Annotated in this window: 59 protein-coding genes and 5 pseudogenes (1 of these 64 running past the window's edge); 26 read left to right on the top strand and 38 right to left on the bottom strand. The window is 69.0% G+C overall.

What is annotated here, in order from left to right:
• Positions 1-99 carry the end of a 3-deoxy-manno-octulosonate cytidylyltransferase gene (locus ACFWRV_RS18230; RefSeq protein ID WP_384335546.1) on the top strand. Its footprint begins 666 nt before the window's first position, so the window shows 99 of its 765 coding nt (coding positions 667-765); its start codon lies beyond the left edge, outside the window; it ends in the stop codon at positions 97-99.
• Between the two features lie 75 nt (positions 100-174).
• On the top strand, positions 175-1,050 hold the full coding sequence (locus tag ACFWRV_RS18225) for an IS5 family transposase (protein WP_384335543.1): 876 nt from the start codon (positions 175-177) through the stop codon (positions 1,048-1,050).
• A gap of 30 nt (positions 1,051-1,080) precedes the next feature.
• Here the strand turns inward: ACFWRV_RS18225 and ACFWRV_RS18220 are convergent, their stop codons facing one another.
• On the bottom strand, positions 1,081-1,524 hold the full coding sequence (locus ACFWRV_RS18220) for a nuclear transport factor 2 family protein (protein WP_384335541.1): 444 nt from the start codon (positions 1,522-1,524) through the stop codon (positions 1,081-1,083).
• 379 nt (positions 1,525-1,903) lie between these two features.
• Between ACFWRV_RS18220 and ACFWRV_RS18215 the strand changes: the two genes are divergently transcribed.
• Together ACFWRV_RS18215 and ACFWRV_RS18210 are read left to right on the top strand one after the other, a co-directional pair.
• Positions 1,904-2,476, top strand: coding sequence for a hypothetical protein (locus ACFWRV_RS18215; protein WP_384335538.1), 573 nt, complete (start codon positions 1,904-1,906; stop codon positions 2,474-2,476).
• A 53-nt stretch (positions 2,477-2,529) separates the two neighbouring features.
• A pseudogene (locus tag ACFWRV_RS18210) lies at positions 2,530-3,406 on the top strand (IS5 family transposase).
• A gap of 14 nt (positions 3,407-3,420) precedes the next feature.
• Here ACFWRV_RS18210 and ACFWRV_RS18205 read toward each other — a convergent pair.
• Positions 3,421-3,936: a DinB family protein gene (locus ACFWRV_RS18205; RefSeq protein ID WP_384335535.1), complete on the bottom strand. Its 516-nt coding sequence runs from the start codon at positions 3,934-3,936 to the stop codon at positions 3,421-3,423.
• 1,374 nt (positions 3,937-5,310) lie between these two features.
• Between ACFWRV_RS18205 and ACFWRV_RS18200 the strand changes: the two genes are divergently transcribed.
• The 3 genes from ACFWRV_RS18200 to ACFWRV_RS18190 are packed head-to-tail and all read left to right on the top strand — an operon-like array spanning position 5,311 to position 8,030.
• A complete protein-coding gene (locus ACFWRV_RS18200) occupies positions 5,311-5,697 on the top strand; it encodes a hypothetical protein (protein ID WP_384335532.1) in 387 nt (128 codons plus the stop codon).
• A 3-nt stretch (positions 5,698-5,700) separates the two neighbouring features.
• Positions 5,701-6,849 carry an MAB_1171c family putative transporter gene (locus ACFWRV_RS18195; RefSeq protein ID WP_384335529.1) on the top strand — a complete coding sequence of 383 codons (1,149 nt, stop codon included), beginning with the start codon at positions 5,701-5,703 and terminating at the stop codon, positions 6,847-6,849.
• Positions 6,843-8,030, top strand: a complete 1,188-nt coding sequence (locus ACFWRV_RS18190; RefSeq protein WP_384335526.1) for an amidohydrolase family protein — start codon at positions 6,843-6,845, stop codon at positions 8,028-8,030. The genes ACFWRV_RS18195 and ACFWRV_RS18190 overlap by 7 nt, the downstream gene beginning before the upstream one ends.
• Positions 8,031-8,087: 57 nt before the next feature.
• On the opposite strand, the gene ACFWRV_RS18185 is transcribed toward ACFWRV_RS18190, so the two are convergent.
• Positions 8,088-8,978: a helix-turn-helix domain-containing protein gene (locus ACFWRV_RS18185; RefSeq protein WP_384335523.1), complete on the bottom strand. Its 891-nt coding sequence runs from the start codon at positions 8,976-8,978 to the stop codon at positions 8,088-8,090.
• A 393-nt stretch (positions 8,979-9,371) separates the two neighbouring features.
• On the opposite strand from ACFWRV_RS18185, the gene ACFWRV_RS18180 reads away from it, so the two are divergent.
• The 9 genes from ACFWRV_RS18180 to ACFWRV_RS18140 all read left to right on the top strand — a co-directional run bounded on the left by ACFWRV_RS18180 (position 9,372) and on the right by ACFWRV_RS18140 (position 16,442).
• On the top strand, positions 9,372-9,698 hold the full coding sequence (locus ACFWRV_RS18180) for a transcriptional regulator (protein ID WP_384335520.1): 327 nt from the start codon (positions 9,372-9,374) through the stop codon (positions 9,696-9,698).
• 1 nt (position 9,699) lies between these two features.
• Entirely contained in the window at positions 9,700-10,719 is a 1,020-nt protein-coding gene (locus ACFWRV_RS18175; protein ID WP_384335517.1) for a hypothetical protein, read from the top strand.
• Entirely contained in the window at positions 10,719-11,423 is a 705-nt protein-coding gene (locus ACFWRV_RS18170) for an ATP-binding protein (protein ID WP_384335515.1), read from the top strand. Before ACFWRV_RS18175 ends, ACFWRV_RS18170 begins: the two co-directional genes overlap by 1 nt.
• Positions 11,424-11,540: 117 nt before the next feature.
• A complete protein-coding gene (locus ACFWRV_RS18165) occupies positions 11,541-12,107 on the top strand; it encodes a WhiB family transcriptional regulator (protein ID WP_384335512.1) in 567 nt (188 codons plus the stop codon).
• Positions 12,104-13,171, top strand: a complete 1,068-nt coding sequence (locus ACFWRV_RS18160; protein WP_384335509.1) for a DUF2637 domain-containing protein — start codon at positions 12,104-12,106, stop codon at positions 13,169-13,171. Before ACFWRV_RS18165 ends, ACFWRV_RS18160 begins: the two co-directional genes overlap by 4 nt.
• 101 nt (positions 13,172-13,272) lie before the next feature.
• On the top strand, positions 13,273-13,497 hold the full coding sequence (locus ACFWRV_RS18155) for a hypothetical protein (RefSeq protein WP_384335506.1): 225 nt from the start codon (positions 13,273-13,275) through the stop codon (positions 13,495-13,497).
• Positions 13,494-14,159: a MobC family plasmid mobilization relaxosome protein gene (locus ACFWRV_RS18150; protein WP_384335503.1), complete on the top strand. Its 666-nt coding sequence runs from the start codon at positions 13,494-13,496 to the stop codon at positions 14,157-14,159. Before ACFWRV_RS18155 ends, ACFWRV_RS18150 begins: the two co-directional genes overlap by 4 nt.
• Positions 14,159-15,931 (top strand): relaxase/mobilization nuclease domain-containing protein, encoded by a 1,773-nt coding sequence (locus ACFWRV_RS18145; RefSeq protein WP_384335500.1) that lies wholly within the window; start codon positions 14,159-14,161, stop codon positions 15,929-15,931. The genes ACFWRV_RS18150 and ACFWRV_RS18145 overlap by 1 nt, the downstream gene beginning before the upstream one ends.
• 106 nt (positions 15,932-16,037) lie before the next feature.
• Entirely contained in the window at positions 16,038-16,442 is a 405-nt protein-coding gene (locus ACFWRV_RS18140) for a hypothetical protein (RefSeq protein ID WP_384335497.1), read from the top strand.
• Positions 16,443-16,513: 71 nt separating this feature from the next.
• Here ACFWRV_RS18140 and ACFWRV_RS18135 read toward each other — a convergent pair whose 3' ends face one another.
• The 6 genes from ACFWRV_RS18135 to ACFWRV_RS18110 all read right to left on the bottom strand — a co-directional run bounded on the left by ACFWRV_RS18135 (position 16,514) and on the right by ACFWRV_RS18110 (position 18,710).
• A complete protein-coding gene (locus ACFWRV_RS18135; protein WP_384335494.1) occupies positions 16,514-16,729 on the bottom strand; it encodes a hypothetical protein in 216 nt (71 codons plus the stop codon).
• Between the two features lie 48 nt (positions 16,730-16,777).
• Complete coding sequence (locus ACFWRV_RS18130; RefSeq protein WP_384335491.1) at positions 16,778-17,014, bottom strand: MarR family transcriptional regulator; 237 nt, start codon at positions 17,012-17,014, stop codon at positions 16,778-16,780.
• A 102-nt stretch (positions 17,015-17,116) separates the two neighbouring features.
• Positions 17,117-17,446 (bottom strand): esterase, encoded by a 330-nt coding sequence (locus ACFWRV_RS18125; protein WP_384335675.1) that lies wholly within the window; start codon positions 17,444-17,446, stop codon positions 17,117-17,119.
• 88 nt (positions 17,447-17,534) lie between these two features.
• Positions 17,535-17,747 (bottom strand): hypothetical protein, encoded by a 213-nt coding sequence (locus tag ACFWRV_RS18120; RefSeq protein ID WP_384335488.1) that lies wholly within the window; start codon positions 17,745-17,747, stop codon positions 17,535-17,537.
• A 137-nt stretch (positions 17,748-17,884) separates the two neighbouring features.
• Positions 17,885-18,226 carry a MarR family transcriptional regulator gene (locus ACFWRV_RS18115; RefSeq protein ID WP_384335485.1) on the bottom strand — a complete coding sequence of 114 codons (342 nt, stop codon included), beginning with the start codon at positions 18,224-18,226 and terminating at the stop codon, positions 17,885-17,887.
• A gap of 136 nt (positions 18,227-18,362) precedes the next feature.
• Positions 18,363-18,710, bottom strand: a complete 348-nt coding sequence (locus ACFWRV_RS18110) for a DUF317 domain-containing protein (protein ID WP_384335482.1) — start codon at positions 18,708-18,710, stop codon at positions 18,363-18,365.
• A 102-nt stretch (positions 18,711-18,812) separates the two neighbouring features.
• On the opposite strand from ACFWRV_RS18110, the gene ACFWRV_RS18105 reads away from it, so the two are divergent.
• Positions 18,813-19,193, top strand: a complete 381-nt coding sequence (locus ACFWRV_RS18105; protein WP_384335479.1) for a hypothetical protein — start codon at positions 18,813-18,815, stop codon at positions 19,191-19,193.
• 4 nt (positions 19,194-19,197) lie between these two features.
• Here the strand turns inward: ACFWRV_RS18105 and ACFWRV_RS18100 are convergent, their stop codons facing one another.
• From ACFWRV_RS18100 to ACFWRV_RS18035, 14 genes and pseudogenes are all read right to left on the bottom strand, one after another.
• Positions 19,198-19,686: a hypothetical protein gene (locus ACFWRV_RS18100; protein ID WP_384335476.1), complete on the bottom strand. Its 489-nt coding sequence runs from the start codon at positions 19,684-19,686 to the stop codon at positions 19,198-19,200.
• Between the two features lie 56 nt (positions 19,687-19,742).
• Positions 19,743-20,693, bottom strand: a complete 951-nt coding sequence (locus ACFWRV_RS18095; protein WP_384335473.1) for a DUF317 domain-containing protein — start codon at positions 20,691-20,693, stop codon at positions 19,743-19,745.
• A gap of 114 nt (positions 20,694-20,807) precedes the next feature.
• Complete coding sequence (locus ACFWRV_RS18090) at positions 20,808-21,659, bottom strand: winged helix-turn-helix transcriptional regulator (RefSeq protein WP_384335470.1); 852 nt, start codon at positions 21,657-21,659, stop codon at positions 20,808-20,810.
• Between the two features lie 24 nt (positions 21,660-21,683).
• On the bottom strand, positions 21,684-22,436 hold the full coding sequence (locus tag ACFWRV_RS18085; RefSeq protein WP_384335467.1) for a large ATP-binding protein: 753 nt from the start codon (positions 22,434-22,436) through the stop codon (positions 21,684-21,686).
• Between the two features lie 71 nt (positions 22,437-22,507).
• The gene (locus ACFWRV_RS18080) at positions 22,508-23,173 is read right to left on the bottom strand and encodes a hypothetical protein (protein WP_384335460.1); all 666 of its coding nucleotides are present in this window, start codon (positions 23,171-23,173) and stop codon (positions 22,508-22,510) included.
• Positions 23,170-23,646, bottom strand: a complete 477-nt coding sequence (locus ACFWRV_RS18075) for a hypothetical protein (RefSeq protein ID WP_384335457.1) — start codon at positions 23,644-23,646, stop codon at positions 23,170-23,172. The genes ACFWRV_RS18080 and ACFWRV_RS18075 overlap by 4 nt, the downstream gene beginning before the upstream one ends.
• The gene (locus ACFWRV_RS18070; protein ID WP_384335454.1) at positions 23,643-24,422 is read right to left on the bottom strand and encodes a glycosyl hydrolase; all 780 of its coding nucleotides are present in this window, start codon (positions 24,420-24,422) and stop codon (positions 23,643-23,645) included. The genes ACFWRV_RS18075 and ACFWRV_RS18070 overlap by 4 nt, the downstream gene beginning before the upstream one ends.
• Positions 24,419-25,018 carry a DUF4913 domain-containing protein gene (locus tag ACFWRV_RS18065; protein WP_384335451.1) on the bottom strand — a complete coding sequence of 200 codons (600 nt, stop codon included), beginning with the start codon at positions 25,016-25,018 and terminating at the stop codon, positions 24,419-24,421. The genes ACFWRV_RS18070 and ACFWRV_RS18065 overlap by 4 nt, the downstream gene beginning before the upstream one ends.
• 93 nt (positions 25,019-25,111) lie before the next feature.
• Positions 25,112-26,017 (bottom strand): annotated as a pseudogene (locus tag ACFWRV_RS18060) (DNA cytosine methyltransferase); the annotation flags it as partial.
• A 121-nt stretch (positions 26,018-26,138) separates the two neighbouring features.
• Positions 26,139-26,240: pseudogene (locus tag ACFWRV_RS18055) on the bottom strand (DNA methyltransferase); the annotation flags it as partial.
• Positions 26,241-26,392: 152 nt separating this feature from the next.
• On the bottom strand, positions 26,393-27,565 hold the full coding sequence (locus ACFWRV_RS18050; RefSeq protein ID WP_384335448.1) for a DnaB-like helicase N-terminal domain-containing protein: 1,173 nt from the start codon (positions 27,563-27,565) through the stop codon (positions 26,393-26,395).
• A complete protein-coding gene (locus ACFWRV_RS18045) occupies positions 27,562-27,792 on the bottom strand; it encodes a hypothetical protein (protein WP_384335445.1) in 231 nt (76 codons plus the stop codon). The genes ACFWRV_RS18050 and ACFWRV_RS18045 overlap by 4 nt, the downstream gene beginning before the upstream one ends.
• Positions 27,789-29,578, bottom strand: a pseudogene (locus tag ACFWRV_RS18040) (type IV secretory system conjugative DNA transfer family protein). Before ACFWRV_RS18040 ends, ACFWRV_RS18045 begins: the two are co-directional and overlap by 4 nt.
• Before the next feature lie 445 nt (positions 29,579-30,023).
• On the bottom strand, positions 30,024-30,749 hold the full coding sequence (locus ACFWRV_RS18035) for a hypothetical protein (RefSeq protein ID WP_384335443.1): 726 nt from the start codon (positions 30,747-30,749) through the stop codon (positions 30,024-30,026).
• 865 nt (positions 30,750-31,614) lie between these two features.
• Here ACFWRV_RS18035 and ACFWRV_RS18030 point away from each other — a divergent pair.
• Positions 31,615-33,669 (top strand): hypothetical protein, encoded by a 2,055-nt coding sequence (locus ACFWRV_RS18030; RefSeq protein ID WP_384335440.1) that lies wholly within the window; start codon positions 31,615-31,617, stop codon positions 33,667-33,669.
• A gap of 117 nt (positions 33,670-33,786) precedes the next feature.
• On the opposite strand, the gene ACFWRV_RS18025 is transcribed toward ACFWRV_RS18030, so the two are convergent.
• Positions 33,787-34,071, bottom strand: coding sequence for a hypothetical protein (locus tag ACFWRV_RS18025; protein WP_384335437.1), 285 nt, complete (start codon positions 34,069-34,071; stop codon positions 33,787-33,789).
• Positions 34,072-34,623: 552 nt separating this feature from the next.
• On the opposite strand from ACFWRV_RS18025, the gene ACFWRV_RS18020 reads away from it, so the two are divergent.
• The 3 genes from ACFWRV_RS18020 to ACFWRV_RS18010 all read left to right on the top strand — a co-directional run bounded on the left by ACFWRV_RS18020 (position 34,624) and on the right by ACFWRV_RS18010 (position 36,248).
• Positions 34,624-34,860, top strand: a complete 237-nt coding sequence (locus ACFWRV_RS18020; protein WP_384335434.1) for a transposase — start codon at positions 34,624-34,626, stop codon at positions 34,858-34,860.
• Positions 34,861-35,106: 246 nt separating this feature from the next.
• Positions 35,107-35,667 carry a hypothetical protein gene (locus ACFWRV_RS18015; RefSeq protein WP_384335431.1) on the top strand — a complete coding sequence of 187 codons (561 nt, stop codon included), beginning with the start codon at positions 35,107-35,109 and terminating at the stop codon, positions 35,665-35,667.
• Positions 35,668-36,047: 380 nt separating this feature from the next.
• Positions 36,048-36,248, top strand: a complete 201-nt coding sequence (locus ACFWRV_RS18010; RefSeq protein ID WP_384335428.1) for a tropomyosin — start codon at positions 36,048-36,050, stop codon at positions 36,246-36,248.
• A 38-nt stretch (positions 36,249-36,286) separates the two neighbouring features.
• Here ACFWRV_RS18010 and ACFWRV_RS18005 read toward each other — a convergent pair.
• The 4 genes and pseudogenes from ACFWRV_RS18005 to ACFWRV_RS17990 all read right to left on the bottom strand — a co-directional run.
• Positions 36,287-36,769 (bottom strand): annotated as a pseudogene (locus ACFWRV_RS18005) (Tn3 family transposase); the annotation flags it as partial.
• 13 nt (positions 36,770-36,782) lie between these two features.
• Positions 36,783-37,547, bottom strand: a complete 765-nt coding sequence (locus ACFWRV_RS18000) for a hypothetical protein (protein WP_384335425.1) — start codon at positions 37,545-37,547, stop codon at positions 36,783-36,785.
• Positions 37,548-37,644: 97 nt separating this feature from the next.
• Positions 37,645-38,208 (bottom strand): hypothetical protein, encoded by a 564-nt coding sequence (locus ACFWRV_RS17995; RefSeq protein WP_384335422.1) that lies wholly within the window; start codon positions 38,206-38,208, stop codon positions 37,645-37,647.
• A gap of 129 nt (positions 38,209-38,337) precedes the next feature.
• Entirely contained in the window at positions 38,338-39,033 is a 696-nt protein-coding gene (locus ACFWRV_RS17990; RefSeq protein ID WP_384335419.1) for a hypothetical protein, read from the bottom strand.
• A 203-nt stretch (positions 39,034-39,236) separates the two neighbouring features.
• On the opposite strand from ACFWRV_RS17990, the gene ACFWRV_RS17985 reads away from it, so the two are divergent.
• From ACFWRV_RS17985 to ACFWRV_RS17970, 4 genes are all read left to right on the top strand, one after another.
• Entirely contained in the window at positions 39,237-39,419 is a 183-nt protein-coding gene (locus tag ACFWRV_RS17985; RefSeq protein ID WP_384335416.1) for a hypothetical protein, read from the top strand.
• A 102-nt stretch (positions 39,420-39,521) separates the two neighbouring features.
• A complete protein-coding gene (locus tag ACFWRV_RS17980) occupies positions 39,522-39,929 on the top strand; it encodes a hypothetical protein (protein ID WP_384335413.1) in 408 nt (135 codons plus the stop codon).
• A gap of 65 nt (positions 39,930-39,994) precedes the next feature.
• Positions 39,995-40,315, top strand: a complete 321-nt coding sequence (locus ACFWRV_RS17975; RefSeq protein WP_384335410.1) for a tyrosine-type recombinase/integrase — start codon at positions 39,995-39,997, stop codon at positions 40,313-40,315.
• A 4-nt stretch (positions 40,316-40,319) separates the two neighbouring features.
• The gene (locus ACFWRV_RS17970; protein ID WP_384335407.1) at positions 40,320-40,646 is read left to right on the top strand and encodes a helix-turn-helix domain-containing protein; all 327 of its coding nucleotides are present in this window, start codon (positions 40,320-40,322) and stop codon (positions 40,644-40,646) included.
• A gap of 1,437 nt (positions 40,647-42,083) precedes the next feature.
• On the opposite strand, the gene ACFWRV_RS17965 is transcribed toward ACFWRV_RS17970, so the two are convergent.
• The 10 genes from ACFWRV_RS17965 to ACFWRV_RS17920 all read right to left on the bottom strand — a co-directional run bounded on the left by ACFWRV_RS17965 (position 42,084) and on the right by ACFWRV_RS17920 (position 53,456).
• A complete protein-coding gene (locus ACFWRV_RS17965; protein ID WP_384335404.1) occupies positions 42,084-44,654 on the bottom strand; it encodes a hypothetical protein in 2,571 nt (856 codons plus the stop codon).
• Positions 44,651-45,277: an ABC transporter ATP-binding protein gene (locus ACFWRV_RS17960; protein WP_384335400.1), complete on the bottom strand. Its 627-nt coding sequence runs from the start codon at positions 45,275-45,277 to the stop codon at positions 44,651-44,653. The genes ACFWRV_RS17965 and ACFWRV_RS17960 overlap by 4 nt, the downstream gene beginning before the upstream one ends.
• A 67-nt stretch (positions 45,278-45,344) precedes the next feature.
• A complete protein-coding gene (locus ACFWRV_RS17955) occupies positions 45,345-45,659 on the bottom strand; it encodes a peptidase inhibitor family I36 protein (RefSeq protein WP_384335396.1) in 315 nt (104 codons plus the stop codon).
• A 382-nt stretch (positions 45,660-46,041) separates the two neighbouring features.
• The gene (locus ACFWRV_RS17950; RefSeq protein ID WP_384335393.1) at positions 46,042-47,604 is read right to left on the bottom strand and encodes an ATP-binding protein; all 1,563 of its coding nucleotides are present in this window, start codon (positions 47,602-47,604) and stop codon (positions 46,042-46,044) included.
• Positions 47,605-47,630: 26 nt separating this feature from the next.
• Positions 47,631-48,083, bottom strand: coding sequence for a DUF6238 family protein (locus ACFWRV_RS17945; RefSeq protein ID WP_384335390.1), 453 nt, complete (start codon positions 48,081-48,083; stop codon positions 47,631-47,633).
• Positions 48,084-48,108: 25 nt separating this feature from the next.
• Entirely contained in the window at positions 48,109-49,575 is a 1,467-nt protein-coding gene (locus ACFWRV_RS17940) for an SCO6880 family protein (RefSeq protein ID WP_384335386.1), read from the bottom strand.
• A gap of 220 nt (positions 49,576-49,795) precedes the next feature.
• Positions 49,796-51,205 carry an ATP-binding protein gene (locus ACFWRV_RS17935; protein WP_384335383.1) on the bottom strand — a complete coding sequence of 470 codons (1,410 nt, stop codon included), beginning with the start codon at positions 51,203-51,205 and terminating at the stop codon, positions 49,796-49,798.
• Positions 51,206-51,233: 28 nt separating this feature from the next.
• On the bottom strand, positions 51,234-51,914 hold the full coding sequence (locus ACFWRV_RS17930; RefSeq protein ID WP_384335379.1) for a hypothetical protein: 681 nt from the start codon (positions 51,912-51,914) through the stop codon (positions 51,234-51,236).
• Positions 51,914-52,222 (bottom strand): DUF6112 family protein, encoded by a 309-nt coding sequence (locus ACFWRV_RS17925; protein WP_011029048.1) that lies wholly within the window; start codon positions 52,220-52,222, stop codon positions 51,914-51,916. Before ACFWRV_RS17925 ends, ACFWRV_RS17930 begins: the two co-directional genes overlap by 1 nt.
• Positions 52,223-52,310: 88 nt before the next feature.
• Positions 52,311-53,456: a C40 family peptidase gene (locus ACFWRV_RS17920; RefSeq protein WP_384335376.1), complete on the bottom strand. Its 1,146-nt coding sequence runs from the start codon at positions 53,454-53,456 to the stop codon at positions 52,311-52,313.
• A gap of 579 nt (positions 53,457-54,035) precedes the next feature.
• On the opposite strand from ACFWRV_RS17920, the gene ACFWRV_RS17915 reads away from it, so the two are divergent.
• Positions 54,036-54,782, top strand: a complete 747-nt coding sequence (locus ACFWRV_RS17915; protein WP_384335373.1) for a DNA-methyltransferase — start codon at positions 54,036-54,038, stop codon at positions 54,780-54,782.
• Positions 54,783-54,862 lie beyond the last annotated feature (80 nt).

Raw genomic sequence — 54,862 nt, 5'->3', positions numbered from 1 at the left:
CACGCCGTGCGGATGGTGCCCGTCCTGGACGACGGGGTGGCAGTAGACACCCCCGAAGATCTGGCGCGAGCCGAACGACTTCTCGACCAGAGCAACTGAGGCTCGACGCGAACTCAACCGTGCCTACTAGGCTGTGTATCGAAAGTGGATCTTGAGTTGTGATGATCACGGTTCATGGGACGGGGAGATCTCACGGACGAGCAGTGGGCAACACTGAAGCCGTTGTTGCCGAGGGGTATTAGGTCGGGGCGGCCGCCGGTCTGGCCTCGGCGGCAGTTGATCGACGGCATACGGTTCCGGGTCCGGACCGGAGTTCCATGGCGGGATGTCCCTGTTGAGTACGGGCCGTGGAGCCGGATCTACGACCTGTTCCGCCGATGGCAGCGGAACGGCACCTGGCAGCGGATCCTCACCCGGCTCCAGTCCCTGGCCGACGCGAAGGGGGAGATCGTGTGGGACCTGAGCGTCGACTCCACCGTCTGCCGTGCCCACCAGCATGCAGCCGGGGCTCGCAAGCAGAGCGACCTGCAGAAGGAACCACCGGGCGGCATTTTCGCCGAGCCCCGTGATCACGGGCTGGGAAGATCACGTGGCGGATTCACCACCAAGCTGCACCTGGCCGTTGAACAGGGCCAGAAGCCCATGTCGATCGTGGTGACGGCCGGGCAGCGCGGGGATTCGCCGCAGTTCGAGCCGGTGCTGGATAAGGTCCGAGTGCCCCGCATCGGGCCGGGCCGACCACGCGTCCGTCCCGATCGGGTGCGGGCCGACAAGGCGTACGCCTCTCGCAGAAACCGCGCCTACCTGCGGCGGCGCGGGATCCGCTGCACCCTCCCTGACAAGGCCGACCAGGCGCGCAACCGTCGGAAGCTTGGCTCTCGTGGCGGCCGGCCGCCCTATTTCGCCCCGGCCGACTACCATGAGTGTCACGCGGTCGAGTGCGGGATCAACCGCCTCAAGAGGCACCGTGCTGTCGCCACGCGCTTCGACAAACTGGCGGTCCGCGACGAGGCAACCGTCCTCGTCGCGACCATCAACGAGTGGCTGTGAGCAGCGTCTTCGCGAATGGCCGGTGGTCTTTCACTGATCCTTCGCTTCGAATGCCTGGGCGACGGCCAGGCTGTCCTCGTAGACATGGTGCCGGGTGACAAGGCCGTCTGCGACGGTGATATGCAGAGCGAACCGCGCCTTGTAGGCACGTCCGGTGGGCCGGGCGGTCTGACGGATCTCGCCCAGCACGACCGCGTCGCTTCCGTCGACAAGGATGCGCTCAACCTCAGTTGCCACATGCTCCGGCACGTGGTGCTCGGCAAGCTCGCGATAGTGGGCGGCCGCGTCGGCCCGGGTAGACCGGTGGCGGATCCACGGCGTGGCAGTGCGGCCGTGCTCGGCCTCCGGCCAGTCGAGCTTCCAGTCACCCTGCTCGGCATACATCTCGGCGATGCGCTCGGGGTTGCCCTCGCCAATTCTGCGCAACAACTCCTCAACCACGGTGCGCGTGTTGGCCGGTGTGGCTATGGACATGACTGACCTCTCCGTCCTGGTCCGCGTCCTCCGACGCGGACGGATCACCAACCCTGCCAGCATGGGCCTGCCGAGACGATTACCTCGGACGTAAGGCAAGCAGATCACCAAGATCCACTTTCGATCGGCCTAGATGTATGAGGACAGGACGTTGGTGACGGTCAGGGGCAGGCGGACTGCCGGTGGTTGGTTCCAGCTGCCCCGCCGAGCACCGTCGTCGTCATCCCGTCCGGTGGGATGAGTCGACTTGGAGGCGTGCACTGTGTTCCCGGCCGCCTTGCAGGGGCCGGTCTAGATCGGCGTAATCGTTCGAGGCATGAGGCGTTATGCAGGGCCAAGGCTGCGGCATCTGCTGGAGCCATTGACGGAGGAATGATCGATGACCAAGGACCCCACCGCGCTGCCCACCTCCCCTCCAGACGGACCGATCCGGCCGAAGAAGATGGAGGTGAAAAGAGCCTTCAAGCGGCGCGGATCCGCCAGAGTCTCGCAGCCGGCATTGACAGCGCTGTCGACCGCGACAAGCGGCTTGCTCTCTGAGGTCGTGGACGCAGCTGCCAAAAAAGCCGGAGACGGAGCCAAGATTCGTTCCGCGCACATCAGGACCGCCGTCCGCGAGGACAGTGGCCTGAACACACTTGCGGGCGAGTGGCTGCCCGCCCAGGCGGCTCCACCAGAAGAGTCGGCCGAGGCAGCGCCCCATATCCGGTGGAGAAGCTTCATCAAGCAGCTGCTGCACTCGCACGACGTTTCCGCATCCACCGGTGCCCGAGGCATCCTGCACAACCTGGTTGACGAGTTCGTCAACCAGGTTGTGCAGGATGCGCACGCTTTGGCGCGGAAGCAGCACAGCCTCACGATCGACGAGAACGAGGTCCGGGCTGCAATCGAAATCATCACGCCCTCGAAGCTCCTGGCCCGGGTAAGGGCCAAGGCCGAGAAAGCCCACTAGGGCCTGTCCGGCGGATCTTGTGACTGCCACGGCTCCGGCTCGTTGGCATGAGCATGGAGCGGGGAGATCTGACGGGTGACGAGTGGGTCCGGCTGAAGCCGCATCTGCCGAGGTCCGGCCAACGCGGCGGGCGTTGGGTCAGCCACCGCAGGATCATCAACGGGATCTTGTGCGTACCGGGGTGCCGTGGCGGGATGTGCCTGCGCGTTTCGGTCCATGGAAGACCGTGTACGAGAGACATCGGCGCTGGTCAGCGGATGGCACATGGGACAGGATCTTCGCGGCAGTCCTGGCCGACGCTGACGCGGAAGGCCGGATCGACTGGTCGATGGTGAGCGTCGATTCGACCTCGTGTCGAGCCCACCAGCGCGCCGCCGGAGCCCGCAAGCGACCGCCGCGGCTGCTGGGAAAAGACGCACGCCGCGGCAGCACCGTCCCGACGAGGGACTCGGACGCTCCAGGGGCGGCTTGACCTGCAAGATCCACCTCGCCGGTGAGGGGGGGGGACGTCGCCCGCTGGCCCTGCTGATCACCCCGGGCCAGTGGGGCGGCGCCCCGCAGTTCATCCCGGTCATGGAACGCGTCCGTGTCGCCCGCTTGGACGGTGGGCGGCCCCGGACTCGGCCCGAGCATCTTGGCGGCGACAAAGCGTATTCCTCCCGCCGCAACCGCCGCTACCTGCGACGACGCCAGATCAAGCACACCATCCCCGAACCGAAGAACCAGCGGGCCAACCGCCAAGCCCGCGGGAGCAAGGGCGGCCGGCCCGCCGGCTTCGACAAGACGATCTACAAGCGCAGGAACGAAGTTGAACGAACGATCAATGTGTTGAAGAATTTCCGGGCCGTGGCCACGAGGTTCGACAAGCGCGTCTACGTCTTCCACGGCACCGTCACCCTCGCGTCAATCAGACTCTGGCTCCGCCAATGAAGGCCCGGCAGAAGCTAGACGCCGGTCTGTCCGTCGACGAGTTCACGCACGACATCGAGGTGACCGTTTTGGCGGGAGATCTCTTCGATGAGGTGGATGAGCACCCAGCGCAGGTCCACGTGGCGGCCGTCGCTGATCGGACGCTCGGCCGTTGAGTTCAGGTCGCGGTCGGCCACCAGGCGGCGATAGCGGGCGCTCTGTTCCTCGTTCTCGGCGAGGAGCTGGGGCAACGGGACGTCGACCGCTGTCCGCATCTCGGGGTCGGGGTCGTTGTCGGTCGCCGCTGTGAGAGGCCCTGCGGGCTCCTCCCCGAGAAACATCACCTGGACCCAGTGATGCTCGACCCATCGCAGGTGGCTGATCAGCCCGCACATCGTCATCAACGGTGAATTCGGGAGCGGCGCCTTGCGGGCATCCTTCTCGGACACGCCCTCACACTTGGCTCGCGCCGTGTCACGGGCGTAATCCAGGAAGGTAGCAAGCTGCGTACGTTCGTCCCACGTGGGCGGTGTATCGGTTCGTTGTGTCATCGCGGGTGACGTTCGAGCCACACCTCACGCTGCCATGTCGGGCTGGCCAATGCCACGACCGCAGGCACGACATGGAGGCGGTAGTGAGGCAGAGCAATGCCGTGATCAATCACGAGCCAAGGGTACGCATCCGATGATCGGCCGGACAGCTCCTAGTCCTCCAGGTGGACAGGGAGCGGATGTCCGCCGAGCGGATCGACGCGCAACGGGCTCCCCGGGGGTGGGCGGCCAGGTCGAGGTTGCGGCATCTCTCGGCCCGCCTGACGGCGCACTCCCTACTGGGCGGCGCAGTCCGGGCGGATGACCGGCTGGGCTGATCTGCGTCGACAGGTGCGAAAGGTCATGGAGGTAGAAGAAGCGTGAGCCTCCGTGAACCGTCCGCAGCCGAGACCGTGGGGCGGCCGCCGCGCACCTTCGCGCTCACGAGTCTCCGCTCGGTGAAGTTTGCGACCGATAACAGGCTAAGGGAGGCGTGTTGACCGCGACGCGGTGAGGGCGGCGAGGCGGAACGAATGCCGCTTCCATCCGGACCCTCCGTCGCGGTCAAGAGACTGGCTGGATCACGTCAGTCCGAGCGCTCGGTGCCAGTCGACCCTTTAGGTCTGATAGAGGGGCTATCCGTGCGTGATTGCGTGACGTGTTCGCGTCATTTGTAACCGACCGCATGTCGGGGTTTGGTGTGACGTATCTTGGATTGACAACAGGGTGGCCCGTCCGGCCCTCCGGGATGCGGCCTTCGCAGCGATTGGCGAAACCGCATGTCAGGGCGTTGATCATCGTGCCATCGCGGGCTTTTTGTGCTGTTTTTTCCCGAGCGTGTGTGCTCTCGCTGAACCGACCGCTGATGAGTTTTCGGTCAATCCCTGCATTACCTTTCGCGTACTGTCCAAGAAGTTCCCGAAGCCTCGGCTGGACGAGCGTCCAACGCTTTGCTTATTCGCTACAGCGACACATGGACGTCGATGTGGCCTCGGCCCCTCTTGGGCTGCGGCGGTGTCGCGCTGGAGTCAGCCGAAGGTCAGCTCCGCGCGCCGGGAACCGAGAGTCAGCGGCGCGGTCGCGCCGAGCTCGGGGGGAGCTAACCGGAAGAAGGGATTTGTCATGTGGTCTGGGAAGATCCTTCGCGCTGAGCCCACGGGGCCGATCCGGGGCGGAGAGCCCCGAAGAGGACTGGGCCGCCGTCGGGCGGTGGAAAAGGACCTGCATCGCTTCCTACGTCGGGAGCTGCAAGACCTCGGTATTCATCCGCCGCTGGACGTGGAGGAGCTGTGCTCGGCGCTCAGTCGTCGGCGTGGGCGGCCCCTCTACCTGCGGGAAGCGCCGCTGCCGAAGCCTGGACCGACGGGGATGTGGGTCGAGTACGACGACTATGACGTGATCTTGTACCAGCAGGAGACGACCCGCCTGCACCAAGATCACATCAAGCTCCACGAGATAGGGCACATCCTCGTGGCGGAGGCCGAGGACGCCGAGCAGGCGCCGGCCGAAGGGACGGAGCGGACCTCCGCCTTCGAACGTGACGAGGAGTCGATCGTCCTCGTGGAGGGTTGGGCCGCCATGCTCCCGGTCTTCGACCCCGAGACGATCAAGCGCGTCGCGCGCCGGTGCACGTACGACGATGGCGAGGAGTGCTCCGTCGAGTTGGCGGCGACGATCATCCTGGAGTGGGCGTCGGTGTTGGATGGCTCCACTCCGCTCTCGGAGGACCCGTCGCTGCGGCGTGTGCAGTCGGCCCTCGGCGACCGGCGAGGATGGCTGTAACCCGTGGAACTGCTACTCCTGGGGCTCGTGGGTGCCCTTGCCTGGAAGCTTTACAAGCTGCGGCGAACCCCCCATGACGCGCCACTGCGGTCTGTGGCCCTCTGCCTGCTCTGCGCCACGCTGTCGTACCCCGTCGCTATGCCGGGAGGCGCGACCGGCGTCGACACGGTGGCGGGGCACGGGGCGGCGAAGCTGATCCAGAACGTGCTGCTGCTCTTCGCGATGTACTTCCTGATGTGCTTCTACCTCTACTCCGCCGCTGACGAGGAGGCGAGCCGTCGCAGGGCACGCAAGGAAGCGGTCGTCGTCGGGGCCGTCGTGGTGGTCATCATCCTGGCTGCCGTATCGGTGCCGCACGAGGTCTTCGCCGGCAGTTTCAGCACCGCGGACATGACGATTCCGCAAATCGCTGTCTTCTACGGCGGAGCCGGGTGCTACCTGACGTACGTCCTGGGGCTCGCCGCCCGTTGGACCCGCAGCTATGCCCGCATGTCCCGGCGTCCCCATGCAACGGGCCTGTGGATGGCGGCCGTTGGTCTGGGCGCGATGGCCGTGGCCTGCGCGATCCGGGCTGTCATCGTCGCCGTCCGCTGGGCCGATATCGACGTACCCCAGCGCCTGATGGCTGCCGTCGCGTTCCTGTTGGTCGCATCCATACTTCTCTTCACGGTCGGCATCACCTACTCGGGGGTCCGCGCCCGAATGTCTTCTTTGAAGCTCTGGCTGCAGCACCGGCGTGATCACCGTCGCCTCGCTGCCCTCTGGGAGCTGTTGACTGAGGCGTTCCCCGACAACGTGCTGCCGCCGGCATCCTCGTCCGCCCACGACCGACGGCGCGCTCGGGGGGTGCACCGCCGCTACCACCGCCGCATCGTGGAGATCCGTGATGGCCTGGTCGCGATCAGCCCTTACCTCCTGGCGGACGACACCGGCATGGCAGCGACCGACGTCGACTCGGAACAGCTGGCAGTCCAGCTCCGCCGTGCTTCCGCCCGGATCAAGGAGGGAACCCCCGCGCCCCGCCGGGCGGTCCCCCTCGCCATGGCCCTGGGGGGCGACCGAGCGGCAGATGTGAAACAACTAATTGCGGTGTCCGACGCACTGGTACCAGACCGCGCGACCCTTCTCATGACCAAGGAGACACCATGCTGATTAGCGGAGGACGTGTGCTCGTCGGCACGGGCGCGTATCTGAACGACGGCGCTGTCCTGATAGAGGGTGACTCGATCGCGGCTGTGGGGCCGCGTAAGGAGATCGAGGAGCAGGCCGACGCCGACGTGCCGCGGTCGGTTTTCGACGGCACCCTTCTGCCCGGGTTGATCGACGCCCACGTACACCTCGCTTTCGACGGGGGCCCCGACCCGGTGTCCGCTCTCCAGAACTCGACGGATGAGGCCCTGCTTGCGGACATGCGCCGCCGTGCGGAGGAACTGCTGCTCAGTGGGGTCACCACGGCCCGTGACCTCGGAGACCGGAACGGGCTGGCACTTCGCCTGGATTCGGAGATCGCCGACCAGCGCACGCCGGGACCGAGGATTGTCTCCGCAGGCACACCCCTGACTACCCCCGGCGGGCACTGCCACTTCCTCGGCGGTGAGGTCTCTGGCGAAGCCGAGATCCGGGCGCTCGTCCGCCTCAACCTCGAACGAGGCGCTGGGGTCATCAAGTGCATGGTCACTGGTGGCGGCCTCACCCGTGGCGGGCCCGCAAGTCACGAATCCCAGTTCTCCGCAGCGGAACTGCGACTTCTCGTGGATGAGGCTCACGCGGCAGGCGTCCCCGTCGCGGCCCACGCACACGGAGCCGACGGCATCGCCGCAGCCGTCGAGGCCGGAGTGGACACCATCGAGCACTGCACGTGGATGACCGGCGACGGCCTCGACTTCCGCCGAGACGTGGTGCAGCAGATCATCGACCGCGACATCACCGTCTGCCCAGCGGTAAGCCCTCACTGGCGGATGCTCCCCGCGATCTTCGGCGAGGAGCGCGCCACCGGAATGTTCGACCTGGTACGCCAGATGGCAGAGGCGGGTGTGACGCTGATCGCCGGCACGGATGCCGGAGTGCAGCGCGCCAACTTCAGCGGCCTGGTACCTGCCCTCTCGTTCTACGCGCACCTCGGCCTGGCGAACGCCGAGATCATCCATATGGCGACGACCGCAGCAGCCGCGGCCCTGAGGCTCGGCTCCACGACGGGCCGTATTGCTCCGGGCTACCGCGCGGATCTCATCGTTGTGGACGGAGACCCGCTCTCGGATCTCGGCGCCCTCAAGAACATCAAGGCCGTATTCGCCTCCGGTCGGCGACACGAACCGAACGCGCCAGCCGAGTAGTCGGGGTTGACCGAGTCCTGCCATCCCGGAGCCTCCAGAGCCCCGGAGGGCAGGGCCCTACTCGGGGTCTTCGGAGCCGACCTGTTTCTCGAACTCGGTCGCAAGGTCCGTCAGGAGCGAGAGGACCTCGGGCGACAGGCCCTCTGGGCCGAGGCCACGGGCCCGAACCCGTCTGATCCCCCCGTTCTTGGAGGCCAGCAGCACGCGAAGCCCCTGGTACACCTGACGGGCGACGGCCTCGTCAGGCTCGAAGTACATGCGCTCGACGCCGAAGAATTCGGCAAGGCCCTCCAGGACAACCGGGGGAGGGCTGTTGGTATCGGCACCTGCTCGGAGTGCCTCGACCTCTTCGGCCGTGACCACCTCTGATCCTGCATGCCGGTTCACTGCCTCCGCGATTTCCTCGTCCCCTGGGGCCGCGCCCGCCGGGTAGGAGTGCTTCAGCAGGAAGCTGATCTTCTCTCCGAGCGTACGGGGAGACTCATCGGTCTCGGCGGCAGCGGCGCTCTCATCCCTGGTCTCTGCGACTGTGTTCCCGAACGAGCGCTCCTGAGCGTGCTCCAGCGCCTTCTCCGATACGCCGTACGCCGCTGCCAGCTTCGTCACGTACTTTTCCTTGAGCCGCCGCACGCCGTTCTCGGCCGCAGCCACCGGGCCGTCGCTTTTCGTCCCGATGAACCTCGCCACCTCGTACCGGTAGAGGCCCGCGTCGCATCGCAAGTCGGTGAGGTCGGGCGAGCCTTCACGGGGGAACAGCTCATCCAGCGGTTTCCGAAGTACACCTGCGAGGCCCCGCAGCTTCTCCTGGTCCGGAACGTTTGAGCCCAGCTCCCACCCCGCCACAGTTGAGTCCGCGGCGCCCACGGCAGCGCCCACCTCGGCCTGCGGGATCTCAGCAGCCCGTCGTACGGCGCGCACCACTGTTCTGTCGAAGTGGCGAGCTGGCATCGAGACCTCTTTTTCGTCCGAGTCGAAGAACTATCGGCTCGTTGACCTTTCGCGCGAACCGGGATAGCTTCAGGCTACCGAAAAACGGGGTGCCGTGCATCCCCCTCGGTGGCCAAGCGGCGTGCGACCCGAGGACGTGGGGCTGAGGAGGAGGGCACCTCCTTCGGCGAGCCCGGCAAGAGGGGACGTCGACCGAACAAAGGTCAGGGAGGGGCGACGCATGCGAGCCAACGGCCCGTAACTCGACGAAGCAACGAAAAACCGGCGCCCGGGAGTTACCAGCTCCCAAGCGCCGGGCCGGCACCCCGAAGGGCGCCGATTCACATCTCGCGGGCGGCGGGGCTTTTGCACGAGAACCACCGCACCGCGCTCCTACAAACCACGGAGTATCGCATGCCTGCCATGCCGAGCGGAATCCCGGCCTGCCCGGACAGTAGCCGCCGACACCGCCTTGCCGTCCAACTCGCCGACATGATCCCCGGCGCAGCCACCATCCGGGTCAGCCTCACCGACCCGACCCACGCGTGGCCGCAACCGCACACGGTCGTGCAGGACGAGGCGGGCAAGACGATGGAGCTGGGCCGGACGGCATCCAAGGTTGCCGCCCGCTGGATCATGAGGGTCTGGCCGGACGAAGACTGGAACCGCCCGCGCACCTTCCGCCTCGCCGATGCCACCCTCACCCGCAGCGACTTGATCGCCGCCGAGTGGGGCCGCTGACGTGCCCAGGATACGAACGATCAAGCCGGAGGCGTTCACCTCCGAGTCTCTTGCCGAAGTGCACGTCGCGGCCGAGAGGACATTCTTCGGCCTGCTCACCCAGGCCGACGACCACGGCCGTCACCGCGACAACGCCGCGATCATCGCAGGGCTCCTCTGGCCCCTGCGTGCCGAACACACCTCGGTCCACGTCGAGGACGACCTCCACCAGCTCGCGAACGCCGGGCTGATCTGCCGGTACACCGGATGCGACGGCCGTCTCTACCTCCACATCGTGACCTGGTCCGAGCACCAGAAGATCGACAAGCCGAGCCAGTCGCGCCTGCCCTCGTGCCCGCAGCACCAGGCTGCCGACCGGTGCGCACCCTGTAGGGGCTCCTGCACCCGGAGGGTGGAGGGCTCGCCCACCACTCCCCGAGGACTTGCCGAGACCCCGGGGAGGGCACCCCGAGCCCTCGATCTGCCTGCCGCACCCGCCTCGACGGTGCCGGACCAGGCGAACGGGCCAGCCGCCGACCGGCAGGAGGCCGCTGGCGAAGCCACCAGCGCACCCGGGCGGGCTGGAGTTAAAAGTGCAGCTCAGAGGGTTTTCCCCGAGGGCTCCCCGAACCTTCCCCGAAGCCTGCCCGAAGGCTCTACGCCTGGATCTAGGATCTTGGATCCTGGATCTCTTGTCCCTACGGGGCGCACAGCGCCCGCAGCCGGCATCTCCGCCAAGGACCTCGTCGGGGAGTACGTCGCCGGGTGCGACCAGCGTCCCCCGAGCGACGTGATCGGGCACCTCGGACGGATCATCAAGAAGCTCCTGGACGAGGGCATCGCACCGGCGCACATCCGCGCCGGGCTGGCGAATTTCACGGCCAACCCCAAGCACCCGAGCGTGCTGACCAGCATGGTCAACGAGGCGATGAACGCTCGCCCCGGGGGTTTGGCGCGGCCGGGAATCCGGCCTAACGTGCCCGCCCACCAGGCGTGGACCAACCCGGCCAACGCGTCTGCCGCCTACGCCGAGGAGTTGTGATGCACACCCGTCACCGCGAACCGCAGCTCCTCGGCAACGAAGGCACACTGGAGCGCATGGCCAGGATCCTGGCGGCCCGCAACATCGACCCGACCGACGCCGCGCTGCCAGACGACGCCGAGCCCTTCTCGCCGCTGGACGCACTGCTCGCCGGGATGCCCCCGCGCTATCAAGCGGCTGTCGCCGACCACCCCACGGTCCTGGAGTGGGTCCGGATGGTCACCGACGCGGCCGTCGCCCCCAGCCGAGGAGCCCGACGACAGGTCACCACCGGACCTAGCCTGCTGATGGCTGGGGTCGTCGGCGCGGGCAAGACACACCAGGCGTACGGCGCAGTCCGAGCGCTGGTCCACGGCGGGGTCGGTGTTCGCTGGCGTGCGACCACCGCTGCCGACCTCTACGCCGATCTCCGCCCCCGGCCCGGGGGCGATAGCGAGCGGGAACTGGCGGCGGTCAGCCGCTGTCCGCTGCTGATTATTGACGACCTCGGCGCGGCCAAGGCGAGCGAGTGGGTCGAGGAAGTGACGTACCGGCTGATCAACCGGCGGTACAACTACGAACTCCCCACGCTGATCACGACCAACCTGGCGATCAAGGACCTGCGTTCCCATCTCGGGGACCGAGTCGCCAGCAGGCTCGCGCAGATGACCACCCGAGTCGAGTTCGAGGCCGTCGACCGCAGACGCCACAGCGCCGCCGCCTGACCCTCCACAGGCCACCCCGCCGGACCGCGCCCTCGCAGCGCCGCCCCCCGGGCACCTACCGCCAGCGCACCTCTCCGCCGACGCCCCTGCGCGCGGAGAGCGATCGGAGCACCCCGCATGACCAGCACGATGAACGGCCCCGCCCACCACCGTCAGCTCGGCGACCAGACCTGGCAGGCCGACGCCGTCTGCCAGAGCACCGAGTACAACCCGGTGGACCCCGAAGTCTTCTTCCCCGAACCCGACGAGACCGCCAAGATCGCCACGGCCAAGGCCCTGTGCGGCCAGTGCCCGGTCCGCCGCACCTGCCTGGATGCCGCCCTGGAGAGCGGCACCACCGACGGTATCCGTGGCGGACTCACCGAGGAGGAGCGGCGGGCACTGCACGAGAAGATCGCGCACCGCCTCGACTACAGCCGCGTCAACGACACCATCGGCGGACGCGACATCCACCTCACCAAGGCCGAGCGCCGCGCAGTCGTCTACGCAGCCTTCCGCCAAGGAGTCAGCGAGCAGCGCCTGGCCTGGCTTCTGAAGATCACCGAAGAACACGCCCAGAAGCTCTACCGCGAGACGCGCCGGGCCCTGCGCAACCGAGACCTGAACCAGACAGCGAAGACCCCTTCGCCACCCGACAACAGCGGCGAGCACCTGAACCGCGACGACTTCGGGACGGCGGCATGAACACCACGAGACTGGCGAAGCCAGCGCACGTATCCGGCTGGGACCGCGCGGCCGTCGTTGCCCTCGGGGGCGCGGGATGCGCGCTGTCGTACGACGCCCTGCAGCAGATGGCAGTCGCCATCCACATCCGTGGCTTCCTCACATTCGCCTTTCCCCTGGTGATCGACGGGTTCATCGCCTACGGCATCCGAGCCCTCCTGGTCCTGCGCGACGCGCCCCTGCGCGCTCGGCTCTACGTTTGGACGCTCTTCGGTACGGCCACCGCCGCCAGCATCTGGGCCAACGCACTCCACGCGGTGCGCATCAACCAGGAGATGGTCGCCGGCACCGGCCTCCGGCTCGGTGACGCGGTGGTCGCGGTGCTCTCCACCACCGCCCCGCTCGCACTGGCCGGAGCGGTCCACCTCTACATCCTCATTGCCCGGGGCCGGGTCGAGGACACCGACCGGCAGAGCCTCGGTCAGCCCGGTTACCTCGGTCAGACCGACCCTGGTGACGCCCCCGAGGTCACGCAGACCGACCGAGCCGGTGAGCAGCGGTCAGCGGTCGGTCAGGTCAAGTCCGGTCAGTCGGTCACCGCTCTGACCGACCGGCTGCCGCTGTCCCCGACCGACGAAGACACCGCCACCCGGTCAGTGACCGGAGACTCGACCCCGACGACCAGCGGCCAGTCGGTCACCGACCATCGCGACCGGAGCCACGGTGCCCCTGACCTGCCGGGACAGGCGGATATGGGGCGGACGGTCGCTGATCGCCCCGACAGTGCGGCCCCGGTCGGTGATGGCCAGGGCAGCCCGGCGGCGGTCAGTGCCCCGCCGGTCACCTCGCCGCCGGTCACTGACCGGGCCGCTCGGCCGACCGGCGACCGGCGTCCTGACCCGGACACCGAGGAACTGCTGAAGATCGCCCGGTCGGCGGTCAGGGCCGAGGACAAATTGACCCGCAAGGTGGTCGCCCAAGCGATCCGCGGTCAGCAAATCCCGCTGTCCAGCGACACCCTGACCGCGCTGATGGCGCAGCTGCGCGAGCAGCACCGCCAGCCGGTCACTTCCTCCCGGCCCTGACCGAACCTCCACGGAGTGGGTGACCAAGCCGGTCACCCCGGCCGGTCACCCGCTCCGCATGTCTCCGAGAGACCCCGCCACAGCAGAAGCGAGAGCACGCGATGCGCACTCACCCGGCCACCCCCGCCGAAGTCGACTCCTGGCTGACCGTCCTGCACCAACACGGACACCTCCACCGCGCCCAGTCCGGCCCCGACACCACCTGGATCGTGCAACGCGAGCAGCACGACCAGCCCTGGACCCTGCACCACCCCGTCCTGGCCATGGACTGGATCGAGGAGCTCGTCCGCGAAGTCCAGCAGCAGGACCCGGAGACGAGCCGGTGAACACCAACGACCCGGCGGCCACTACCGCTGGACAGCAGCGTGACCCCACCACGGCTCCTGGCGGAGCAAGCTATCGCGTACGACGGTCCTACGGCCCGACGTACGCACTTGCCCCCGCCCCAGAGGGTGGGGGAAGCCTGGCTGGTCCCCGAGCGAGGGCGCACGGGGACCAGCAGGGCAACCGGCACCAGGGGGCGCCGGTCACCGGGGGAGAAGCAGATGACCCTGCCGACCGCGAGCAGCCGAGCCCGAGCACGCCCGCCTTCCCCGACCGCACCCCGCGCCGCCGTAGTCGCAACCCGAGCGAGCGCGCCCGCAAGACGACCACCCGCCTCTCCGACACCGAAAAAGCCGAGATCGCCGACGCCGCCACCCAGCGCGGCGTCACCGTCGCCCGCTTCCTCGCCACCGCCGGCCTGAGCGCCGCCCGCGGACGCGCCGCCGTGCACAGCAACGACCAGCTCGACACCGCCATCGACGAACTCGCCGCTCTACGCACTGCGCTGGCCCGGATCGGCAACAACATCAACCAGATCGCCTTCGTCCTCAACAGCGGTGGCCAGCCGCGCGCCGGTGAACTCGAACACGCGCTGGGCGCGCTGACCGGACTTCTCGCCCGCGTCGATGACGCGGCGAACGACCTGGTGACCCGGCGGCTGTGATGGTTCCCGACATCGGACGCGGCTCCCGCACCCACGGCCTCCTCGTCTACCTGTACGGCCCCGGACGGCGCGAGGAGCACACCGACGCACACCTCGTCGGCTCCTGGGACGGCTTCGCCCCCGACCCCGGCCGCGACACCGGCCTCGACCCCGACCCGAAGGTCACCCTCGCCCGGCTCACCGCCGCCCTGGACCTGCGGGTCAAACAGGTCGGCGACCGCGCGCCCGCCAAGCACGTCTGGCACTGCTCGGTCCGCACCGCCCCCGGGGACCGGCGGCTGGACGACGAGGAGTGGAACGCCGTCGCCCAGCGCATCGTCCACGCCACCGGCATCGCCCCGGCCGGAGACCCCGACGGCTGCCGGTGGATCGCCGTCCGCCACGCGGAAGACCACATCCACATCGTCGCCACCCTCGTACGCGGCGACCTGCGCAACCCGCGCCTGAACTACGACTTCAACAAGGCCCAGGCCGAATGCCGCCGCATCGAGAAGGAGATGGGCCTGCGGCGCCTGAACGCGGGCGACGGAACCGCAGCGAAGAATCCCAGCAGCGCCGAGAAGTTCAAGGCCGAGCGCACCGGCCGCCCGGAGACCTCGCGCGAGACGCTCCGCGAGGCCGTTCGCCGAGCCGTTGCGGGAGCGGATTCGGAAGAGGAGTTCTTCACGCGGCTCCGCGAGGCGGGGGTACGGGTGAAGCTGCGGCACGCACCGTCCGGTGACGCGCTCGGCTACAACGTGGCCCTGCCCGGCGACCGCAACCGCGACGGAGACCCGGTCTGGTACCCCGGCTCCAAACTGGCCCCCGACCTCTCCCTTCCGAAGATCCGCCTTCGCCTCACCGACGGGGCTGCCGAGCCGAGCACGCCCGCGGTCACCGCTGACCGGACGAACTGGTCACCGCCCGCCCGGCACCGACGCAACGCAGTCGTCATCGCTGAGCGCTCGGCCACGCTCCTGGAACGCGACGAGGACGGCGAGGCCGCCGCCCAGCTCGTCGGCGTCGGAGAACTCCTCGACGCGGTGGCCCAGACCTCACCTGCTTCCACCCGCGCCGAGCTGGCCGCCGCAGCTCGCGCCTTCGAGCGGGCGACCCGCAGTCATGTCCGCGCCGAACGCGCCGACACCCGGGCTCTCCGCTCAGCCGCCCGGGGCATTGTCCAGGCCGGCGGGGCGCTCGGCCGAGGCGAGGACGGCGGCACCACCGCCATGCTCGTCTCCACCCTCGTCCTGGTCACCCTCGCCGCCGCCCGCTGGCACTCCGCGCGCGGACACGCCCAGCAGGCCCACGCCTCCCGACAAGCCGCCGCGCACCTCCGCACCGCGTACCGGCAGGCCGCCGCCACTCCGATGCGGGTGCTGCACGACCAAGGTCGGGCCCTTCCTGAAGCCCAGCGCCGCACGCACGAAGCCACCCTTCGCGCCGTCCTGGCGGAGGAGGCCGTATACGCAGGAGGCACGGAAGCGAGGACCGACGCCTTGGTCGCCACCCTCGCCCAGGCCGAGCGGGCAGGCCACGACTCCGAAGCCCTCCTGCGCCAGGCCATCGACATGCGCGAACTCGACAGCGCCGATGATGTGAGCGACGTCCTGGTCTGGCGCCTGCGGCGCATCGCCCAGCTCCCGGCACACCCGGGTGACGGTGCCCGTCGTCCGCAGGCCGCCACCCGCCAGGCCACCGCGCCGAGCAGCCGCACCAGTGAACGAAACGCGACGGCAGCCGTACCGCTCGGGACTGCTCAAGACCCCAACCGCCGCTCGCCACGTCGCTGACCACGTCGAACGGGACGTAGACCACCGTCCGAGCGGACGCTGCGAAATGTATGGACAGCCGGTTCCACCGGCTGTTACGGATGAAGACAGGACCGACAACCGGGAGATGACGCTCGTGCTCAGAACCACCACCCGCACCAGGGAGCCGGCACCCGCCCTGCCCGTCCTCCCCACTGGTACCGACCCACTGCTGCAGCTCCAGGCCGAGACGCGGCGGGCCGACGGGCCGGGGGCGATTCGCTGCGTCGGCCACTCACGCGAACTCGCTCTCGGTGGTCTTCCCGTGATGTGCTCCGCCTGCCGGGCCCGACGCGACTGGCTGCTCATCAATCACGGGCGCAACGTCTGGGTCCGCTGCCGGTGCGGCAACCAGTGGCTCGAGCCCGAGATCGGCCGCGCCGACTTCGACGCCCTTGTTGGTGGCCCGCACGGGACGACCTACCCAAGTGTCGAGGCGGGCTTGACCGCCCTCGGCTTCGACGGCGTATTCGCCGGCATCTACCTGGAGTAGGCGAGCACCAGACGGAACGCCGAGGGGCGCCACCGGCGTATCGGTGGCGCCCCTCGGCGCGCAGTTGAGGGTCAGCCGCGTGCGCTGTCCTTCGCCAGCCCACCCCGGAAGTCACACCCCGGGCATTCGTCCTCACCCTGGACCTGTCCCTCGTACCAGCCGTGAATCGCCGCATGCAGGATGCCCTGCTCCACGGTGGCCTCGCCGCTACGGGCCGACTCGATGGCCTGGCGGACGATCAACCCGAGTACGGCGTTGTCGGTCGAGGGAAATGGGGGCGAGGGCATCTGCGAGTCTGGCGTCACCCCGCGGCCAACGGGCGAATACCCGCTCGGTCAGTCGGTCGGGGTGGTCTCCTGCCAGGGGGAGCTGTGCAGGTCGCTGCGAAACCCCCGGCCGACCGGCCTCCAGTTCTGGAACGTGGACGGCTTCCAGCGGGGACGGTCCGGCACGCTGTCGTCGTCGGGCGAGGGCAGGCTGCCCCGGCTCTTGCGACTGCGGGTCGCGCCGACGCTGATACCCAGGTGGGCGGCGACCTCCGGGTATCCCCAGAGCCTCTCGTCGTCGGCCATGGTGTCCTCCTTCGTCGGGTCGAGCGTACGCAACGAACGGGTGGACGCACGACGAGGCCGCCCCTGCCTGAGCGGCGTGGGGCGGCCTTCGGCGGTCCTCGGTCAGACTCCGGAGAGCCGGTTGGAGAGGTCGAGGGCGTCGGTCGCGAAAGAGAGGGCGGCGCACAGGCCGGTCACCTCGTACAGGGTCGGACGGATCAGGCGCGGCCAGTCGTCCGGGGCGGCGGGCCAGGAACCGAGGAGCACCTCGGCCGTGGTCAGCCCCAGGTAGGTCGTGACGTCCCAGCCGCTGCGCGAGGCGGGCTCCCAGCGCAGTCGGATGCGCCCGAGGGGAAGTTGGGGGGTTTCGGCAGCGAGCCAGGTGATGTCGATTGGGCCGTCGGGGCGGGTGGAGATGCGCTGGAGAAGCGCGCTGTGCACGCCGTACGGCATGGGGCGCACGGCGACATCGTGCAGCGCGAGACGAGGCGCGGGGCACGAGCGGGACGAGATGGAAGCCTCCGTGGTGGTAGGGAAGCGATCAAGCCCAGGTGAGGGCATCGCGCGCCCCCACCGGGAGGTAGTCCTCCTGACCGTCATCGGCGATGTACGCCTTGCCCTCGCGGACGACGACCTCGGCTCCCACGAAGTGGGCGAAGGGGAAGTCGGCGTTGACCGCGAGACGGACCGGCAGGTTGGGGTCGAGTTCCTGGAGTTGGCGGAGCAGGTGGCCGACGGTCAGATACCGGGGCAAGGAAACCTCCGAGAGCGTTATGGGCGACGGAGCCGGACTGGCGGGGGGCACCGTCAGGGGGCGTCGAGGCGGAGCAGGTCGCGCAGGGCCTTCGGGCTTTTGGTGTGGTCGGCGAGATGCCGCCGACGGCGGAGCCATTAGGTCAGCCGGTAGCGACGGGGGAGGGGAACCGGGCCCTTCTCCGAGACGACCAGGCCGTCGGCGTGCAGGCGCTGCAGCGAGCTGGCGACCCGTTCCTGGGTCAGCCCCGTGGCGGCGCTGATCTTGGAGAGGTGTGTGTTCGGATTGACCGACAGGTAGGCAACGACACGGGTGTCGCGGCGGCGGAGGTAGTCCTGGAAGATCCCGGCGCTGTACACCAGCAGCACCCCGCAGCAAACCTGGGGGATACCGCGCGAGGCCATGCCGGAACCCGTGATGGCGTCGTAGGCCGCGAACATGGCGGTGCCGGAGCCGACGATGTGATTCGCGATTCTCATGAGGTCATCGGAGTAGATGGTCATGGCAATGCCTTTCGGTCAGGAAGAGGGGGAGCGGCCGGTCCGCCGGGACGGGCCGGAATGAGCGCGGTGCACGGGGGCGGGCCGTCGTCGGCCCGCCCCCGTGGTCCGGCTGTCAGCGCGAGGAGTGGGCGACGAGGGCAGCGAGGAATCCGGCGACGGCCTCGGAAGGGGTGTGGACGCCGAACTCCTGGACCCACGCCTCGCCGTCGGCGGGCAGCACCTGGACGCGCCAGACGATCTCGCGCGCCCAGGCGGAGGGGTCTTCGGGAAGCCAGCCGACGTAGACGCCGCCTTCCGGGCTGGTCATGTGAATGTTGGCCTCCCGGGTCTCAACGATCGCCCAGCCGAGACCGTCCAGGAGGTCGAGCACCGGAGCGGCGCAGTGGTCGGAGGAGAGCCAGTGGCGGTCTTCCACAGCGGGGCGGACGACGGCGGGCAGGAGGGTGGCAGAGGCGTTCACGGTTGGACGATCCCTTCGTTGACCTGCGGTTTTCCCGACACCCGTACGTTGGCATGCGGTATGCCTAAGTGCGTAGTCGTTTCCCCGGGGATGCCGTCTGCCGTGGGCGAACTGGAGACCACCAGCGAGCGGTCGGCGGGACGGGAATGGATCGGCGACCGCGGTTGTCGTACCGGGGTTGCGGCGAGGGAGCGCACGACGGTGAAGGGGGAGCAGGGGATGGCCGAGGCGAGCAGACACTGGGACGGCGCCGGACTGGAACGCAAGATCCGCGCCGCCGGACGGCCCTGGACCGTGGGCGACATCGCGATGGTCGCCGACGGCCAGTGGGGAGTCGGCGCACAGCCCGACCAGTGGCCGGACGAGGAGACGGTGGAGGGCCGGGTCGCCGAAGGCCGGCGCGTGGAGCTGACGATGGAGGAGCTGGCCCGCGCGGTGGGCCTCCGTGCAGAAGAGGGCCACCGCGACGAGTATCAGAGCTAACCGTTCAACGTCGGGGGCCGGTTGTGGGCGCCGACGGCCCGACGGCAGCCGCTGGAGAGGACGGTTCGGGCATGGCCCCCGGGGCGTGCCGCGTCTGCCCGGAGCGGGCGACAGCGGCCCGTGCCAGCCGAATCGTCGGCGCCTCAACCTCGGGTGCGGCGGCCTCCCGAACCTCCACCACGCGCCGGATCGCCTGGAGGTACACACGGCTCTCCGCGTGGGCGACGCGGAGGCTGACCGCCGTTGTGGTGATCCGGTCGAGTTCGTAGAAGTCAGGCACGTACCCACGCCGGGACAGGGCGTGAAGACGGTCCTGGTGGACGGTTACCGCGTGGTCCGTGATGGCCAGGGCCGTTCGGGTGTGCATGGCGCAGCGCAGGAGCGGGTCGTCGCTGGGGCGGCGGACCACGAGGACCTCAAGAGCTTCGATGGGCCGGCCCCAGGCGTTCTCGATCATGGCTGTGGCCTGGTCGAGCATGGTGGTGGTGGGCATGGCGGAACTCCTGTTGGCAGGGACGGTCGCGACTGGAGCGCGGCTTGGGGTGGGAGTCAGCGTCCGCGCCGGGGCGCCGGCGAGCTGGCCGGCAGCCGGGCAGAGGTCGGCGGCGCGGGGTGTCCCGTCCGTTTCTGCGCCGCCCCTGTGGAGCGGCTCTGGGCGGCCATCACCCGTAGGTCGGCTGCTGTGCGTGGTGCCCGCGCGGCACGGTGTACGGCCTGGGTGACCGCGGTGCGGCGTACGTCCAGCGGAGTTGGAGCGCGCGAGACCTGAGCCTCGGCGATCGGCGTGACCGAAGCGACAGGGGTCATGGTGACCAAGTGCTGTATACGCCGGTCGACTTGGTGGCGCTCGCGGACCACCGGGGTCGACTTCGCCATCACAGCGGCGGTTTCGGCGATCAAATGGGACGGTGTGCGGGCCGTGAACGTCGCTTCGGCACGAGTGCCCCAGCCCGGCGGGCCAGCCCACAGCTCAACGGTCGTGCGGTCGGAGCCGTAGCCGCGCCGATCGATAAGGATGCCCGCTTGGTCGTCAGGAGCGATGATCTCGACGGTGCCGAGTTCAGCACCTCCGTCAAGGTTCCAGCCGGCATCGGTCAGCGGCCGGACGGTGTCCCTCCAAGGGGCGGTTGGCCCCGTCAGGAAGCGGCCGAGGGTGTCGGAAGCGATGGCTTCGTCGTAGTCCTGGACCAGTGCGGCGGTGAGTCCGGCGACCATCTCGGCCGGGGTGACGTGGTTGAACGTCGCCGTCCAGCGAGGCGCCGAGAAGACGTCCTCGGCTGCGCTGATCTTCCACAGTTCGAAGTCGTCGCCGAACCAGCCGATCCGAATCCGTTGGTCGGGAGAGGTCACGAGGAGCTGGCAGGGGCCATCATCGAGGTACTGATGAGGCCAGTGGGCGACCGGCGCGAAGCCAGCCTCGCCGGTCCCGTTGGAGCCAGCCAGGTACATAGGGCTGACCAGTACCTCTTGGTACCGGGTCGGGTCATCAGGGGCGTACATGGTCGTGTCTCCGGAAGCGAAGGAGGAGAACGGATCTGGGTGAGCAGCGGCGGCAGCCGCCGGAGCGCACGCGGATGCCGTGGCGGCGGCAGGTGGCCTCTAGTTCTCATTCCGTCACCGGCCCCGGCCCGGTGCCGACCGAGCGGTCACGGCCGCCGACACCCGCGGTTGCGGCTGTGGCGCGTGGCTGAACATGACGTTGGACGTGGCGGTGCTACGCCGTAGGGCCGCCGCGGTCCGGGCGCTGTCGGCTCCCGCCCCCAGCGGAATGCCGACGTGAGTGCGCGTTGCTGCCGCTGCCGGACGCGGTGCCGCTGTTCCACTTCGCAGCGCGAAGGGCTGGCTCCACTGTTCGACACTCGCGTAGACGGCCCCCAAAGCCTGGCCGGCATCGGTGAGAACGTAAGGGTCTCCGTGCCGGGAGCCCGTCCGCGCGACCAGGCCATCGGCCTGAAGCCGGAGCAGTCGCTGCGGCGCGAGGCCGCTGCTCAAACCAGCCTGCTCGACGATGTGGATGAACCGCATTGGGCCGTCAGTCGAGTCGAGAGCCTGAATCACGGCAGTTGAGTGCCGAAGATGCAAACGGTGCAGCGCGTCCTCGACACGCTCCGCTTCGGCCATCGGCTCCCGTGTCAGGTGGGTGTGGGACCAGTCCGACACCGTGCGGAGGACGGGAGCCAGGGACGTGCCGAGCGTGCTGAGTCGGTACGGCGCTCCCCACCGGTCGTCATCGCGGATCACCAGTCCGTCAGCGTGCATCGTGGTCAGCCGTTTGCCGACGACCTGCTCGCTGACGAAAGGGAGCTGCGCAGCAACATCGCGGTTGCGCATGGGGCCGTTCACCTGTGCCAAGGTCATCGCGGTCCAGGTGGTCCACTTGGGCCCGATCCGGGCGAGAGCCTCCTCGACGCGCTGGGCGTCGATGGAAGCGATGGAGGCGGTGAGAGGCAGGCCGGGGGTAGGCATGGTGACGTCCTTATCGGAATGAGGTCAGCGTGAGCGGGGGGTCGCGAGGGAGGTCCTGGCGACGGGCGCGGCGGCCGGGTCGGAGAGCGCGCCTGACGGGGTCCGCGTGGTGGTGCGGCCGAGGGCGGCGGACACCCTGGAGGTCGTCACGCGACCATCACAAAGGGCGGCTTCCCCCTGCGCAGTGAGCGAGAGGAGCTGGCCGGGCCGGTGCACGTTCTCGGTGATGTCCTGATGCAGTAGCCCGTCGGCGACCAGCCGCTGCACGGTCTGCGGGAAGATCGCCGGGTCCTGCCGCTGGGCCTTCTCCCGCGAGATGTACGGGTCCTCGCCGATCGCGTTGCGGCGAAAGCGAACACCTCCGGCCGCAACCGCTTCGAGGGCTACCAGCCCGCGCTCCCCGGCGACGGCCCAGTCGTCGTCCCGGTGGGGCCTCGTCTTCTGGCCCGGCCCGTGGCTCTTGTTGCTCGCGTGTTGAGGAGGCTCGGGCGAGGAAAGAAGCCGGCGGTAGGCGGACAGGGACTCGACGAGCTGGCTGTATGCCCGGTCCTGCTGGGCCAGGCCCTCTCCGAGGTCCGGGAGAGCTGTCCGCAGCAGCGCGTAAGACACCTGGGCTCGGCCGACATCACCGCGACCAGTGCCTTCGAGCAGCCGCTGAGCCCGCTGGACCGCGTTGAGCACGCTCTCGTGTCGCTCGTCCAGCGCCGCTGCGGCTTCGATGACGCGTGTAGCGGCCTGGTGCAGCGGCTCCTCCGGACCATGTGCGAGGGCGTGCACGCTGACATCCACGACACCGAGCACTTCGACGACGAGATAAGGCCCAGGGTGTGTGTCTGCGTCGTACGGGTTCACTCCGTCGTCTCCATCCGGGCGAGCAGGAAGCGGACCAGAGCGGGCAGGCTCCCGGGATCGTTACCGAGCCGAGGGCGGTCGCTCACTTCGCTGAGGAGATCGGCGTCATCGAGCAGACCACTGGAGATCTCCATGCAGGCGTCGGTGATCCGGGCCGCGGCGAGCAGCGACTGGGAGAGAACCTCGACGTAGTCGTCCGGCGCGAGGCCGGCGGCCTCGGCTGCGTTGCGGACCGCCTCCAACTCAAGCGCGTTGAAGGCGAAGTCGAACTCGTCGTCCCGCTCAGTACCACCGGGCGCGGCGACTATCGGGGCGCGTGGCTCCGTGGGTATGCCCACGCGGGTACAGATCTCGTCGACCGAGGAGGTCAGCTCGGCGAATGACTCGGTGAGCCACCCCAGCGCGGAGGCGTAGGAGGCCAGAGCGAACAGGCCCGCCGACCCAGCGGGGCGTGGCTCTATGGCCACGAAGCCCTCGAACCGGTCGTTCAGCTCGGTGATCACGCGGGGCCCAGCGGCCAGCGGACCCAAGACGGGATGCAGGTACGAGCGGGCGGCAGCCGTCGGATACTCGGCGGCAGGGATGCCGCCGACGTTCTGAGCGGCCTCGGTGAGGAGATCCGCCAGCTCTGAACGGGTCAGCTCAGTACGGTTGTTGATCATCGCTGGGCGGCCTTTCGGGGGGCGGTGGCCGAGGGCGGCGCTGTTGACGGGGCAGTCGCGCGGCCCGTTGTCGGCCGTTCGGTGGTGAGCGTCGAGCGAGACCGGGCGGCCTGCACGCGGGCCTCCGTGGCGGAGTCGGGGTCGACCTCGTGCTGGGGGCCGGTCCGCAGGTGGGCCGTTCGGTAGACCGCGTAGTCCTTCCGGCTGCCAGCCGCCACGAGGTAGATCTCGCGCTTGTGGGTCGAGGTCGGTGGCGCTTGGCGGAACTGGATGACCAGCCGGTAAGAGACTTCCGGGTCGACGTACACCTTGTGGAAGCCGGCGAGGCGGCCCTTCAACGGCAAGCAGTCGTCGCTTCCGTGGACCAGGTTCTGCAGCTCCAGCAAGGCCAAATCGCACATCTCGGCCGGGAGTTCCCGCAGGTCGGCGATGGCGTCAGGGTGCGCGGCGAAGGCGAAGCGGGCGCGGCTCACAGCAGCCTCCCCTGGACCGCGCGCTGGACCGGTACCGCCGCCGACGCGCGGGGCGCGTCGAGCCCGATCCGCGGTGTCGGAGAGGTTCCGGCGGACCGGGAAAGGGCGATGCGGGCGATGCGGGCCCGGACGACAGCACCGTTGTGGTCGCTGTACTCCGGAGGCTCGGGCAGCGGTTCGCTGCGCTCGTCCAGCCAGGTCTGGGCGACGCCGACGTCGGGGAAGGCGCCCTCGCGCATCGTGTACGTGCCGGCACCGTGGTTCCACTCCTCGTAGAAGAGGCGAACCGGTGCCTGGGTGGCCTGGGAGTCGTTGACGAGTGTCCACGCCTTGCTGGGGTTGTCGTCAGAGGTGTAGGTGTCGAGGACCTCGTAGCGGGTGCCCGACTTCTGGATCTGCTGTTCCACCTGGAGGGTGAGGTCGTCGGCGGGCTCGATGTAGTCGCCACCGCGCAATGCGATCCGTTCGAGCGGGCAGCCGCGCTCTGCCAGCCAGTTCTGTGCGAAGGACGCCGTGGCGTGGTGACTCGTCTCGAACGTGAACGTGGACTGCCGCAGATCCCGAGCGACTGCGATCGCAACGAGCTGTGGCTCGCCGGGTATCCCCCAGGTGACCGATCGGTCGTGGGCGAGGACGAAGCTGTGCGAACCGTTGGGCGTGGTGTGGTGCTGGGACAGCACCGTCAGGTCGCCAGTCCAGAGGGCCTCCATCGCCTCCTCGGAGTCGTCGTCGACCGGCGAGAGATCGTCGAGGCCGAAGTCGAGAATGTCGTTCACGCCGCCACCCCCGCCTGCTCGGGCGCCGGGGTGGCCAGCACCCGGTGATTGGGGCGACTTGCGCTGGTCGTGCAGGCCGCGAACGGTCCGTCGGGCGCACGTAGGTGCGCCAGGGTTTGGTCCAGGTGGTCGCGATGCCAGGTCGAGGGGCCGGACAGGCCGGCCTCCGTGTCGGTGAACTGCTGCCAGGCGAGCCAGAGTGCGTGGAGCCGGGCGACGGCCTCGGGGTGTTCGTGCCAGTGCGCGCACCATGGACGGCTCGTGCTGATCTCCCGGCCGCACACCGGCAGGAAGAGGTAGTTCACCCAGTCGCTGAGGGCAGCGAGTTCGACGGCGTACTCCTTGCCGCCCAGGGCGAGGATGAACACCGAGGCGGGGCCGGCGGGCTTCTTCCCGTCAGTCGCCTCGGCTTCCGGGGCGCCGTCCGGCGGCTGGATGGCGCCGGGGTCGGGCTCGGAGCCGAGGCGGTCGAGGATGACGCCGTGCTGCCTGACCTCGGCCATGGTCTTGGCGAGGGTGCTGGCGAGGTCGTCGAGGTCTGCGTCGGGGACGCGGTACGGCTCGGGGCCGGGGGAGGTCGGGCTGGTGTCGGCCATGGGGGTGTGCTCCATCTGTGAGACGGCGACATGCCCGAGAGGATCCGGAGAATCAGCGGTTTGGTCCGGCCGGAAAAACGCGGTAGCGGAGCGCTATCGGTCGGCGCAGCGGGGACAGCAGGGGAAGGGTGGTGCCAGCAACTGCAAGGCGCGCGAAGCCTGTTGTGGGACGACGCCGTTGCCGAGCGCGGTGAGCTGCGCCGGACGGCCGAGCCCCGGAGTCGCGGTGACCCAGCCGACGTCGAGGCCCTGCATCCACTCCACGAAGTCCGCGCGGAGCCGACCGGCGCCGTCCGTGGGGGCCGGGGCCGGGCGGGTGAGGCTCTCCCATCGGGTGATGGCGGATCCGTACGCTCCCCATCGCCGGTCCGCGTCCCCGCCTCCGGCGTCTCCTCCGCCCAGAGGGGCAGGACCACCGCCGACAAGGGAGGCCGCCATCCCTTCCCGGGGCGGCGGCCCGGGGTGCCCGTGTCGCTGGCCCTCGGCGTCGGCAACAGAGACGCAGCCGCACTGGGCAGGGTCATGTCGCCATTGCCGTGCCGCTGGTTCGGCGATCCCTTGATTCCGTCCGACGCCTTCGGGGTCGGCAGCAGCAGCCACTCGACCTCGTCGGCCAGGTTCGGACCGTGCCCCCCGCTCTTCCGCTTCGATGGATGCTGGCTGCCGCCGTTCTTCCCGATGTTGCTGGTCGGCGTCTTCAGCAGGGTGCCCGGCGGGCCATGCGGCGAGGAAGGTCCGCTCGCGGCGGTGCGGGGCCCCGACGTCGGAGGCACGAAGCACGAGCCACTTCGCGTCGTACCCGAGGTCGGCCAGGGATCCGAGTACGGCACCGAGTGCCCGCAGAGCAGGCTGACCTGCGGTGTCTCCCAGACACCACGGGCAGGGTTCCACGTCGCCAGGGGAACCGGCGGGGGAGGTGAGGAGGCCGCGCACATTCTCGATCACAACCAGGCAGGGTCGGAGGGCTGCGACCGCACGGGCGACGTGCAGCCAGAGCCCGGAGCGGGTCTGGGCGTTGAGTCCGGCCCGGCGGCCGGCGACCGAGACGTCTTTGACAGGGGAAGCCGGCCGTCAGGACACACACCCGGGGAACGAGGGACCAGTCGACGGCGGTGATGTCGCCCAGGTTCGGGACGCCGGGCCAGTGGCGGGCCAGGATGCGTGAGGCGTTCGGGTCGACCTCGGCGTGCCAGGCGAGCGTGCCGCCGAGCGCGGACTGCACACCTAGGTCGAGGCCGCCGTACCCCGAGCAGAGAGACCCGATCAACGGGGTGGCGAGGCTCGGGGCCGTGGCGCGTAGGTCCGGCGCGGCTGCGGAGATGGGGTAGATCAAGGCGAGTTCCAGGGGCAGAAGAGGCTGGTGGGGAGGGGGCCTCACGGGTGGCCGCGCGAGGGTGGTCGGGCTGCTGACAGCGTGGGGAGACGGCTGGCCGGGGCTGGGGGTGACGCGCCTTGGCGGGGTGTGCTGCGGGCGCGGGCGGCCTTCACTCGGTCGGGCGGCGGCTCGGCCGCTGGCGGCGCGGGTGCCGTGGTCTTCGGAGCCGGACTGCTGTTCGCGGTGGCCCAGCGGGCACGTACCTCGTCGAGCGGACCGAGTTCGTGCAGGGCGTGGTTGATCAGCCGGCCGGGCCCCAGAACCTCGTCCTGGGCCAGGGGCCGGATGGCTCGCGCGGAGGCGGCGGCGGTGCGGGTGACGGAGGAGCGCATCACCCGCTGTCCGAACCAGTCGGCGCTGCCGGGGACCATGCCTTCGCAGACGGCGGTCAGCTGCTCGCTCGACACTGTGCCGTCGGCCAGCAGGCCGCGTCGCTGGGCCTCCCAGAGCAGGGTGATCCGGTCGATGGGTTCGCCTCGGTGGTGCAGCGCGCCCAGGCACCGGTAGAGCTGCCCGTGGGTCGGGTCGGCGAAGTCTCCCGGCCGCAGCCAGGCCACCACCTCGCCCATGGCCCCCGGCTGTTCGGCGAGGACGGCCAGGAGGAACCGCTCGTCCTCGGCGACTTGGCCGCTTTGCGCCGGAGGCGGGAGGTGCGTGGCGGCAGAGGGCTCAGCGGTGGGTGGGACCGGTCGAGGGTCGGTTCCACAGCGTCGTGCAAGGTCGGTGAGTACGCCGGTCAGGACGTCCGCCGTGCGCAAGGCTTCCTCGACCTCGCCCTGGACGGCGTCGGCCCGAGCCGCCTGGTGGAGACGGATCGCGTGCTGGGCGACGGTGCGGTGAATCGCCCCCTCCAGCACCATGCGGCCGTACACCGGGGCGTGCTCTGTTCGGGGACATGCCTGGATCAGGGTGTGGGCGTACGCCGCGGTCAGCCCGCGCACGTGCTGTCCGGCCTCCTCGATCGCGTCGGTCACCCACGACAGCGGCAACGGACCATCGGCCGAGAGCGCGGGATGCCCGTCGTTGCGCAGCTTGCGGAGGGCGTCGTACAGCGCCTCTTGGACGGGCCGATAGAAGTGGTCCGCAGCGAGCCACTCCAGGTGCGTGAGCTGCTCGGGGTCGAGGAGTGCGGCACCGAGGACCGCCTGCTCGGCGCTCATCAGCGGGTTCACCGCCGGCCTCCGGGATCAACGCAGGGCGCCTCGTCCTGCCGGATGAGGAGGTTGGCGACTGCCCGGTCGGCAGCGGCCATCGACAGCGCGAAGTCGTCCAGGACGGCGGTGAAGGCGGGATCGGAGGCGGGAACCGAGCTGGCCCCGCCGTCAAGCCACCACCGGCCACCGCGCAGGACGACCGGAGCGTGGGCCAACCGCCCCTGCTGTGGTGTGGGCGCGCTCATGCCGACAGTCCAAGATCGTCCTGGCCGATGCTTTTCGCGAGGGCGCGCTCGGTGATGGCCTTCGTGGCGCGAGCGGAAGCCGGGCCGACCACCTTGGCGGAGGGCTCCTTGTACCAGGGCTTGAGGTTGAGCATGGCGACCCGGATGCCGGTGGCCAGCAGCAGTACCTTGCCCTTGGGCAGGGCGCGGATGGCGTCCGGCGGAAGGGTTCCGCTCCGTGCGCATGCTCACCGAGGTGGACTTGCCGCCCTCGCTGGTCGACACCGAGGTGGTCTGGACGTCGTGATCGCCGATCTGACGGCTGAGCCGGTCGGCGAAGTCCGCGTCATCGATGCCAGATCCGATGATCTTGATGGTGGCGGCGGAGTACAGGGCGTCCATGCCGGCCTCGCCCCAGCACCGCTGGCCCTGACGGTAGGACTGCAGGATCGTCATCGGGATGACGCCTCGGCTGCCCAGGTGGCTGTAGAGATCAGGGAGATCCGAGATGCGGCACACGTTTGCCGCCTCGTCGAGGACACACAGGGCGGGCGGGTCGAGTCGCCCGCCGGAGCGCTCGGCGACGATTACGGCCGCGCGCATCACGGCGTCGGCCGCCGCCGCGATGATCGCGGACGCGCTGCCGCCGCCGTTTTTGCTCAGCAGGTACAGGGTGTCGCGGGACGTGGCGAAGGCGAACGGCTGGAACTCGGAGAGGTCCTCGTTCGGGGTGACCCAGGCGGCGACGTCCGGGTCGAGCAGGCAGCTCGCATACTGCCTCGCGGTCTCGTAGATCCCGTCACGCGTTTCGGTTGCGCCGGAGACGGTGCCTTGGAGCTGGGCGGCGACCGCATGGTGGCCGGCGTCGGTGAGCAGGTCCACCGGGGTGCGGTCGGCCGGCATCGCGAGCCAGGCCAGGACGTCGGTGATCGGCCGCCGGTGGGACGCGGCGGCGAGGAAGAGGGCGCCGAGGGTGTTGCTCGCGGCGGTTGACCAGAAGTCGGAGCCGCTGGACTCGTCCACGCTCGCCGTCACGAAGTGCCCCGCCAACCTCTTCGCCCCGGTGAGATCGCGGGCGTCAGCGAGGATGTCCCACCACATCTCGCGCGGGTGATGGGCGATCTGCTGCGGATCGAGGGTCCAGATCGTGCCGACCTCGGCACGGGCGTCCACCGTGGCGGTGAAGGCATCGTTCGCGGCTTTGTTGCTGGTGAGCAGGACCGGGCCCGGTGCCGAGAGGATCGCGGGGATCGCCAGCCCGGACGTCTTGCCGGAACGCGGGGCCATGATCGCGACGATCACGTCCTCCCAGGACGCGCGGACCTCCGCACGACCGGGATCGAGGGTGCCGAGCAGGATGCCGCGGTCAGCGGGCAGGACCTCTTTTACTCTCCCGGCCGCCCAGGCTCGGGCGGAGGCTCTTCGCCTTGGCGACGATCTCCTTGTCCAGCAGCGGCGCCAGGTCCGCCTTGCGGGCGAGGCCGGACTTGGACCCGGCACGCCAGCGCATCCACAGCACGGCAGCGGTGACGACCAGGGCAACGGTGAACAAGCCGGGGACGACGCGGGCGCCGACCAGCAGCATGCTGGTGCTCAAGGTCGGCCACAGCACCTCCGGGTGCAGCAGCGCGTCCGTGACGCGGAAGGGGGCCCATGTCCCGCTCCCGACGTAGGCGTTGGTGAGATTTCCGGTCAGCCAGGCCAGGGAGCCGAAAGCCATGGCGGCGCCGAGGATGCCGAACAGGAGGTAGAGAAGCGCGTCCGACCCGGTGGTGGTCGAGGGCGCGCTGGTGCGCGGGGAAGGCACGGCGGTTCCTTGGGTGTGCTAGCGGGCGGGGCGGGGCGCGCTCGGCTCTCGCGCAGCTCATGGGGGTACTCCTGGAAGTCTGAACGGCAGAGGCGACGAGTTCGATCAGCCCGGGGAGGGCCCCGACCAGTGCGCCGTTGACCTCCTCGATGGTGCCCGCCACTTCATCGGGCGAGGCGTCCTCGTGGAGGTGAGAGATCATCCCTCGGACCAAGTACGGATCGGCGGAAGCGCTGGGCAGGTGCCTGAACTGCAGCGGCTTGTCGGAGCCCGGTGCCGCGCTGCGGTGGGCGAGCCGGATGTTGTGCTGCATGGCCGCACCGATGGCCTTGCCGATACTGGAGCCATAGTCGGGCATGTTGCTCTGCGGGTGAGTGGTCTAGACGGGTGAGTCGAGCGGGGGCGCGCGACGTACTGGTGGCCGACGACGAAGCGAGCGGTCGGGTCACCGTCGGGGGCTTGAGGCGCGCGGCAGGTGACCCGTCGTAATGGCAGGCACCGTCTGGGAACTGGATGCCGAGGAGACCCTGGCCTGGCTCGCCGCGGGAGAAGTGGCCAGAGCGGCACCACGGTGATCACGGGCAATCCGTGCTGCGGAGTAACTCGTCGAAGCGGTGCCGACGCGGCGTAGTTCGGCCTCGGAATCGACAAGTTCAGATTGGGCCGAGCTGACGAACTCCGAGGCGAAGCCGAACCGGTCAGCGAGCGCATACGCGTCGTCGTCCAAGTCGTTGACCTGTTCTCCCGCCGCTTCCAGCGCCTCCCGGACACGCTCCAGAGCGCCGTGTTCGGGGTGAAGGAGGTGGTCAACTGCCCGCTGAAGGCTGGCCCCGTCTTCGGCCGCCCGGATCTGGTCCGTGATGCTGAGAAGCTCGGCTCCGGCGGCGTAGGGCCCGAGGGCATGCACCGGAGGGCTCATCCGGGCCGTGTCGAGGGAGGGCGGAAGGGTGATGTCATAGCGAGCGGCTCGAAGCATCTCGGCCGCATGGGTGGCGATGGCGACCTGCTCGGCGAGCGGAGTGGTGGTGGGAAGGCGATGGCGTCGGCCGTGCCAGTCGTCGATCTGCTTGAAACCGGCGTGGCGGAGGAGCTGCGCGGAGAGGTCATCGGTAGCGCCCTTGGCAACGACGCTGCCGCTGAACTCGGACGTGATGGTGATCGAGGTAGGCACGGAAGTCTCCGGGGCAGAGGGAGCGAAGGACCCGTTGCAGATGGGCCAGTGGACAGAGCGTCCGGCAAATTCGAGGTTTGGCCCGGCCGAGAATTGCTGGTAGAGGCCGCACGGTGGCGGTCAGCCGGGTGTCCGACCTCCGGGAACACCGGTACAGCGGTTGGTGCTGAGAACGATCTTGTTCAGGGCATGAGTGTGCTGACCCGGTTCTCGTACTCGCGGCGGGCCTTGCGCTGGTCTGCGAATGCTGGATCGCTCTGATCATCGTGTCCGGCGTGAGTAGGGCCGGGTCCCGAGCCGGGCCGACCGGGACGCGGAGCCTGGGTGCGGGCGGGCGATGCATTGGTACCTGATGGGCTGCCGTGCCTCACGTTCAGGTGATTGCCATGGCCAGGGTCGCCTGTGAACCGGCCTCACGGCCCGAGAATCTGGGATTGTCGTTGCGGCCCAAGTCCGCCCGCATCCGCCGGCCCGAGGGCCAGCTCACCGTCGGGAGGTCGACCTCCGCGATCGCCTTCAGTCACAGCTCCATTCGAACGCCGCAGGCATCCACGTGGGTGACCTCCAGGCCGTGCGCGCGCATGAGTACGCGACGGTGTGCGACGACCTCCTCGCTGCCGCCGCCCGGATCGATCGGTCGGTATTGGGCTCTGCTACCGCCTGGTTCGTAGTGCACCGGCGCACACAGTCGATCTCTTCACCACCCGCGCCCTCCGTCACAACCTCTGCCTGCCCGGTCCGCCGGCGCGTTCTCCTCGTTTGTCCTGCAGGGGCTGGGTGCGGGGCGGCAGGCCGCCCGGCAGGAGTCCGCAGCCCGGGTCGTCCGGAGCTGACTGGTCGCGGTATGTCGAGGAGCGGAGTTGGTATGGCGGTTGAGATGACGTCGCCGGAGCGGATCGAGCGGCTGAAGGCGATGCTGGTGGGTGAGACCCGGAGCCGGCGGGCGGGCGCGGCGCTGGCCTCCGCGCCCGAGAAGTCGAACAACCTGCTGCTGGCGGTGATGCTGCACGGTGCGAACCGGCTCCGGGAAGGGAGGGAGTTGACCGATCTGGAGCGGGTGCTTGTGGATGCGCTCAGGACGGTCGTGGACAACGAGGAGGTGAAGGAGTGGGGCCTGGCCTACCGGGAGACGGTGAGGACCGCTCTTCCGCGGAGGCTGATCGTTCCCTTGACGATCACCTCGCGGCCGTCCTCGTGGGGGTATTCCATTGCTGATCTGCGGCGGCGGATGCCGGATCTGGCGCAGGAGGCGTGGGAGGCGCCGAACGTGTCGCTGCTGCGGTGGGAGGACTGGGTGGCTGGCCGCGTCGAGGAGGACGCGGCGTTCGTGGAGGCGATGGGGGAGACTGGTTTCGCCGTCACCGGCATCGCCCGCTACCCCGCCTCCTCCGCCGGGACCCTTTCCGAGGACACTCCCGCGCCGGAAGCACCGGCGGCGACAGCGGGGAATGAAGCTTCGTGGCAGGCGAGGCTGGACATGGAGAGCTTCTACGTCGAACGCGCGGTCGGCGATCAGGGCGGGGGCCGCGACGAGATCTACTTCTCCGCCTCCTCAAGCGCCGGCGGCGGCGGACAGGCATTCATCTCCGAGGAGTTCGGCGCCGTCAAGAAAGGCCAGACGCGCGAGTTCTCCAGCGACAAGAAAGTCTTCCTGGACCTAACGGCCCGCGGCTCGATCGTGACCGGCATCCAGGTGTGGGAGGCAGACCAGAGCAACGCCGAGTGGTACGACAAGCTCCAGCTCGCCCTCCATACCGCGGTCCAGATCATCGAGGAGACGCTGGAGAGCAACCCCGTGAGCAATCTGGTCCCGGTGCCCGACCCGGTCTCCATCAGCTGGGAGATCGCCAAGGTTTTCATCGGGCTGATGGATACCCTGCGCAATTACGACGATCTCTCCTGCTCACGCAGCTTCGTGCTGACCCGCGAGGACATGGCGATCCTGGTCCACCGGCCAGAGCTGGAATGGAACTTCAACGGTGACGGCCACCACAAGCTCCGCGTCCGCTACACCGGTGACCGCCCCTCCTACCCCACCGGCGCCCTCTACTGCGTCTCCCGCACCCAGGACGGCGAAGAGGCTGGAGAGTGGAGCCTGCCGGCACCGTTCGGCTGGACGGCCCAGACCGCCCCCCGTGCCGTTGTCTACAACGACAGGCTCTGCGTCTTCTGGGCCCAGCCGAAGGGGGCCGTCATGTCGAGCTGGTATGACGGCACCGCGTGGACAACCCCGCAATACGTGATCCTGAACACCGACCACCCGGCAGCACCGGTCCCGGCCAATGGCACGCTGGAATGCTGGGTGAGCGGGGCCACTTACGGGAAGATCCACTACAACCGGATGTACGCCGACAGGTGGCCAAGCCCGAAGAGCTCCATGAATGATATGGACACCGTGGTCGGCCCTGCCCTGGCCGGGCACGCGGGACGGCTCTGGGTCGTCCGCAGCGCCTTCAAGAACGGCAACGCGCTGATCCTGCGCGGCCACATGTCAGCACGTGACAGCCGCTTCGGTGACGAGAAGACTCTGGCAACGTCCTCCGATCCCTTCGGCACTTGCTCGATGGCCCATGGCCGGGGCCGCATGTGGATCACGGCCCTGCAGGACCGCACGCAGATGCGCACGTATTGGAGTTCTAAGGATCAAGCCCCCGACGAGGCGTCATGGCAGTCCGAACGCGGCCCGCAGGGGGAAAGCAAGAACAGTCCCGTTCTGCACGTCGACGGCCAGAACCTGTGGTGCGCGCACACCGACATGGACGGCAAGCCCTACCTCAGCCGGCGCGTCAACGAAACGAACAGTTCCCCCGGCACCTGGAGCACCCCCGTCCCCATCGGTGAACAGGACCGACCGGCCGTTCTCGACACCCCCGGCATCGTCACCTACAAGGGCCTCATGTACGCCTTCTACCACGCCTGAGACAGCAAACCCGGCCGGAGAAGGGCAGCCAGCGTCCCCGGCCCCGGGGAACATCGGTACAGCAGCTATCGGTCAGAACGATCATGGTCACGGTGTGAGTGCGCTGACCCGGTTTTCCTACTCCCGGCGGTCCTTGCGCTGCGCCGGGACCGCAGGGAGGCCCTGGCCGCCGTCGAGCAGCGGACAGCGGGCGAGGAGCTGGCGGTGCACAACGGGGACGGCGCTGACGCGCAGGGTGTAGCCCTGGCCGCGCCGTACGGTCGCCCCCTGGTCGAGCACGGCGCGCTGGGCGGGTTCCATGCCGGTGGTGCGGAGGTAGTCAGCGACCTTGCCGGGCATGTCGAGGGTGACCGGCAGCTCCGGGGCGGGGGCGTCCTCCTCGCTGGCGGTGTGGTCGGGCATGAGGTCGGCGACGACGGTACGGATCGCCGCGCGGCTGACGCCCGTGGTCGCGGGCGAGAGCGGCGATGGACCGGCCTTCCAGGTACGCGGTGCGCACGTGGTCGGCCTTCGCGGCCGGGACGGCGGGGCGGCGTCCGCCCTTGTTGCCCTTGGCCTCGGCGGCGAGCCCGCAGTCCGTCGTAGGTCAGCTCGCGCTGGAGTTCGCCGGCGGCGAGGGTCTGCACCATGAACTTCACGGTGGACAGCAGCTTGCCGGTGCGCCGGTGGCGGGCGGTGAAGTCCATCGCGGAGAACGCGCCGTCGTGGATACGGAGGGCGACCTGGTCGCGGTGGAGGACGTCGAGCACGTCGGCCCTCGGCCGTCGCCACCCTGGTCGAGCGCACCAGCCGCTACGCGGCCATCGTCGCGCTGCCCGACGGCATCAAGGCCGAACAGGTCACTCCGCATCTCACCAGGAATCTCCTCGGCATCCCGCCCCAGCTACGACGAACGCTCACCTGGGACCGAGGGTGCGAGATCGCCGAGCACCAGGCCATCACCGCCGAGACGGGATGCCGATCTACCTCTGCAAGCCGCGCGGCCCGTGGCGGCGCGGCACCTACGAGAACACCAACCGGCTGCTTCGGCAGTACCTGCCCAAGGGCGCGGACCTTCGCAGGTTCAGCCAGGCCGACCGGGACGCCATCGCCCACGAGCTCAACCACCGCCCGCGCAAGATCCATTGCTACCGCACTTCGGCAGAGGTCTACGCTGACCTTCTGAACAGCGGTGATGCGCTGACCGCTTGAGCTCGCCATCGTTTGACGCCAAGCAGGGATGATCGAGAACGCATCGGAAGAGCCACCGCGAGCCCGCCGCTAGTCCAAAGAGTCCCGCACATGCGCCCGCCGGTGGCCTTGACCTTCGCCCGAACGGATCCCAGGCAGCAAGTGCTGACTCGCCACTCGTGATCGCTCTTTGTGTTCAATCGATGACGTTATGTAAGGTGCCGGCAGTTGCTGATCTTGGGCGTCAGCGTTGAGCGAGGGGTACCCATGAAGAAGAACCGGCTCATCTGGACGGCTGTTGGACTCGTTCTGAGCGGGGTGGCAGCCGTGGGCGCCACCCATGTGCAAGCCGCTGCCCCGGACGTCACGGTGGTGAGGAGTGCCCTGTCCGAGCCGGGTGGGAACGCGATCGCTCGCTGCCCGTCTGGCAGCAAGGTCATCGGCGGCGGTTACCAGGGCTACGGCGTCTTCGCCAACGGCGGCACTGCTTATGACATGGTCGAGGCCAACTCTCCCACCGGCGACGCGGTAGGTTGGGTAGCCCGCTTCCACGAAGGTCGCGTCGCCGCCACCGCGATCTGCAAAGTCGGGGCCTCTGTCACGGTGGCGAGCAGTGCCGGGTCCGAGCCGGGTGAGAACGCGATTGCTCGCTGCCCGTCCGACAGCAAGGTCATCGGCGGCGGTTACCAGGGCAACGGCGTCTTCGCCAGCGGCGGCACCGTTTACGACATGGTCGAGGCCAGCTCTCCCATCAGCGACGCGGCAGGTTGGGTAGCCCGCTTCCACGAAGGCCGCGTCGCCGCCACCGCGATCTGCTCCACCACCTGATCAGGCAGATGGCCGAGACGACGCCTACGACGCGGCCGATGGCCCGCCCCCGGAGACCTTCACCCTCGACATCACTCCGGCCGCGCAGACCCTGCACCACACCGGCCTTGCCCGAACTCCACCTCGCCCGCACCTGAACAGCGGGGCAGTAGCGTGCTACAGCCGCACATCCAGCCGCCAAGGGGTCAGCACGCGCGGGTTGTGGTGACCCTGCAGTGACCACATCGTTCGTGGAGTGCGGACCGGTCGATCTTCGCTGCCGACGCCTGAGGTCGGGCGGAGACGCATCCGCCACAGACCGCTGGCCGGCATGCGCGAGGCGCCCAGCTCTTGCTCAGAATCCGCATGGCCGACACCAGTCGACGGGAAGGAACACAGAGGTGAACGACGCAGATCGCATCAAGGAGCTCGAAGAAAAGCTCCGCCAGCTGGACGTGAAGAATGAGCACTTCGAGCGACAGGCCCAGCGGCTTGAGCAGGAGCGGGACCAGTGGGAGAAGAAGTACAAGGAGACGAATGAGAAGTACACGAAGGCACAAGCGGAGCTCGCCGAGCTTGAGGCAACGATGCAGGGCCTGTGAGCAGCGTTCTCCCCTAGACGTCTGCGTCCTGGCCCTACTCAGTCGTGGTCGGCCTCGTCATCGTCCGTGTCCAGTTCCGGCGCGTCCGGGTCGTGCAGCGGGCGCAGCGCTCCGGCGGCCGGGACCTGGGCGGTGAAGCTGTAGCGGCTGAGCAGGTTCAGGTTGCGGTGCTTGAGCGAGGACAGGCGGGCGATGTCCTCGTTGCGGAGTTCGTGGCCCTCGGCGCGGAGCTGGGCGACGGCGGCGTCGAGGTACTTCGTGGTAAAGCACGATGGCGTTGAAACCAGGCCGAGTGAGCCGAGCTGGTCCTCCATGCCGTCTCGGTACGCCTGGTGGATGGTGCCGCGCTTGTCGTGGCACACGTCTCGGGCGAGCTTGTGGCCGGACTCCTGCACAGTGAGCTGCCGGTTCATCTGACGGCGGTACGTGTCGTCCACCGGGTCGACCACCCGAAGCAGGTGTTCGGTCTTGGTGATTCGTCCGTACTCCGCGAATGCGGTGCCCAGCGGGGTCGGGCCTCCTTGAGGATCTGGATCAGCGGTCGCGTGAGTACGTGACGCGGGGGTCAACCGGCCGAACCGCCGCTGTGTTGACGGCGGAGGCGGGGACCGGCGCCCTGCCCAGGATACCGGCACGGGCTGGGCTGGCGGCGAGCGCGGCGGCGCTCATCGGAGACGCGCGAGCGGGACCATGGCCGCGCTCACGGACGGCGGCCGGCGTGGTAGCAGGGCGGGGCCGAGCCGTCACCTGTTGAGCGAGGCGGGGCTGCACTGCGACCTGGAGCCCCGAACGGTGCAGGGCCACCGTGGCGTTGGCGACTTTCCCCAGCGCCTCGACGCGATCGGTGGTCGCGGGGAGCGTGTAGATGTCCAGGCTCGAGTTGTGCCGCCAGCCGTCCTCCACCAGCGTGAGCCCGCTGAGGCCGGAGACACGGTCGTCGAGGGCTGCGACGATGCCGAGCTGCGGGTGATCGGCGAAGGCGACGTCTGGTTCACCGAGCGGGCCGCGGTCGCGTACCTGTGCCGTGTCGGGCGCCGGTGCAGGGTCAAGTGCGACGTCCACATCGACCTGGTAGCCGGCCTTGCGCAGCAGCTCGATGGCCCGGCTCGTACGGCCGTGTCCGTCACGGTTCTGGTCGGCCAGCGCGTACAACGTCGGCTGGTCGGGGACGGGATGGAAGTCGAATCCCTTGAGCATCCAGGTGCTGGCCGCGAGGTTCTTCGGGTTCGCGGCGACGATGCCGTGGACGGGGTGGTGGCCGAAGGCCAGGTCGGGCAGCACGTCGTAGTGGCTGGGCATGGCAGATCCATCCGAGGCGGGTGCGGTTACAGGTGCGGGCGACGGGCGGATCAGTTCTGAGGGTGCGGTGCACGGAGGACTCCTGGATCGCGGTCGGTCAGAGCCGGGGAGCGGATGAGGAACTGGCCGGTGGCGGCGCGACCCGCGCGGAAGACTCCGGCGGCGGACCGGTCGGGAGCACGCGCTGGCCGACCGACGGCGAGGAGGCGAGAGCGACCCTCGCCCGGGATGGAGCGGAGTCGGGCGGGAGCACGGTGGCGGCGCGCGCCTCGCCGGAACGTTCCTGCTCCTGGCGTGTCGGTACGCCAAGCTGGTCTAGGCGGGCGTCGACAGCGGAGAGGAGATCCGGCACGCTGCCGCCGTGGCGCGCATGCGGACCGTCCGGCTCGGAGTCGTAGATCACCTCGTAGACGGCAGGCTCGACGGACCGGTGGCGGGTGACCATCCAGCTTTCCGGGGACTCGGGGTACTCGGAGGGCGGCTCCTGCGGCGGCGAGATGATCAGCGAACTGCCGTCGGGAAGCTCGGCGTGGACGATGTAGTCGCTGAGGCCGTACTCGACGGTGCCCTCCAGGCCGCGCTGCCCGAGCGCTGAACGGAGGGCAGCCTGAAGGCGACGCGGATCGGATGTGGCGGTCGGGGGCGGGGTTTCGTGGTGCATGGAGTTCTCCGTTGCGAACGCCCCGCCGCACGGCGGGAGCCGACAGGGCGTGGAGCTTGAAGGAGTGCGGTGGTCCATGAGGATCTGGTGATCGGGCAGTTTGGCGCTGCCGTGACTGCGTGCTAGGGATCACCGCGAGCGACCGGGATCCGGCGGCTGCGATGCCGGCGGGACCTGGGGCGAAGCAGGTGATACGGCAGGGGTGTTGTGCGTCCAGCGGGTCAGGGCGACGCGAGCCCGCTCGGTCTGCGCCGGCCGTTCGGCGTCCGCCCGGTGAACTAGGTATTCACCGACACGCACCAACGCCGGCCCCTTGAAACCGAGTTCATGTGAGTAGTGCCAGCCTTCGGTGTTGCGGTGCTCCTCGGCACGCTCCTGGTAGAGGTGGAGCACACTCGGCTGCGAACCGTCCATAAGCGCCATGACGCCGTCCCATTTGTGCCGCAGCTCCTCCGCCCGGAACAGGATGGTGTCGATCCCGCGTATCCGACGGAGGTCGTCACTGATCGGCCCCTCGATGTAGTCGGGGCCGTCGGCGGCGGCGCGGACCCCGGCCAGGACCTCGGGGCCGTGGTCGAGGAACACCTCGGCGTGCTCCCACGCTTCGGCGTCCCGCTTGACCTTCCCGTCCCCGTAGACCTTGTCGTCCAGCGGCCAGCCGGCCGCGTCGCAGAGCGAGTCCGAAACCGCGTCCCAGGCGTCGCACGCCTCGTTGATCCCGGCGGCGGCCGAGGCCAGTGCCGTGAGGTGCCGTCGCCACGCCAAAGGGTCGGTGGCCTGCGACGGCTGGTTGTCACCGGAGGAAGGAGTGGAAGAAGCAGACATGATCGATTCCCGTTGCTGTGCTGGTCGTTGGGCTATGTCTCTACTCCCGCGGGTTCGATCCCCGCGAGCACGTTGTTGTGACCTGCAGGTGCAGGTCAGCGGGGGTTCACTCGACGGAATGAAGAATCCGTTGTTCCATCGGGATTCCTGAAGCCTTGGCTGTATATCTGACGCAGGCGCCAGTTCTGTGAACCGAGCGGCCGATGACCCTTGCTGTCGTCCGTAACCTGGCCTCGGCCCGAGCCCTACGCACGGCCGAGGAGGTCGAGGTCTTCGAGCAGGAGATTGTCGACCAGTACGCGTTGGCGATGGCATCTGCCGGCCTGACCGATGGCTACATCGGAAGTAGTCGGTCGGTGGTGATCGACTTTGCACGAACCCTATAGGGCCCGTTGTGGACGGCTACCTGCGACGACGCGGATCGGTTTCTGGCGGGCCTCCGGCGGCTGGGCAACACCGCCAACACGCGTGCTGGCAAGGCCAGCACGGTGGCGCAGTTCTTCAACTTCGTGATCAATCGCTACCAGGGCGACATCCACGCGCTGACGGGATACGTCGTCGAGCAACCGATCGACGAATACAACCGGCCTCCGGGCCGGGCAGCAGGGGAGCTGCGCATCCCTCCGTCCGACACCGAAGTTGATGTGCTCTTCCGCCAGTGGCGCGCGAGCATTCCCGAGGCGCGTAAGTATCTTTCCGCGGCGCGGAACTACTTTGCCGCCTCGCTCTGGCGACGCCTGGGCCTGCGGATCAATGAGACGGTCATGCTCGACATCCGCGACTGGCGCCCCGATCTCGGAGAATTCGGGAAGCTGCAGTCCGGTTCGGCAAGGGCAGCAGAGGCCGCGGCCCCAAGCCCCGGCTTGTCCCCGCGATCAACGGCGCGGACCAGCTGATCGATTGGTGGCTGGCCGAAGTCCGCCACCAGTTCGGGGCTGACTGGTCGAACGCGGACGCGCCGATGCTGCCCAGCGAGCGCCACGACGAGCTGCTTAACCGGTGTGCACGGGTCGGCGACGATGCCCTGCGTCAGGCCCTGAAGGCCCAGACGAAGCTGTGGCTGCCTGCATGGGTCGGCCACCTGACTCCCCACGTTCTTCGTCACTACTGCGCCTCCTCTCTGTATGGCGACGGGATGGACCTCAAGGCGCTTCAGGAATTGCTCGGGCACGAATGGCTGTCCACCACGACCCGCTACATCCATGTGCGCAGTGAGCACATCGAACGGGCGTGGACTCAGGCCAACCAGCGGCTCGAAGCTCGATTCGGAATGGAGGTGTGACCTCGTGCGCTGGAATCTGAGGATGAAGGCAGCCGAGCACGGCATCTGGAAGTCCACGGACATGCGCCGCCAACTCGCGGCGGCTGGGCTGGAGATCAGCGCGGGGAAAATGTCGGCGCTGTGGACCGGCACTCCTACCATGATCCGCCTCGATGACCTGGACGTGATCTGCTCGGTTCTCGACTGCGACCCCACCGCTCTGCTGATCAGAGAGCCCGACAAGGTCGCTGCACTCCGCCCCGAGCAGCAGCAGGCAGCGTCCGCCACGTCGGACACTTCCGTGGTGGTCACGCCACGGTTCGGACGCCCCCGATCGGAACCGCCCCTGTGAGCATCCCGCCGCCCTCGAAGTGCGCGATCTGCCAGGTCCACCGCGTTGCATGGACCAAGCCGCGGATGGACTTCTGTTACGAGTGCCTGCCCGGAGGCCCCGTCGCGCCACCTCCGTGCCGAAGCTGCGGGACCGTGACCGGTACTTCAGCCAGGGCCAGTGCGACTCGTGCCACCCCGGCGCGCCGATGTATCCCGGGGCGTGCCGCAGCTGCCTGGCTTGGGGCGTCCATCGCGCCCACAGCTGGTACTGCTGGAGCTGTCGCTGGTGGGCAACCCACTATCCGATGGCCGAATGCATGGTGTGCGGCTTCCACACGACGATCGGCGACGCCGGAATGTGCCGCCTCTGCAGCGTGGAAGGACGCCGCGTGAAGGAACCCGGCCGGGCGGTCGACCTCGCAGCGCTATGCCGCAACGGCCAACAGCTCTACCTGGCCAGCCTATACCACACCTACGTGCCGCGTGGCAAACGACACCGCTCGCATGGTGAATCGGCAACCGTCGAGCCGCCTCAACACCGCCTCGAAGTCGCTCAGTTCACCCCGCTGAAGTGGAGGCAACTGCTGCTGCGGAAACTGGGCGCCAGTCCCTGGCGGAGGTCAGCCGCAAGGACTTCATCGCCGCTCTCCCAGCCAGAGGGGCGCAGCGCAACTTCGCCGAGCAAGGCTTCCGGTCGCTGTTCAAGGTCCTCAAGGCCCGGAAGATGATGTTTACCGATCCGACGCGTGGGCTTCCCATCACTCCCGTCAACGCCACGGTTCCCCTCCCACTAGACAGCGAGGCTATTTGCAAGGCGCTCAGCTCACCGGACCCTGCCGTGGCCTTGGCCGTCGCGCTCGTCGTGTTCCACGCGTTGACCAGCCCGCAGCTGGCTGGGATGCAGCTGACCGACATCCGGGACGGACGCCTCAAGCTTCAGGACCGAACAATTTCGCTGGCCGGCCCGGGTCCTGACCCGCTTGACCGCCTATCTCGACCACCGGACGAGGACCTGGCCCGCCACTCTCAATGCCCACCTCTTCATCAACCGGAGGACCGCCCCACGAACCACACCCGTCAGCCGAAACTTTCCCTGGGTCGCTGCCCAGTTGAAGCCCCAAGCGCTGCGGGAGGACCGCATCCTGCAGAAGATCCACGCCACCGGCGGGGACGTCCGACGCATTTGTGATTTGTTCGGACTCTCGATCACTGCCGCACTCCGCTACACGAACACCCTTGAGCACCAGGATCTGGCCGGCGGCTCCGCCGACACCGTGGGGACTCATAGCGCGAGCTAGGCAGGCACCCGAGCGTGACCCCCACCCACCACCGACTGTTACCTCGGCATCTGATTCGCCCTGGCGCAGTCACCTCGCGCGCTGTGCGCGCCGGTTCCGCGCGTCCCCAACCGCACCCTCGTCGTCACTGGTGCGGCTCACGCCAGCGCGCGGAACGATCAGCTTTCTCTTTGTTCCCGGAGCCGGATGAGTGAACGAGCAGCGGCCAGGAGTGCCGCGAGGTAAATGGCCGCGAGCAGGGTGGTCAACTGTGCCCAGGGAACGCTCAGGACGAAGCCGGAGATCCGGTTGGCGATGATCACGGTAGGCAGCAAGGCGATGACCAGACCGAGCAGGGTGCTGACCGCTATGAGGGCTGCCTGCTGGTAGAGCAGGATGCGCCGAGTCCAGGCAGGGGGCAGTCCCAGGGCGGTGAGGCCGACCATGTAGCCGCGTAGTGTCCGGATTTGGCCGCGGATAGCCGTCAGTACTGTGGTCAGGACGAGGAGTACGAGCGCGACTGCGGTGGCGAGCAGTGCCGCCGGTGCGACGGCCGGCTCGGGGGGCACGTAGATCCGTGCTGCACGTCCGTCGTGCCCGGAGGTGATGAGGGCTTGCTGAACGGCTTCGGTCTGCGTGTCCGCAAGGCCGGTTATCATGATCGGCCCCTGAGGAGGCATGGGCAGCCGAAGCTCGCTCGCTGTGGATCGGAGCATGATGCCGTCGCTGCCGGCTCGCCACTGGGTCGGTGCCGCGTCCACCGCGACCATCGGGAGTTCTGGGGTGCGGCCAAGGGTCTTGTCGTCCTGGTGCACGACGAGGCTGGTACGTGCGGAGGTGCCTTCTGGGGCGCCCGGGGCATCGGACCAGATCAGCAAGCCTCCCTCGGTCAGAGTGGCCAACTGTTCACGGCCCAGGGAATGCCCGAGCAGGCGCTCGGCGTCGGCAGGGGATTTCACGGTGAGGAAAATGGTGTCGCTGCCCGGCCGGGTGGCTGAACGGGTGACGTTGTCGCTGTCCATGGTGTAGGCGGGAGTGATCTCGAAGCGGGGGTGGCCGTCCAAAAGGCCAGTTGCCTCTGCGGCCCGTAGCACGGACTTCGTGGGGGCGAAGCGGTCACTGGTGCTGTCGGCCAGCAGGATCTGGCCGGACAATACGTCGGGGTGCCTCTGCGTGTCGGCCGTGCGCAGCAGCGTGTCCAGGAGGGCGAGGAATCCTAGGGAAGCTCCGAAGAGGACCGTGAGTACGGCGAGGGAGGCGGAGGCGCGGCGCGAGTCGGCGGCCAGCTGCCGACGGGCGAGCCGGGAGCGGGGGCCCTTCTCGGGGATAACCTTCAGCGACAGTGCGAACGCCTCGGGGATGACCAGCAGCACAGCGACGGTCACCAAGCCGGTCAGGGTCATGGCCATAGCCGGGGAATCGACACGGACTGCGTAGACGGCTGTGGCGCACCAGGCGATCACTGCCAGTACCTGGCGGGTATCCCGGATGCGACGAGACGTTTTGGTGGTGGCTACGTCGCCAGTGGAGCGGCCAGTCTTGTCGCGGTTGGCCGGCGCCGCGGCGTGGCGCCGGTCATCGCGTGCCAGCGCCAGCCCTGCGAACAGAGAGGTGAGCACGATCAGGATGAGCAGGCGGAGGGCGGGATCGGCGAGTCCGTCGATGGGACCGGCCGGACGCTCTCTCAGGTGGGAGACGAGGAGGCGGGCAGCCGCACCCACGCCGAGACCGGCTGCGGCTCCTGCGGTCGCCGCGATAAGGGACCAGGCCAGCGTGGCGAGAGTGAGGCCAGCCGCTGCGGTACGGCGGGAGATGCCCAGGGAGGTCAGGGAGCCTGCGGTGCGCCGAAAGCGCCGGTCGTTCAGCCCGAACACCAGCAGTACGGCGCCCAGCGGCACTAGGAGGGCCGGGACCGTGTAGCCGGCTGGGGTCTTCTCGATCCAGAATCCCTCCCCGCTGCCCTCTTCCCGCAGGGAGAGCGTGTTGGCGACGGCGATGTCACTTTCAGACTTTCTGTTCTGCTCTTTCTCCCAGTCGCGGATTGCGGCGCTGAACGCCGTGATTGCGCTCTTGGGCTCGGCGCCCGACCACAAGAGGAGGGGCTGGGTGGCCAAGATGGGGAAACCCTCGACCAGGTTCTCGTCCAACGCCGCCCACGTGCCAGGGCCTGCCAGCAGGTTCGTGGTGCTGGCATTACGGTCGTCGGCCGTGCCGACCACCTTGAGGCGGACGTCTCCCAGCACGGTCAGCTCTCTGCCCGGTGCGGTCCGCACGTCTTGGGGCTCGGTGACGACGACCTCGCCCGGACCGGTCGGCCAACGTCCGGACTGAAGGTCGTAGCGACGCGGGTATGGGTTTGAGCTCCAGTCAGCCTCGAACATGGTCACATTGCGTGCCGGCGTGGTATCGAGCTGGACGTCGAAGGCGCTGAGCATAACCAACGCATCGGTGATGCCTGCCTGTTGCAGGCGCTCTCGCAGCTCTGGGGCGAATGTGTCGTCCCCGGGCGGGAGCTGGATGCTGCCGTAGCCCACCGACGCATCGAACCGGCCCATGTCCCGATCGGCGACTTGCGCTCCGGACAGCGACAGGGTCTTGAGCACGATGAACATCGCCATGACGAAGACCGCGGCAACGAACACCGTCAGGGTGGAGCGGACCAGAGCGCGCGAGCGTCCCAGCCGCCGTGCCAGCCGGAAGGCCAGCCGCAATTGCTGTCCGGCAGCGGCCTCCGCGGATCGAGGCTTCACGAACGACTCTCCAGCCGGCCGTCCACGACCTCGTAGACGGTGTCGGCGTAGTCCCGGCAGCGGGGATCGTGTGAGCAGATCACGGCCAATACGCCCTCGTCGCACAGCGTGCGGATCAAGGCAAACAGTTCCTGGGTGGCAGCGGAGTCCAGTGCTCCGGTCGGCTCGTCCGCCAGGAGCACCGCGCGCTGTCCGGTCAAGGCGCGCGCCACACCTACACGCTGGCGTTGCCCGCCGGAGAGCTGTGAGGGAAACCGGTCTTCCAGGCCGGGAAGGCCAACCCGCGCTAGCTGCCGCAGGGCTTCCGAGCGGGCTTGTGCGGTCGGTAGGCCGAGTGCTTCCAGGGGCAGGGAGACGTTCTCTGCTGCCGTGAATTCCTGGATCAGGTTGTGGTCCTGGAACACGACGCCCACAGTGCGGAGCCTGAGATCAGCTCGCTGTTTATCACCGGCGGTCCCCACCTCGACGCCGCCGACCTGGATCTCGCCGGTATCGGCGAGATCCAGACCTGCCAGCAGATTGAGCAGAGTCGACTTCCCCGAACCGCTGGTGCCGTAAATGCACACGAACTCGCCCGGTCGTGCCTCGAAGTCCACATCCCGCGCGGCCCACACAGTCTCCACTTCGGAGCGGTAAGCCTTGCAGACCCCCCTGGTCCGGATCAGCGCGGCATCTACGGCCTCAATCAATTCAACAACCGCCTGAGGTTCGGAACGACGAAACTTCGTCGCTGTTCAAGGGAGAGACGTTGTTGTCGTTGCTGCCCCTGCGCATGCCCTGCTTGTCCCCGCCGCCGTTGGCGTTGCCAGCCATGCAGCCATCGTAGCTCGCAGAGCGGTTCGCCCAGGAGTCCATCTCGTCGTTCTTCTCACCGCTCAGATTTGCGAACGAGCTCTGGCCGTGGGCGCGTTCGCCGATCAGCCAAGCGAAGTCGTTGTTGCCCCACAGGCACATGTTGTTCGAATTGCACTCGCTCAGGGCGGCGTTAGCCGTGCTGGGCGTCATCGCCAGGGCGGCGAACAGGAGCGCGGTCGAAGCTATGACCTTCTTGGCTCTCTAAATGTCTCCTAGGCTGGTTGAGCGGGCTGCAAGTCGTCCGACAGGTGTCGCTCGGAGTCGACAGATCATGTGCGTAGGCATACTTACGATTCAAGGGGAACAGTGGCATCACGCCACACATTGGCCACTCTTTCGACACGGCTTGACGACAGGTCGTCCATGTGTCGGAGGTCTGGGCGGATGTTCGATCTCGAGCGACCGCTGAGCCTCATGCGTGCGTGCGGGTTCCGTGTTGGACGACCCGAGTTCGCCCCGGATGCCCGCGAGACATTCGACCGATATCGGGTCCTGGGTGCCACGAGTCACTCTTCGGTTACGCTCGTCATCGCTAAACCACCCTTCGGTTCACGGAGATCAGGGCGTCGGTATTCGTGAACTCACGGACCTTGGCCGCCATGCGGGCGTCTGTGTTGAACAGGTCACGCTCGGCCGGGTGAAGGATGTGCTGGGTGATGAAGGAGCGGCCGGCGACCTTCCACAGACCTCGGCCCTTGGTCAGGGCGGACACCGCCTGGGTCTCGACGCCGGTCAGGCCGAGCAGAGAGGCAGCGGCGGCGAGCTGGTCGGGCTCCTGGCGGTAGATGATGCGCGTGCTGCAGTCCGCGAGGAGCCCCTCGGCCAGGACTCGGCCGCGTGAACCGGCGTCGCCCGCCGAGAGCAAGTCGCTGAGGCGGTGGATCACCATGAGGTTCGCGATGCCCAGCCCTCGGGAGAGCTTCCACTGGCTCTGCATCCGCTCCAGCAGCCCGACGTGCCGCATCAGCCGCCACGCCTCGTCGTAGATCACCCAGCGCCGACCACCATCGGGATCGCTGAGGGCTGACTCCATCCATGCGCTCGCGCACGTCATCGCGAGCACCAGTGCCGTGTCGTCACCGGAGCCGCCGAGACGGGAGAGATCGATGGACAGCATCGGTGTGGTCGGGTCGAACGACACGGTGCTCGGCGCGTCGAACATGCCGCTCAAGTCGCCGTGCACGAGACGTCGCAGGGCGTGGGCGAGGTCCTGGGCGGCTGAACCGAGGTGCCCCGCCTGGTGGCCGAGGGCGTGGTCGAGGCGTTCGGGGGAGCCGAGTACGTGCGCGATCTCGCCGAGCAGCGGCACCGTGCCCCGGGCGGCGGCGTCGGCGACAACCAGATCCAGGGCCAGGTCGAGGGCGGTGTGCTCCATCGGCAGCAGGTCGCGCTTCAGCACGGTGCGGGCGAGGCTGGCCAGCAGCAGCAGACGGCGCTTGCGAACCTCCGTGAACCAGTCCTCCTCGCTCACGGAGGCGGGGCGGGCCGGGGCGTCCAGCGGGTTCAACCTGCCGGGAAGCCCCGGGCCCAGGGCGATGCTGTAGCCGCCGAGGGCCTGCGAGACACCGGTCCACTCCCCCTTGGGATCGCAGGGGATGTAGACCCGGTAGCCGTGGGCGATCGACCGGGTGGCGATCGACTTTGCCAGCGCCGACTTGCCCATGCCGATGATCCCGGCCAGGACCGCGTTGGGGTTGGTGAAGCCCTCCACCCTGTTGCTGTTGTAGAGCGAGAACGGGTCGAAGCAGAAGGCCGCCTCCGCGTGCACATCGCGGCCGATGAACACCCCTTCGGCGCCCAGGCCGCCCTCGGCCACGAACGGGTAGGCGCCGCTGGCAGTCGCGGTGGTCATCCGGTGGGCGGGCAGGGCGAGCTTGCCGCCGCGGGCGGAGGCCGGACCGGGGCGACCGGCGAGCGGGTAGGTGGGCCGCAGATCCGGGTCGAGGGTCTGCTCGGCGCGGTGCTTGGGCGGGTTTCCGGCGACGCGTGCCTGGCGGCGGGCTTCGGTGAAACCGGCTCGGGCGACCCGCTGTTCGGCGCGTGTCGTCTTACGGGGCACGAACAGAGGGGAGGCGCTGGCGCGGGTACGGGGCATGAGCGTTTCTCCAGGTGAGGGGTGGGTCAGCGGCGAACGAGGCCGGTGAACGGGGCGTGCAGGTCGGCCGGGGTGGTGCGCCGCCGGACGAGATGAGCGGTGCGCTGGTGGCGCTGGCAGATGGTCAGTTCCGGTGCTCCCTCTGGAAGGCCGGCCTGGCACGCCTCCGGTGCGGGGATCTCGCCGGAGTCCGGCCGGGGCGCCGCGTGGTAGGCGGCGTGGAGGTGCTCGGCGGCCTGCCAGATGCGGGTGCGGGCGGTATGGAGCTGGTCGCCCTCGACAGCGACGAGCTGCCCGGTGCGACCGGCGTGGGCGTCGAGCAGCCCGTACAGCGAGACGAGGTGGGCGTGCAGGGTGTCCAGCTCGGCCCGGGTGGTGACCAGCGGGCCGCCCGGGATGTTGAGTGCCCGGTGGAAGTCGAGCGCGGCGGTGGCGAAGGGCACGAAGTCCTGCGCGGTCGGGCTGGCGGTGCGGGACATGAGGGTGCTCTTTCGAAGGGAAGGGTCAGGCGGCGAGCGCAAGCGGCAGGGCGGCGGCGGTGAACGCCTCGGCCTGCTGCCAGGTCAGCAGCCGGAGATCGAGCTGGGCGCCGACAGCGGCGGTCTCCACGACGGCGCAGGCGGTGCGCAGCTCGTCCTCGGTGTCGGCCGAGACGGTCAGCAGACCGGTCAGGGCGACGTCGGCGTGCCCGGCGATGAGCTGGCGTTCGCGGGACTTGATGTCCTGGTACTCGATCGAGTCCGCCTCGGAGTCGACCTGGCCGCGCCGGGCCCGTTCGGCGGCGTCGGCGATCACGCTGGACTTCTTGCGCTGCACGTCGCGCAGGGCGGCGTCGAGGTTCTTCGGCTCGTAGGAGAGCGACAGCGTGCGCCTCACCCCGCCGGTGAACAGGAGCTGGTGCAGGAAGCCGGCGCTGGTCTCGGTGCGCGGCCAGTTCTCCACCCAGTAGGTGGCGTGCACGGCGGAGTCGGTGGCGATGTGGTCCGCCTTCTCGACGACCACGACGGGTCCGGCGGCGGCGGGCTCGGCCTCGGGGCGACCGGCCGTGGACCAGCGGTCGAGTGTCGCCAGCGCCTTCGGGTCGTAAGAGGTGCGCACCACGGCGGCGATCTCGCGGGCGGTGAGCCAGCCCGTCGGGGTGAGACCGGCGGTCCGCGCCGCCTGGTCGAACGTGGAGGTGAGCTGGGCGAGGACACTGAAGGCACCGGTGAGACCGCCACCGGCCTGGTTGATCAGCCGACGGGCCGCCTTGGTGTCCAGGGACACCGCGACGTACGCCTCGTGCGGGGCGGCTGCGGGACCGGCGCTCTGGATCAGCTCGTTGTAGATCGCGCCGGCCATCGGGGTGTCGGGGCGGCCGTGCTCTTCCCAGTAGCGGCGCAGCGCGTCGCCGGAGTCGGGGATGGTGCGCTCGATCACCTGGATGCTGGCGATCTGCCCGGTGCGGGCGAGGGCTGCCAGTGCGCGTCCCCAGCCGCCGACGTTGGCCTGCTGGGTGCCGGGGTCGAGCAGGGCGTAGGCGCGGGAGGAGACCTTGACCACCGCGGCCAGCGTCCCGGTGTGCGGGTTGTGGACGGCGCCGTACTTGCCGTCGGGAGCAGTGGTCACGCGCAGGCTGGCAGCGGTGCCGGGAAGGTGGAGCAGTCCCTCGCGGGTCGGCCGGCGGGAAGGGCGGGTGAGCCAGACGAGCTGGCCTCGCATCCGGCGCAGCGCGTACCGGACGACGATCGGGGCCCAGTCGGCCAGAGCACGGCCTCGGTGGCGGACGAAGACGAGCAGGGCGATCACGGCCCACAGCGGGATGAGCTGGAGGGCGCCGACCACACCGCGGGCGAGGATCACGGCGAGAAGGAGAAGGCCGGTGAGCCCGGCGACGACCAACTGCGGGACGGACAGGCCGAGCAGGACGCCGCGCCTGCTGCGGTGCGGGAACTTCACGGTGGGCGTGGAGGACTGGTGCTTGCCGGACATGGTGGTTCCAGACGGTGGGAGCGGGCGGAGGACGGGGCGCGCGGCGCTCTTCTGGACGTCATGGCGAAACCTTCCTGCTGGTGGGGGAGGCGGGGGCGGGCCGCGGAGTGCGGCCCGGGCCGGCCGCCCCCTTGCAGCCCCGACGGCCAAACCCCCGGCGGGGGGGTGGGGTCGCGGGGGGCCGGCCGCGCGCCCCCCCCCCCCCCCGGGGATGTGTGGGTCAGGAACCCGACGGCGGCCGGGTGGGATACACCCAGTTCGCCGGCGTCGCGGAGCCGGTGGCCGACGGTCCGGACGCGGCCGCCGGAGTGCCCGAGGCCGAAGGTCCGGGGCCGGCTGGCGGCATGGAGGTCATACCGCCGCCCGGAGCCGACGCGGCTGCGAGGTGACCGGAGCCGCCCGCAACGCCTTGGGCAGTCGATTCGGACCCTTCCGATTCGTCCTCGCCAGGACGTGTGATCAGCGGCGGGATCCCGGGGCGCTGGATCAGAGCCCGGCCCTTGTCGCCGCTCGCGTCCGGGTCTTCGCCGTACCGGAAGCGGGTCTGCTGCTTGGGCTGCCCGGCGTCGATGCCCTCCTTACTGAGGTTGCCGCCGGAGGGGTCGATGCCGCAGGCGACACCATCGGTCCCCGCTCCCGGGACCTGGTTCGGACCCTGCGGAGCTGGGGCGCCGGTACCGGCCCGCAGCGCGAGACTGCCTGCGGTCTTCGCGGCTCCTGCGGCGACCGCCATGCCAGCGACACCGGTGCGGTGCATGTCGTCGTGGCCGCCGCCGTCGCTGGCCCAGTGGACGAACTTGTACGTCGCGTAGGGGCAGAGCAATACCAGGACCATCACGACGATGCCGGCCATCGCGTCGGACAGGGCCGCCATTCCGTCGCTGGCGTCGGTCTTCCCCATGGCGGAGACGCCGATCAGGAAGACGACGGTCATCAACAGCTTGGAGACGATCAGGGTGCCGGTGGCCTCGATCCAGCCGCGCCGCCACCGTTTGGCGACTTCCCAGCCGCCGCCGGCACCCGCGAACACCGCGAGCGCGACCATGATCAGGACGCCGACCTTGCGGGCGACCATCACGCCCCAGTAGAGGAAGGCACCGATTGCGCACCCGAAGGCGACCAGGGAAGGGACGCCCCAGCCGAGGCCGTACATGGCCCCCATCTGGTCGACCTTGATCACACGGCGGATCGCGTCGTCGATCGAGGTGTTGGCGGCTTTGAAGAGGCCGTCGGACAGCGCGTCGACCACGGTGATGGCGACGGTGGTGAAGGCGATGGCGGAGAAGCTGAACAGGACTCCGGTCATGGTGCCGAACGCCGCCTTGGCGAGGGCACGTTCGTCGCGGCGCCAGGCCGCGGTCATGAGCTGGATGCAGAAGATGCCGACGGTCAGGGCGAGGCCGATGGGCAGCAGCAGCTCGTAGTTGTCGCGGAACCACCCGGCGTTGAGGTCGATGGCCGTCGTCTTGTTGACGGCCTTGGCTGCCAGGTCGGCCGCGCTGGACGCCAGCTCGCCCGCCGACTTCGCGATCCACGCGCCGAGGCCGTCGGTGACGGTTCCGGCGGGGTTGGTGGCGAAGTCGACGGCGCCGCACACCTTGTCCATCAGCGGGAAGTCGCAGACTCCCATGGTTCGTACCTCCGTTCTGGGGCGAGGGTCAGGGCGCGACGGACGGCATGACGCCGACCAGGGCGCAAGGGTGGTTGGGTCGGCACTGGACCGCGAGGGTGGTGGAGCGGCTCTCCGCGCCGCCGGCAGCCGAGCCCTTCCAGCGAATCGACTGCTTGCCGGAGACCGTGACGGCGTAGACGTACGCCTGAGCGATCGCCCCGGGGTCGTCCTGGAGGGCCTGGGTGAAGGCGTGGGGGAAGTGCCCCTCGTTGATCTTGGCTGTGGCGACCTGCTTGTTGGCGGCCATCTCCCTCCACAGCGTGGCCGAGGGGACCACCTGGTCGACGGAAGTCGGATCGGCGTACTTCGACTCCGTGGTCAGCCAGCCGCGCAGCGCCTTGCGCAGCTCGGGCTGCGAGTACGCGCGGGTGTCGTACGACCACAGCGCTGCTGCGGCGGCCTTCCCGTACGTGATCGGGTCGTAGGTTTTCGGCGGAACGGGCAGAGCGCGGGGCCGGGTGTGCGGCCCGGACGATGTCGCGGGCGACGAGGACGCCGTGGGCGAACTCGGCGGTGGGGAAGCAGTATCGGAGGGGCTTCGGGCCTCGCGGGTGAGGTATGCGGCCAAGCCGGCGAGGGTGACGAGCACCGCCAGGACGGCAGTGCCGAGCAGCGCCCGGCGGCGCACGCGAGATGCGCCGCCGGGGTGGGTGGAGTGCTGAGCCATCAGTGGACCTGCGTCCCGAGCGTCGAGAAGAACGCCACCACACCGTTGGCCGCACCGAGAAGAAGGGCCGCACCCGCGCTTACCAGCACGCCCTTCTTCCCGTTCGCCTCGGCCTGGTGACCACCGGAGTGGTGACCCCAGGCCCACACGCCCGCACTGACGGCGAGGGCTCCGACCACGGCGATGAGTCCGAACAAGTTGATCGAGCCCATCACCTGCTTGAGGACGTTGAGGCCAGGGAGCCCGCCCTCGTTGGGCTTGATTCCGGGGTCGTAGGCGAGCTGTATGACCTGTTCAGCGAGATACACGGGAACTCCAGTTCGAATGAGCGCACGCCAAAGCCCGGCGGGGCGAACCAGCGGTGCGAGGGGGAGGTGAGGAGGGGAGGAGCACCGGTCAGACGACTCGGCGGGCGGCGAGAATCCGCGATTTCCAGGACGCGACGGTGGTGATCCGTACGACGTCACCGGTGTGCGGGGCGTGGACGATCAGGCCCTGCCCGATCGCCATCCCGACGTGTTCCGGTACGGCGGCCGTCCCCTCGGTGAAGAGGAGGTCGCCCGGCTTGAGGGCATCGACCGAGACGGCCTTGCCGTCCTTGACCTGCGTGTACGTGGTCCGCGTCAGGGTGACCCCGGCGGCCTTGTACGCGCCCTGCATCAGGGAGGAGCAGTCGCAGCGGCCCATCGGGTTCTTGCCGTGGGAGTCGGTGCACGTGCCGCCCCACTGATACGGGGTGCCGAGCTGGCCGAGCGCCCACCGGATCGCTGTCTGTACCTTCGGCGGCGCGGAGGCGGGAATCTTGTACTCGTCCGGCAGGGCGCCCGCCGGGATGGTGCCGAAGTCCGTCCCGTCGCCGTCCGCCGAACAACCCCCCGCGGAATCGGGAGAGGAGCTGCCGGTGTCGGCAGAGCCGGACGGCGACGGGCTCGGCGATGGACCGCCGGCCTTCTGCAGCAGGGGCTCGATGGCCTTCTGTAGGGCGGTGGCCAGTGGCTCCCACTTGGCGTACGCCTCCGGGAAGCCCGACTTCTGCACCGCCTGGGCGGCCTGAGTCACAGATAGGGACTGCCAGCCGGAGACCTTCTTGAGCCCCTCATAGAACTTCGTCGAGGCGTGCACCGGGTCAAGGATCTGGCTGGCCGAGCCCCAGCCCATCGACGGCCGCTGCTGGAAGAGACCCAGCGAATCGCGGTCGCCGTAGGTCAGGTTCCGCAGGCCGCTCTCCTGCAGTGCGGTCGCCAGGGCGACGACCTGCCCTCGGGCGGGGATGTTCATCGCGACGCCCGTGGCCTGGATCGTCTTGGCGTTGGGCACCTGGTCGGCAGGCGCGTCCAGACCCGGCACGGAGACCGAGCCCTTGTCGCCGCCGTCCAGGATGGCCTTCACCTGCTTTGCGACGGCGGAGGCGTCCACACCCTGCGCACCGTCGGTCGAGCACGAAGCCGAGGCGGTCCCGGCACCGATGCCAAGGATCGGCAGTGCCAGCAGGAGTGGTCCGGTGGCGCACAGACCGACGAAGGCTCCCGTCGTCTTCTTCACGGCCGCCGCCGTTCAGCGCGACGGTGGTGCGGACCGGTCGAGGGAGGTGGGTCGGGGCGCGGGTGTGTCAGGGCAGGCTGCATCGCAGCGGCTCCTCGGTGTTCGAAGGAGACGCGGTGCCGACTTCTCGTGCAAAGCCGTCGGCACCGCGCCGATGTGCATCCGCCTCTCGGCGGGCCCGGGTCAGAGGAGTTGGTAGCTCCCGGACGCCGTTTTCAGGTCACGCGCGGCAGCCAGCCGCGCTCGTAATCTCAGGCAGTGCACAGGGGCCTCCTCACGGCGCTCGCGGGCAGATGGGCAACATGCCTCCGACGCTGCTCGATTGGACGAGACGGCACGGATAAGCACAGCTCAACGGGGGTGGAGCAGCGCTCCTTCCCGGTGGCACGGCGAGACAGTAGACCGGGATTCCGGCCGCGCCAAACGACTGCCATCCAGGGGCCCGAAGAGGGAGCCACCTCGTTAGGCGCGGCCGGAATTCGCCGTTAACCTCCGCTGCAACCTCGCACCGGATGCACGCCGTTGAGCGCTGTCCGGAGCAGGTCCAGACTCCGCCGCGCCCGAAGAGAGGCCCTCCCCATGAGCTACACGCTGCACCGAGGCGACGCCCTGACCGTCCTGAAGTCCCTCCCGGACGAGAGCGTCCAGGCGGTGATCACCGATCCGCCGTACAACTCCGGGGGCCGCACCAGCTCGGACCGAACCGGCCGTACCGCACGTGCCAAGTACGTCACGAGCAACTCGGCGCACGACCTCGCCAACTTCCCGGGTGAGAACCGCGACCAGCGCTCCTACCGCTCCTGGCTCACCGAACTTCTCACTGAGGCGTACCGTGCCTCGACCGAGCACGCGGTCGCGATGGTCTTCACCGACTGGCGCCAGGAGCCGACCACCTCCGACGCCCTGCAGATGGCGGGATGGACCTGGAGCGGCACGATTCCGTGGATCAAGCCTTCCAGCCGGCCCCGCAAGGGCGGGCCGAAGCAGGACTCGGAGTTCATCATCTGGGGCGTCAAGGGCTCCCTCGACAACACCCGCGATCTCTACCTGCCGGGGCACTACATCGCCTCCCAGCCTCGCAAGGACCGGGTTCACATCACCCAGAAGCCGGTCGAGGTCATGCAGCAGCTCGTCCAGGTCTGCCCCGAGGGCGGCACCGTCCTTGACCCGTTCACCGGCAGCGGCTCCACCGGGGTCGCGGCCCTGCGCGAGGGACGCCGCTTCGTGGGCGTCGAGCTGTCCGCGCACTACGCGGACGTCGCCGAGGAGCGGCTGCGGGCCGAACTGACGAAGGACGACTTCGAGCTGGCCGGACCGGAGGCATGATCGTGAGAGCGGAGAGAGGCCGGGGCCGGCGGCCCACAGACGCCAGAGGGGCGGCTGGTGCATCGACTACCCGATGCAAC

The sequence above is a fragment of the Streptomyces sp. NPDC058576 genome, assembly GCF_042718715.1.
Classification (GTDB): domain Bacteria; phylum Actinomycetota; class Actinomycetes; order Streptomycetales; family Streptomycetaceae; genus Streptomyces.
Note: the sequence above shows the minus strand (reverse complement) of the source record. Positions and strands in the feature narration are given on the sequence as shown.

Bases quoted from the DNA above. Each gene is read 5' to 3' on its own strand.
- ACFWRV_RS18205 (WP_384335535.1), bottom strand. From the start codon at position 3,936: ATGACACAACGAACCGATACACCGCCCACGTGGGACGAACGTACGCAG.
- ACFWRV_RS18000 (WP_384335425.1), bottom strand. From the start codon at position 37,547: ATGCCCAGCCACTACGACGTGCTGCCCGACCTGGCCTTCGGCCACCAC.
- ACFWRV_RS18045 (WP_384335445.1), bottom strand. From the start codon at position 27,792: ATGAGCGCGCCCACACCACAGCAGGGGCGGTTGGCCCACGCTCCGGTC.
- ACFWRV_RS17950 (WP_384335393.1), bottom strand. From the start codon at position 47,604: ATGCCCCGTACCCGCGCCAGCGCCTCCCCTCTGTTCGTGCCCCGTAAG.
- ACFWRV_RS18170 (WP_384335515.1), top strand. From the start codon at position 10,719: ATGCACACCCGTCACCGCGAACCGCAGCTCCTCGGCAACGAAGGCACA.
- ACFWRV_RS18015 (WP_384335431.1), top strand. From the start codon at position 35,107: ATGAAGAAGAACCGGCTCATCTGGACGGCTGTTGGACTCGTTCTGAGC.
- ACFWRV_RS18125 (WP_384335675.1), bottom strand. From the start codon at position 17,446: ATGCCGTACGGCGTGCACAGCGCGCTTCTCCAGCGCATCTCCACCCGC.
- ACFWRV_RS18180 (WP_384335520.1), top strand. From the start codon at position 9,372: ATGCCTGCCATGCCGAGCGGAATCCCGGCCTGCCCGGACAGTAGCCGC.
- ACFWRV_RS18215 (WP_384335538.1), top strand. From the start codon at position 1,904: ATGACCAAGGACCCCACCGCGCTGCCCACCTCCCCTCCAGACGGACCG.
- ACFWRV_RS18190 (WP_384335526.1), top strand. From the start codon at position 6,843: ATGCTGATTAGCGGAGGACGTGTGCTCGTCGGCACGGGCGCGTATCTG.
- ACFWRV_RS18095 (WP_384335473.1), bottom strand. From the start codon at position 20,693: ATGTACGCCCCTGATGACCCGACCCGGTACCAAGAGGTACTGGTCAGC.
- ACFWRV_RS18100 (WP_384335476.1), bottom strand. From the start codon at position 19,686: ATGCCCACCACCACCATGCTCGACCAGGCCACAGCCATGATCGAGAAC.
- ACFWRV_RS18020 (WP_384335434.1), top strand. From the start codon at position 34,624: ATGCCGATCTACCTCTGCAAGCCGCGCGGCCCGTGGCGGCGCGGCACC.
- ACFWRV_RS17940 (WP_384335386.1), bottom strand. From the start codon at position 49,575: ATGTCCGGCAAGCACCAGTCCTCCACGCCCACCGTGAAGTTCCCGCAC.
- ACFWRV_RS17930 (WP_384335379.1), bottom strand. From the start codon at position 51,914: ATGGCTCAGCACTCCACCCACCCCGGCGGCGCATCTCGCGTGCGCCGC.
- ACFWRV_RS18090 (WP_384335470.1), bottom strand. From the start codon at position 21,659: ATGCCTACCCCCGGCCTGCCTCTCACCGCCTCCATCGCTTCCATCGAC.
- ACFWRV_RS18160 (WP_384335509.1), top strand. From the start codon at position 12,104: ATGAACACCACGAGACTGGCGAAGCCAGCGCACGTATCCGGCTGGGAC.
- ACFWRV_RS18030 (WP_384335440.1), top strand. From the start codon at position 31,615: ATGGCGGTTGAGATGACGTCGCCGGAGCGGATCGAGCGGCTGAAGGCG.
- ACFWRV_RS17975 (WP_384335410.1), top strand. From the start codon at position 39,995: ATGCTGCCCAGCGAGCGCCACGACGAGCTGCTTAACCGGTGTGCACGG.
- ACFWRV_RS18080 (WP_384335460.1), bottom strand. From the start codon at position 23,173: ATGATCAACAACCGTACTGAGCTGACCCGTTCAGAGCTGGCGGATCTC.
- ACFWRV_RS17935 (WP_384335383.1), bottom strand. From the start codon at position 51,205: ATGGGAGTCTGCGACTTCCCGCTGATGGACAAGGTGTGCGGCGCCGTC.
- ACFWRV_RS18225 (WP_384335543.1), top strand. From the start codon at position 175: ATGGGACGGGGAGATCTCACGGACGAGCAGTGGGCAACACTGAAGCCG.
- ACFWRV_RS17995 (WP_384335422.1), bottom strand. From the start codon at position 38,208: ATGCACCACGAAACCCCGCCCCCGACCGCCACATCCGATCCGCGTCGC.
- ACFWRV_RS18145 (WP_384335500.1), top strand. From the start codon at position 14,159: ATGGTTCCCGACATCGGACGCGGCTCCCGCACCCACGGCCTCCTCGTC.
- ACFWRV_RS18140 (WP_384335497.1), top strand. From the start codon at position 16,038: ATGACGCTCGTGCTCAGAACCACCACCCGCACCAGGGAGCCGGCACCC.
- ACFWRV_RS18115 (WP_384335485.1), bottom strand. From the start codon at position 18,226: ATGAGAATCGCGAATCACATCGTCGGCTCCGGCACCGCCATGTTCGCG.
- ACFWRV_RS17945 (WP_384335390.1), bottom strand. From the start codon at position 48,083: ATGTCCCGCACCGCCAGCCCGACCGCGCAGGACTTCGTGCCCTTCGCC.
- ACFWRV_RS17990 (WP_384335419.1), bottom strand. From the start codon at position 39,033: ATGTCTGCTTCTTCCACTCCTTCCTCCGGTGACAACCAGCCGTCGCAG.
- ACFWRV_RS17955 (WP_384335396.1), bottom strand. From the start codon at position 45,659: ATGACGCCCAGCACGGCTAACGCCGCCCTGAGCGAGTGCAATTCGAAC.
- ACFWRV_RS18130 (WP_384335491.1), bottom strand. From the start codon at position 17,014: ATGGCCGACGACGAGAGGCTCTGGGGATACCCGGAGGTCGCCGCCCAC.
- ACFWRV_RS18025 (WP_384335437.1), bottom strand. From the start codon at position 34,071: ATGCCCGACCACACCGCCAGCGAGGAGGACGCCCCCGCCCCGGAGCTG.
- ACFWRV_RS18065 (WP_384335451.1), bottom strand. From the start codon at position 25,018: ATGGCCGACACCAGCCCGACCTCCCCCGGCCCCGAGCCGTACCGCGTC.
- ACFWRV_RS17985 (WP_384335416.1), top strand. From the start codon at position 39,237: ATGACCCTTGCTGTCGTCCGTAACCTGGCCTCGGCCCGAGCCCTACGC.
- ACFWRV_RS18220 (WP_384335541.1), bottom strand. From the start codon at position 1,524: ATGTCCATAGCCACACCGGCCAACACGCGCACCGTGGTTGAGGAGTTG.
- ACFWRV_RS18135 (WP_384335494.1), bottom strand. From the start codon at position 16,729: ATGCCCTCGCCCCCATTTCCCTCGACCGACAACGCCGTACTCGGGTTG.
- ACFWRV_RS18185 (WP_384335523.1), bottom strand. From the start codon at position 8,978: ATGCCAGCTCGCCACTTCGACAGAACAGTGGTGCGCGCCGTACGACGG.
- ACFWRV_RS17915 (WP_384335373.1), top strand. From the start codon at position 54,036: ATGAGCTACACGCTGCACCGAGGCGACGCCCTGACCGTCCTGAAGTCC.
- ACFWRV_RS18155 (WP_384335506.1), top strand. From the start codon at position 13,273: ATGCGCACTCACCCGGCCACCCCCGCCGAAGTCGACTCCTGGCTGACC.
- ACFWRV_RS18165 (WP_384335512.1), top strand. From the start codon at position 11,541: ATGACCAGCACGATGAACGGCCCCGCCCACCACCGTCAGCTCGGCGAC.